Source organism: Bhargavaea beijingensis, from assembly GCF_900101985.1.
GTDB classification, from domain to species: domain Bacteria; phylum Bacillota; class Bacilli; order Bacillales_A; family Planococcaceae; genus Bhargavaea; species Bhargavaea beijingensis.
Genome location: NZ_FNAR01000020.1, coordinates 1 through 50,544, shown reverse-complemented (window position 1 = coordinate 50,544; position 50,544 = coordinate 1). Strand labels below are relative to the sequence as shown.

Here is a 50,544-nt window from a genome sequence, read left to right as displayed (position 1 = left end):
AGGTCCAGTGATGAAGGCGAAGAGGTCACACCCGTTCCCATCCCGAACACGGAAGTTAAGCTCTTCAGCGCCGATGGTAGTCGGGGGCTTCCCCCTGCAAGAGTAGGACGTCGCTGGGCACAAAGCCGTCTCCTGATGGAGGCGGTTTTTTTGTGCGGAAAAATGGAGCGCACCTAGAAACTTCAGAACGCATTCACCCGGTTCCCCATTCAATTCCGGCGAGTGTTAAGAAAAGTGCCCCTGAGTGTTAAGCAAACCCGCGCGAGTGTTAAGAAGCAACGCCCCAATAAAAAACACTCCATTAAATCCTGCCCCTGTGTGCCAGCCAACGGGCATCCGTCATCCGAGGTCCCGTGCATGGTATAATGAACCCATCAACCACGATTCTACATGTGAACAGGTAAAGGAGTTTTTGTATTGAGCAGTCAGTCGCGGCGGCCGGTCGTGCACGTGCTGGAGAAATTTGCAAAAAGCAATTCGCTGTCATTTCATGTGCCCGGCCATAAAAACGGAAATCTGACAGGATTGCCGGAAGCCGTCCGGGGAATGATGTCCTGGGATGTAACGGAACTGCCGGGGCTGGATGATCTCCATGCGCCGGAAGGCCCGATCCGGGAGGCGCAGGAACTTCTGGCTGCCGCTTACGGCGCGCAGCGGAGCTTTTTCCTCGTCAATGGCTCGACGGGCGGTAACCTGGCGATGATACTTGCCGCCTGCCGTCCCGGCGACCGGGTCATTGTGCAGCGCAATGCGCACAAGTCCGTTTTTAACGGTTTGGTGCTTGCGGGCGCACGTCCGGTTTATGTCGATCCGCTTTGGGATGCGGAAACCCGGTCTCCCGGCCATGCGGAAGCTGAACTGATCCGCGAGGCGATCAGGATGTATCCCGAGGCGAAAGCGGTGATCCTGACCAATCCGACCTATTACGGAAAGGTGTCCACACATCTTCGGAAAATTGCAGACCTCTGCCATGATGCGGGCATGCCGCTTCTTGTTGATGAGGCGCATGGGGCGCATTTCGTGATTGGCGGCCCGTTCCCCCAGCCATCGCTTGCCTTGGGGGCGGATGCAGTCGTCCAATCGGCACATAAGACGCTTCCTGCAATGACCATGGCCTCGTTTCTGCATGTGGCGCGCGGCTCGCTGCTGGATGCAGAACGTATCGGCTATTACTTGGGCATGCTGCAGTCCAGCAGCCCATCCTACCCGCTGATGGCATCGCTGGACGATGCGCGGCATTACATCGCTGCCTACACGGAAGAGGACTTGGAGTCACTTCTGGATTATAGAAAGACATTGGTCAGGGGATTGGACGAATTCAGGGGCCTATCCGTCATCCGGACGGATGATCCGCTCAAGTTGCTTCTCCGCGCTGATGGCCATTCGGGGAGTGCCCTTGCTGATGCGCTGTCCCGTGAAGGTGTCCACACCGAACTTTCGGATCCCTACCAGGTGTTGCTTGTGCTGCCTCTTCTGAAAAGCGAGCAGGATGAATGTCTGGAGGAAGTGCTTGCTGCAACCGCGAGAGCCGTAAAGTCACTCGGATCCGGAAATCAGGCGGAAGAACCCCAGGAACCGCTGACACAGCCGGCCATTACGGCGGCTGACGGGCCGCCTGACGTCCGATCCGGAAAATCATGCGAGTGGATGGATTACCGGGAATCGGAAGGGCGTCTTTCCGCGGCATCTATCATTCCCTATCCGCCGGGCATTCCGCTTCTTCTGCCTGGAGAACCCGTCACCAGGGAGAAAATTCGGATTCTGGATCGCCATGTGACGGCCGGCACGGCTTTTCAAGGAACGCACCGGCTGGACACACAACAAATTCTGGTCTCACGACAGTCACCGGAGGCATAATATATATGAAGACAACTGGTTTATTCATCACACTGGAAGGACCGGACGGAGCAGGAAAAACATCCGTCCTCGAGATTCTTGCCCGCCGATTCGAAGAGTCTGGCACTGATTTTCTGCGGACTCGCGAACCCGGCGGCATCCGTATTTCAGAGAAAATCCGGGAAATCATCCTGGATAATGACCACACCGAGATGGAAGCCCGTACCGAAGCGCTGCTTTATGCGGCGGCGCGGCGCCAGCATCTGGTTGAAAAGATCATCCCTGCGCTTGAGGCGGGAAAGGTCGTTCTCTGCGACCGGTTCATCGACAGTTCAATCGCCTATCAGGGGGCGGCAAGGGGGATCGGTACAGAGGAGGTTCGCTCGATCAACCGGTTTGCAATCGGCAACACGATGCCTGACCTTACGATCCTTCTTGACGTGCCGGCTGAAGTCGGCATCCTGCGGATCAGCGAGGGAAGGGGCCATGAAGTGAACCGCCTCGATGCGGAAGGGCTCGATTTCCACAAGAAAGTTCGTGACGAGTACCTGAAAATCGCGGAAAGTGAGCCGGAGCGTGTCATCCTGATCGATGCAACCGGAAGTCTCACGGATATCGCCGAAGTTGCCTGGGACTCAATAAAAAGTCGCATGAAGTAAAGACCGTTTGTGCTATACTTATATAAAAGCTGGCGAGGAGTTGATCCATATGAAATTGGTTGTAGCGGTCGTGCAAGACCAGGACAGCAACCGTTTATCCGCCGCTCTGACAAAAAATGACTTCCGTGCCACGAAGCTGGCCAGTACCGGCGGTTTCCTGCGCTCGGGCAACACGACTTTCCTGATCGGTACAGATGACCCGCTGGTGCCGAAATTGCTTGGCATCATCCGGGAAAACTGCCGCTCCCGTGACCAGATGGTCGCGCCCGTATCTCCGATGGGCGGGAATGCAGATTCTTACATCCCATACCCCGTTGAAGTCGAAGTCGGCGGCGCAACAGTTTTCGTACTGCCGATCGAGCAGTTCCATCATTTCTGATTCAAGACGACCACCCGTGCCCGTGAGATTTCGGACACGGGATTTTTCTAACAGGAGGGACGGACGCCGGTGGACACCGATAACAGCATCATGAAGCGGCAGCCGAAAGCGGCCTCGCTGCTGGGGGGATCCGCGGCTTCCGGACGTGTGGCCCACGCTTACCTGTTTGATGGCGTGAAGGGTGCCGGGAAAGAGCTGCTCGCCCGCTTTTTCACCCAGCTGCTCCTCTGCCGCGTACCCGCGGACGGCATGCCGTGCGGCGAATGCCGAAACTGCAGAAGAATCCGGGACGGCAATCATCCGAACGTTACACAGATCCATCCGGATGGACAAGACATCAAAAAAGGACAGATTTCCGACCTGATCTACAAGCTGAACAAGACCGGACTTGAAGAAGGCCGTAAAATCTATATACTGCATCAGGCGGACCGCATGAATCATTCCGCCGCCAACACACTCCTGAAGTTCCTCGAAGAGCCGGAAGGGGAAGTGACCGCGATCCTGCTGACAGACCGTGCGTCGGCCATCCTGCCGACGATCCGGTCCCGCTGCCAGGAAATCCACCTCCAGCCGCCGCCGAGAGAGGCGGTAATGGAGCAGTTGGTCACGGAAGGGGACGTTACCCGCTCGATGGCATCGACCGTCACGATGGTCACGGCCGACCCGGAAGAAGCACTGGCGCTTTCGGCGGATGAGCAGTTTGGACAGGCCCGTAAGACAGTGATAAAATTGGTGGAGGCATCAGACAAAAGTATCCACGAAGCCCTGCTGTTCATCCAGACGGACTGGAGTCCGCTCTTCAAGGAGAAGGACGAGACCGAACTGGGGCTGGATCTGCTCCTGTTCGCCTACCGCGACATTTCCGCGGTGAAGGCGGGACTCTCCACGCCGCTAGCCTATCCCGACAATCGGGCCGGATGGGAAGAGATGGCACTCCGGCTGACGTTCGGCCGGCTCGCTTCAATTCTCGAAGCCATCCTGAAGGCGAAGCGCAACCTCCAAAGCAATATGAACCGCACGCTTCTTATGGAACAACTGGTGCTCAACATGCAGGAGGGTCAACATGCTCTATAATGTAGTAGGCGTCCGTTTTAAAAAAGCGGGTAAAATATATTATTTCGATCCGGGCGAATACAGCCTGGAAAAAGGCGAGTACGTCATTGTCGAAACGGCGCGGGGCGTCGAGTACGGCAAGGTCGTCATTCCGCCGCGGCAGATGAGCGGAGATGACATCATCCTGCCGCTCAAGATGATTGTCCGTCCCGCGACAGAAGAGGACCGCGCTTCGGTCCGCGAGAACGAGGAAGAAGCAAAGCGGACATTCGACATCGCGGCCAAGAAGATCGAAGATCACGGACTGGAGATGAAACTGGTCGACGTCGAATACACATTCGACCGCAACAAGATCATTTTCTACTTTACGGCGGATGGCCGGGTGGATTTCCGGAATCTCGTCAAAGATCTCGCATCGGTATTCCGGACAAGGATCGAACTGCGCCAGATCGGTGTGCGGGATGAAGCAAAGATGCTCGGCGGCATCGGTCCTTGCGGGCGTATGCTTTGCTGTTCGACGTTCCTCGGCGATTTCGAACCGGTCTCGATCAAGATGGCCAAAGATCAGAACCTGTCGCTGAACCCGTCCAAAATCTCAGGGCTCTGCGGCCGGCTGATGTGCTGCCTGAAATACGAAAACGACGAATACGAGGAAGCAAAACGCCTCATGCCGGACGTCGGCACCCGCATCACTACGCCGGACGGTGCCGGAAGAGTCGTCGGGCTCAACCTGCTCGAACGCATGCTGCAGGTAGAGCTGTCCGGTGAGAAAAAAGTGATCGATTATTCGATGGACGAAATCTTGCAATCGGTTTGACGCAATCAATATGGGGTGTGAGCATTGATGGACCGGAACTTCTTGGACAAGGTCATGGAATTCGGGCAACACCTTGATTCGGCCAATCGCCAGTATGCAGAGCTGAAGGAATCGGTCGCACAGATGATGGAGGAGAACCACGCTCTCCAGATTGAAAACCATCATCTGCGCAATCGCCTGGAAGAGATAGAAAAGCAGCTGGAGGACAGGGGCCGGAAGCCCGGGAAAAAACATCAGCCGAAATCGGCGGAGATCGGGGAAGGACATGATAACCTCGCCCGCCTTTATAATGAAGGGTTCCACGTCTGCAACGTCCACTTTGGAAGTTCGCGGAAGGGCGAGGACTGCCTGTTCTGCCTCTCATTCTTGAACAAGCAGAATGGATAATGACCGGTTCCGCAACAGGCGGAATACGGTCTTTTCTTTTGGCTGCGGAGGCGGCATGGCCCAGAAACTGTTTCACGGAGGACAAAAGGCATGAATATAGAACTGAACGAAGATGAGCGGCTGGATGACCTGCTCGCGGAAGGACTGAAAATCATCCAGAGTCCGCAAGTATTTTCATTTTCCCTGGATGCGGTACTGCTGGCGAAATTCGCTTACGTGCCAATCCGCAAGTCCGGGAGCATCGTCGACCTGTGCACGGGCAACGGGGCTATTCCGCTGTTCCTGAGCGGGCGTTCGAAAGCGCAGATTACCGGGGTCGAACTCCAGCCCCGGCTGTCTGACATGGCAAACCGCAGTGTCACGCTGAACGGCCTGGAAGACCGGATCCGCATCGTAACGGGGGACGTCAAGGGGATTGCGGAAATCCTCGGGCATGAAAAGCATGACACGGTGACATGCAATCCGCCATACTTTCCGGCACATGAACTGAGTGACCGCAACATGCTGGAAGAAGTTGCCGTCGCCCGGCATGAATTATACCTGACACTGGACCAGGCCATCGAAAACGCAAGTGCACTTCTGAAGCAGGGCGGCAAGGCGGCCTTTGTCCACCGGCCGGGCCGTCTGCTCGATATCGTCACCTCGATGAGACAGCATCGCCTGGAGCCGAAGCGGATCCGGTTCGTTTACCCGAAAAGGGGCAGGGAGGCGAATACCCTGCTGATCGAGGGAACAAAGGATGGCAGACCTGACCTGAAGATCCTTCCGCCGCTTTATGTGTATGAGGATGACGGAACCTATACACCGGAAGTCCGGGAGATGCTGTATGGACCGCATGCATAAGGGGGAGCATGTGCTCTATGTGCTCGAGTGCTCGGACGGGACGTACTATGCGGGATACACGAACAACCTGGAGCGACGGGTAAAGGCGCACAATGAGGGAAAAGGCGCGAAGTATACAAAGCCCCGGCGGCCGGTCCGTTGTGTCTTCCGGGAACCGTTTGAAACCAAACAGGAAGCGATGCGGGCCGAGTATGCGTTCAAGCAGCTCAGACGGGCGGAAAAAATCGACTACATGAAACGGAATGGAGGCGGGTGTCCATGAAATCCCAGAAGAGCGTACAGGACCCTGGCGGCAAACTTTATCTTGTCGGGACACCGATCGGCAACCTGGAGGACATCACATTCCGGGCGATCAGGATCCTGAAGGAAGCAGCGGTGATTGCGGCAGAAGACACGCGCAATACAAAAAAACTGCTGAACCATTTTGATATCCGGACATCGCTTCTGAGCTATCACGAACATAATCTGAAAGAAGGCGGGGACCGGATTTTATCCGTATTGGCAGGAGGGAATGACGTGGCACTCGTGAGTGACGCGGGTATGCCGTGCATTTCGGATCCGGGAGCGGACATTGCAGCCCGGGCAATCGCAGAAGGCTATGCGGTTGTCCCGGTGCCCGGTGCCAACGCGGCGCTGTCTGCCCTGGTCGCTTCAGGCCTTCCGGCACAGCCGTTTCTGTTTCACGGTTTTCCCCCAAGGAAGAAAAACGACAGGCGGGACCTGTTCGGGAAAATGGCCGTACGCGGGGAGACAGTGATTTTCTACGAATCGCCACACCGGCTAAAAGAATCACTCCGCGATCTGGAGGCGGCTTTCGGATCGCAGCGGCGGGTCTCGCTTGTCCGGGAACTGACAAAGAAGTTCGAAGAGATCTTGCGCGGCACCGCCGGGGAGGCGGTTGCTTATGCGGAGTCAACAGACCTCAAGGGAGAATTCTGCATCGTCGTCGAAGGCGCCGACGAGGAAGCCGTCCGGCATGCCGAAGAACAGTCGGAGTGGTGGGCCGGCCTGACGCAAAGGGCTCATGTAGAGGCCGTGATGGAGCGGGAAGGTGTTCCGTCGAAGGAAGCCATCAAAATCGCGGCAAAAGAACGCGGAGAACCAAAGCGCGATATTTATCAGGCGTATCATTTAAAATAATGCACGGGTACGGACTCAAACGAAACCATCAGGCCGAATGATATAGAAGGCCTGATGGTTTTTATGCTGTTTTTGTGGGTCACAAGTGTGATTTGTGAAAAAAATGGCGCCTGCAACACTATATTTAATAGGAAGATACTCTTTCGGAAAGAGCGGATTTTTCCGGGATCACAAAAAACCGCCCGGATGGTTCCGGACGGTCAGGGATGTCATCTTCTTATACGCTTATACGTGCTGCTTCTGGCCAAGGCGTGCTGAAATTTCGTCAACGAGTTTCTTTGCGCCTTCTTCGCTGAGAATCAGCTTCCCGTCAATCAGGCGGAGATTGTCATCGGACACGTCGCCTGTGATGGCACAAGTCATGTTTGGCATGTATTTTTTCAGGATGATTCTATCGTCATCCACATAAATCTCCAGTGCGTCTTTTTCCTTGATGCCGAGTGTACGGCGAAGTTCGATCGGAATGACTACCCGTCCAAGTTCATCGACTTTACGTACGATACCCGTCGATTTCATTCAGTATTGCCCCTTTCGAGTGCTATCTTATTTTCGTCAAGATTCGACATGCTTATTGACTAAACCCATCATACCAACTAATGCCAATACCGTCAATTTGTTAAGCCAAAAAGTTTTATAAAAACAATGTTTTTTTCGGCCTAAGTCAAATTTATATCATTTGGGGCAAGAAATAAAGTGTTTTGTTAGAACGCACTCAAAAATGTGCAAACAGGTGAATAATAATAACTGGAAATTATCCTGGCAGCTTGCCTGCATTGAAGTGGAAGGAGTCATCCGGTAAAATGGAGGGAAATGCGTATTCATGGAGGCCTGGGCATGAGTGAACAGAAAACTTTTTACCTGACGACGCCGATCTATTACCCGAGCGGCAAGTTCCACATTGGTACCGCGTACACGACAGTGGCATCCGATACGATGTCACGCTACAAGCGGCTCCGCGGATATGATGTCCGCTTCCTTACAGGGATGGACGAGCACGGACAAAAAATCCAGCAAAAAGCCGAAGAGGCCGGCATGGACCCGCAAGCATATGTCGACGGCATTGCCGAAGTCGCGAAGAAGCTGTGGGAGATGATGGACATCTCCTATGATGACTTTATCCGGACGACCGAAGAACGCCACAAAGAGGGCGTCGAAAAGATCATCAAGAAATTCCTTGATAACGGGGATATTTATAAAGGCGAATACGAAGGCTGGTACTGCACGCCTTGTGAATCCTACTTCACCGAGGCACAGCTGGAAGACGGCAACTGCCCGGACTGCAACCGGCCCGTCCATAAGGTGAAGGAAGAGTCCTATTTCTTCAACATGAAGAAATATGCGGACCGCCTGCTGAAGTATTATGAAGAAAATCCGGAGTTCATCCAGCCGGAGTCCCGCAAAAATGAAATGATCAACAACTTCATCAAGCCGGGGCTCGAAGACCTTTCCATCTCCCGTACGTCGTTTGACTGGGGAATCCATGTGCCGGGGGATCCGAAACACGTCATCTACGTCTGGGTCGATGCGCTGTCGAACTACATCACATCGCTCGGTTACGGAACGGACGACGAGTCGCAGTTCCGCAAATACTGGCCGGCAGATGTTCATGTCGTCGGGAAGGACATCGTCCGCTTCCACACGATTTATTGGCCGATCTTCCTCATGGCGCTGGATCTGCCGTTGCCGAAAAAAGTGTTCGCGCACGGGTTCATCATGATGAAAGACGGGAAGATGTCGAAGTCGAAGGGCAATGTCGTTTATCCGGAAATGCTCATCGAGCGTTATGGCCTGGATGCGACGCGCTATTTCCTTCTGCGTGAGCTGCCATTCGGATCCGATGGCGTGTTCTCCCCGGAAGCATTCGTTGAGCGCATGAACTACGACCTGGCAAATGATCTCGGCAACCTTCTTAACAGAACGGTATCAATGGTCAACAAGTACTGCGGCGGAATCGTTCCGTCACGCCCGGAAAGCTCGACTGAATTCGACGAGCCCCTCCGTAAAGTGATGGAGGAGACCGTGCGGAAATATGAGCAGGGCATGGAGAACATGCAATTTAGTGTCGTCTTGTCCGATATCTGGGCGCTTGTTTCCCGTACGAACAAATACATCGACGAGACCCAGCCTTGGGCACTCGCGAAAGACGAGTCGAAAAAGGGCGAGCTGGACGCTGTCATGCATCATCTTGTGGCAAGCCTCCACGAAATCGCAGTTCTTCTTCAGCCGTTTATGACGAAATCGCCGAAGCAGATTGTCAGCCAGCTAGGCCTTGGCGAAGAAGCGCTTGCCTGGGAGACACTCGAAGACAGTACAATCAAGGAAGGCACGAAAGTCGCGGAAAAAGGGACACCGGTGTTCCCGCGCCTCGATCCGGAAGTGGAAATTGCCTACATTAGGGGCGAGATGCAGAAATCCGTCCAGCCGCAGGCGGAAGAAGCGGCTGCCGAAGAAGACAGCGCTCCGCAACAACCTGAAAAGCCGGACGTACCGGAAATCACAATCGATGATTTCGCAAAAGTCGATCTCCGGGTGGCAACGGTGACGGCCTGCGAGAAAGTGCCCAAAGCGGACAAACTGCTGAAGCTTCAGCTTGATCTCGGTTATGAAACCCGGCAGGTCGTCTCGGGCATCGCAAAGTTCTATGAGCCGGAATCGCTCGTCGGCGAGAAAGTGATTGTGGTCGCGAACCTGAAGCCGGTGAAACTCCGCGGTGAACTGTCGCAGGGCATGATTCTTGCGGGTGAACAGGACGGGGTTCTCAAACTTGCTTCGGTTGATCCCGCGTTGCCGAATGGCTCTCAAATCCGGTAATTCCCGGATGGGCTGTAACAGATATATTCACGTAAAATGATTAAAACCGGAGGACTTTAGTCCTCCGGTTTTCCTGTTTTAGGGGAATGGAATTCGGTTCCTTTGACTTTTTACATGACTTCCCGTACAACTTTATAAGTCTTGAGATAGAGTCTTGTCATTTAACTAAATCTAATTTGTAATCTAAATGTAATAGAACTGTGAAATTTGAAAAAGGATTTATGTATAGACTTGAACAATACATTGGGAGAGTGAGCCGCATGTTGATTGACACACATGTCCATTTGAATGCAGACCAGTACGAGGAGGATGTCGATGAGGTGATTCGCCGTGCGCTCGATGCGGGTGTCGGAAAAATGGTCGTTGTCGGATTTGACCGGCCGACCATCCGGCGCGCACTTGAGCTCGCAGAAACGTACCCGTTCATCTACCTGGTGATCGGATGGCATCCGGTCGACGCGGTCGACTGCACAGAGGAAGATCTCCAATGGATTGAGGAAATTGCCGCCGATCATCCGAAAGTGGTCGGCATCGGTGAGACCGGTCTCGACTATCATTGGGACAAATCGCCGAAGGATGTTCAGCAAGAGCTGTTCCGCAGGCAGATCGCGCTCGCGAAGAAGCTCAAGCTTCCGGTCATCATCCATAACCGCGATGCGACAGGCGATGTGGTCCGCATCCTCAAGGAAGAACATGCGGCAGAGACGGGCGGCATCATGCACTGCTTCAGCGGCAGCCCGGAAACGGCAAAAGAATGCGTAGAAATGAATTTCATGATCTCCCTCGGCGGGCCGGTGACGTTCAAAAATGCCAGGCAGCCGAAAGAAGTCGCAAAGGAAATTCCGCTTGAGCATCTGCTCGTCGAGACCGACGCCCCGTATCTTGCGCCACATCCTTACAGGGGCAAGCGCAATGAGCCGTCCTATGTCCGGCTCGTCGCCGAACAGATCGCACAACTCAAGGAAATTCCATTTGAGGAAGTAGCCCGAAAGACTACCGAAAACGCATTGAAAATTTTTGAGATTCGTGAATAAAGAGGCCAAAACCGGCCTACACTTCACCCGTGCCGCGGTGCAGGAAAAAACCGGTTGGGTTGACAAGCCGGAAAACCGGCCGCTATAATCACTCGGGTGATAAGGAGGAGTTTTTTAGTGTCTACCAATTCCAGGGAACACAAGCATTCAAGATTCACGGCAGGCAAGAAAATCATCATGTCCATTTTGACGATCGCACTGTTCGCGGGCGTCATCACATATGCAGTTTACGAGGGGACAAAGAAAAACGTCACTCTTTCCGAAGACGGCGAGCAGACGGAATTCCGCACTCACGCGGATACGGTCGGCGAACTTCTGGATGAGCAGGACATTGCAGTCGGGGAACATGACGACCTCTCCCCGGCCAAGGATGAGCAACTCGGGGACGGCGCGTCCATCGAGTGGAAAAAAGCCAGACAGTTTACGATCAGCGTAGACGGTGAAGAAAGCAAAGTCTGGTCGACGAAAGAGAATGTTGATGCGCTTCTGGCCGACGCGGGCATCGAACTCAGTGAGCATGATGCCATCACGCCGGCACGCGGAAGCGAGATCGGCGACACGGATACCGTCAAAATTGAAAAAGCATATGAAGTTGCCATGATCGACGGGGGCCGGGAAAGCAAAATCTGGACCACTTCGACTACGGTCGCTGACTTTTTAAGCAAGCAGGGCATCAAGATCGGCAAGAACGACCGCGTGGAACAGGGCATGGATGAAATCGTCAAGCCGGGCTCCAGCGTCAAGGTCGTCCGGGTAGAAAAGGTCACCGATGTAGTGGAAGAGTCGACGGACTTCACTGTACAAACGAAAAAAGACAACAGCCTGCTGACAGGCAAAGAGAAAGTCGTCCGCAACGGTGAGCAAGGTAAAGTGAAACGGACGTATGAAATCATCAAAGAAGACGGCAAAGAAGTCACACGCAAGCTTCAGGATGAGAAAGTGGTCAAGAAGCCGGTCAATAAAGTCGTCGCAATCGGCACAAAAGCCCCAGTCCCAGCGTCTGCACCTGCAAAGGCAGTCGCTTCAAACACCGCCAAAAAGGCAGTCGCTCCGAATGCATCCAAACAACAGGCTGCTCCCAAGGTTGTCCAGGCATCGGCCCCGCGCAGCGAGGAACCGGCCGGCGGCAAGGAATTCTATGTAACGGCGACCGCCTACACGGCATCCTGCAACGGTTGCTCGGGCATCACGGCAACAGGCATCAATCTGAAAGCCAACCCGGGCGCGAAAGTGATCGCAGTGGATCCGAGCGTCATCCCGCTCGGCTCCAAGGTCTGGGTTGAAGGATATGGTACGGCCATCGCTGGCGACACCGGCGGCGCGATCAAAGGCAACAAGATCGACATCTTCGTTCCGACAAAAGATCAGGCCTACAGTTTCGGCCGCAAAAAAGTGAAAATCAAGATCCTTAACTGAGGATGAACGGATCCGCGGCCCGGTGCTGCGGGTCTTTCTTTTTGAACTTGTTGGCCCGAAAAGGGTGGTTAAAGGCTTAATCAAGGTGATATAAGGCTGAGACAAGCGTGACAGAGCGGTGACTGACGTTCATTTAGGGTGAGCCGGGTTTTCTGTGAGGACAGGCGCCAGGAACTTGGGTGATCACCTCCCGGCCGGTGAGCCATGGACTGATGCGTTAACCTGCCGTTACGGAATAAAATGCTTCTCACTTTGTCAGAGCTAATGTTAGCGGTGATCTGTGATTCTTTGTAACATTCATCGGCACCGGCTTTCTGTACAATCCGTCCGCATGCCGTTAAAATTGGAGGAAATGAACGAAAGAATGGGATCATCAGTGACTATCGAAGAAATCATCGTCGTGGAGGGAAAGTCGGATACGGTCGCCGTCCGCCGCGCCACCGGGGCGGATACGATTGAGACGAACGGCTCGGCCGTCTCCAAGGAAACGCTTATGAAGATCCGGCACGCCCAGGAAAAACGGGGCGTCATCGTGTTCACGGACCCTGACTATCCGGGCCGGCGCATCCGGGCGATCATCGAGGAGCATGTGCCTGGCGTCAAGCATGCTTTCCTGCCGAAGGCGCAGTCTATATCAGAAAACGGCCGGAAAGTCGGCATCGAGCATGCTGCGGATGACGATATCCGGGCAGCGCTTGCCGCCGTCCGCACACCGGTCCACCAAAGCGGCGGAGAGCAGCCTGTCAGCGATGCCGAACTGGTCAGCCTGAGGCTTGTCGGCCACCCGGACGCCAGGCGAAGGCGCGAGCGCATCGGCCTCCTGCTGCAGATCGGGCAGACCAACGGCAAGCAGCTTGCCAAGCGTCTCGCCATGTTCCGGATCAGCCGCAAGGAATTCCTCGAGGCGGTCCAAGCCATTGACGAAGAAGGAGACATCCATGCATAGAGATATCGCCACACCCGGACGGACTAAGGAGATCCTCGACAAGTACGGGTTTTCATTTAAAAAAAGCCTCGGCCAGAACTTCCTGATCGATCCGAATATCCTTCACAAGATCGTGTCGTTTGCCGGCCTGACCGAGAAATCGGGCGCAATCGAGATCGGTCCCGGAATCGGCGCGCTCACCGAGCACCTTGCCAGAAGTTCGGGGAAGGTCGTTGCATTTGAGATTGACCAGCGCCTGCTGCCGGTGCTGGAAGACACGCTTTCGCCGTATGACAACGTGAAGGTCATCCACCGGGATATCCTCGAGGCGGACGTCGCGGCCGTGATCGGAGAGGAACTCGGCGGCTTTTCTCATATCGCCGTCGTCGCGAACCTCCCGTATTACGTTACGACTCCGATTCTCATGAAACTGCTCGAGGACCGGCTGCCGATCGATTCGTTCACCGTCATGATGCAGAAGGAAGTGGCGGACCGGATCAGCGCGAAACCGGGCACGAAGGAGTACGGCTCCCTGTCGATCGCAATCGAGTACTATACCGAAGCACAGACCGTCATGACGGTCCCCAAGACCGTCTTTATGCCGCAGCCGAATGTTGCATCGGCCGTCGTCCATCTGAAGCGCAGGAGCACGCCTCCCGTCGCGGTAAAGGACGAGGGCTTCCTGTTCAGGGTGACAAGGGGATCATTTGTCCAGCGCCGGAAAACGATCCTGAACAACCTGCAGACATCCCTGCCGGACGGCAAGGCGCGGAAGGCGGAAATTGTGGACGCACTCGGAGAAGCGGGCATCGATCCGGGGCGCCGCGGGGAAACATTGACCCTCGGGGAATTCGGCCGGCTTGCTGATGCGCTTTATCCGAAATTCGGTGAGTAAATGTTACAAAAAATTCGCAAACCCATTAAAAGTGGAAAATGCGCAAGAAAAAACATTGACATCCGGAGAATGCATTGATAAAATTTTAAATTTAATTGACAGAAACTTTGAAATGTGTTATCGTTATACACAGTGAGGTGTAAGCGATAATGCCAAAAACATTAGCTGATATCAAGAAGGCGCTCGATTCTCATTTAGGTCAGCGTTTGCAACTTAAGGCGAATGGCGGCCGGAAAAAGACGATTGAGCGTGCCGGTGTCCTTCGGGAAACGTATCATGCCGTCTTTGTCATTGAGCTCGACCAGGAGGAGCATTCGTTCGAGCGGGTGTCCTACAGTTATACCGATCTTTTGACGGAAGCCGTGGAACTGACATTCATCAACGGTTCAGAGAAAATGGATTTCGTCGTGAAGTAATGCAATTATTTATCCCATTTTTGCCCGGTCAAAACCTTTCTGGAAGGTTTTGACCGGGTTCTTTTATCATTTCGGGCCATACTACATGTGTCAGCCGAACGAGGAGGAAAAACCGATGGCTAGAAACGGCGGAGTAATGTCCCAGCGTCTGAAGGAAGAGATTGCGAAGGAACTTGGATTTTACGATGTTGTGCAGCAGGAAGGTTGGGGAGGCATCAAGGCACGCGACGCCGGCAACATGGTGAAGCGTGCGATTGAGATGGCGGAACGTGGCATCGGCGAAGGCCGAAAGTAACGCTTCTGTAACCCGAAATCCAAAAACGGTTGACACCGGCAGGCGGAATTTTTCCGTCTGCTTTTTTCATTCTCCCTGCCTATGGTAAAATAGGGGCATTGAATTTTGGGGAGGTGCCTTCATGATCCATGAAAAAGCACCGGCGAAGATTAACCTGACACTCGACGTCCTCGGCAAGCGCCCGGACGGTTACCACGAGGTCGAAATGATTATGACGACGGTCGACCTGTATGACAGGCTGGCCATTGAAGGCGCCAGGGACGGAAAGATTGTCATCAAGTCCTCCGACCGCTATGTGCCGGATGACCGGCGCAACCTGGTCTATCAGGCAGCGGAAATCCTACGCAAGCGTACGGGCATCCGTGATGGCGTGACGTTTACGCTGGACAAGCGCATTCCGGTTGCTGCAGGGCTTGCCGGCGGAAGCAGTGACGCCGCTGCGGCGCTCCGCGGGCTCAACCGGTTCTGGAAACTCGGCATGTCGCTGGATGAACTGGCGGAGATCGGAGCGGAAATCGGCTCCGATGTACCATTCTGTGTGTACGGCGGGACTGCGTTTGCGACAGGGCGCGGTGAAAAAATCCGCCATTTGCCGGCACCGCCGAATTGCTGGGTGATTTTGGCGAAGCCGGATATCGGCGTGTCGACGGCGGACATCTACGGGAAGTTCGACCTGTCCCGTGCCCGCCATCCGGATATCACGGCGATGGAGACGGCGCTCCGGCAAGGGGATTACGAAGGGGTCTGCCGCAACCTCGGCAATGTTCTCGAACCGGTGACGATGGAGATGCACCGGGAAGTCGCCATGCTCAAGGACGGGATGGAACGGTTTGGCGCTGACGCCGTACTGATGAGCGGCAGCGGGCCGACCGTCTTCGGTCTCGTTTCGCAGGAGGCGCGCGTCGCCCGCATCGTCAATGGTCTGAATGGCTTTTGTCCGGAAGTCCATGCGGTCCGTATGCTGGGCGGACGGCACAGTGCCCGGCTTGATTAAATCCGGATGTTTATGTTAATGTGAAGGTAAATTATTCGGATTTTGTAAAAAGCCGGCGAGTTACGGCTCAGACATAAGCTTAGAGGTGGACATTTTGAAGTGGAAGCGCAGTGAACGGCTTGTCGACATGACCCAATATTTGCTCAGCCATCCGCATACGCTCATCCCGCTCACGCACTTTTCCTCGGCGTACGATGCGGCGAAATCGTCGATTAGCGAGGATCTTGCCATCGTCAAAGGGACGTTCGAGGAGCGGGGGACCGGCCGGCTCATCACGGTGCCGGGCGCGGCAGGCGGCGTAAAGTACATACCGGACGCAAGCAGGGAAGAGGCTCAGGAGATCATCCATGACTTCATGGATGCGCTCAGTGATCCCGGCCGGCTGCTTCCGGGGGGATACTTGTTCATGACGGATCTGCTCGGCAATCCGGGGCTCATGGACCGGATCGGCCGGCTGTTCGCTGCCCGCTACAAAGATACGGAAATTGATGCGATCATGACCGTCGCAACCAAAGGCATCCCAATCGCCCATGCAATCGCACGCCATCTGAACATTCCTGTCGTCGTCGTCCGGCGTGACAGCAAAGTGACAGAAGGATCCACGGTCAGCATCAATTACGTTTCCGGCTCGAGCCGTCGCATCCAGACGATGGTCCTTTCAAAACGCAGCATGCAGGGCGGCCAGCGCGTGCTCCTTACCGACGACTTCATGAAAGTCGGCGGAACGATGAACGGCATGAAAAATCTCCTCGCCGAGTTTGATTGCGAGCCGGCCGGTGTTGCCGTCCTGGTCGAATCAGAAGATATGCAGGAAGAACGGCTCGTGGAAGACTATGTGTCTCTAGTAAGGCTCCGCGAGGTCAATGAAAAAGAACGCACAATCGAACTCGTGGAAGGCAACTATTTCAGGGAAGGTGGAAACTGACATGAACTTGATCCAGACAGACAAGGCGTCCGCAGCAATCGGCCCCTACTCGCAGGGAATTGTAACCGGCGGCATCGTTTACACATCCGGCCAGATCCCGCTCACGCCGGAAGGCAGCCTCGTGGAAGGCGGCGTTGAGGAACAGACACACCAGGTGTTCAAAAACCTTTCCGCTGTTCTGGAAGCCGGCGGGTCTTCACTTGGCCGGGTGATCAAGGCCACCGTTTTCATCAAGGATATGAATGATTTTGGCACGATCAATGAAATCTATGCTTCTTACTTCGGCGATCACAAGCCGGCACGCTCATGCGTGGAAGTTGCCCGCCTTCCGAAAGACGTTCTTGTCGAAATCGAAGCGGTCGCCCTCGCAAAGTGAAACTTTCATAGATACGGCAGCTCTCTATGCAGAGCTGCCGTTTTATTATGCGCTCATCTCTCATTTTCTTTATTGAGCATTGCATGAACATCCCTAACTTTGAATAGTTCAAAAATTTTGTATTGTAAGAAGGGAATTTTCCATCTATATTGAATATAAACAACCAAGAAGGTGCTGAAGGTGGTGAGAAAGTGGAAGTAACTGATGTGAGACTTCGTAGGGTAGAGACTGATGGCCGGATGCGGGCCATTGCTTCCATCACGATTGATGAGGCGTTCGTGGTCCATGATATCCGGGTCATCGACGGCAATGACGGACTGTTTGTCGCCATGCCAAGCAAGCGGACGCCCGACGGCGAGTTCCGGGATGTGGCACATCCGATCAATTCGGACACACGCCGGATGATCCAGGACGCTGTGCTGGGTGCCTATCACCTGACAAAAGAAGAACCGCAGCTCGAAGGCGCCGGCGCATAACCGGACCTGACCGACCGTCCCGTAACCGGTGACGGTTTTTTCAATTCACCGAGGCTATCGCCCTTTTCAATTTATTGTTAATATGGAAAGACGCGAGGGAGGGTCAACATGAAAAAAATTGCGTTCGTCACCATCATTCTCTTGCTGGTCTTCCTGTCAGGATGCCGGGACAAGCCGACACCCGAAGACCGGCTGGCCGAGTATATCAGCTATTGGAACAAAGGGGACTTTGCCGCCATGTATGACGGCTACCTGACCGGGAAGACGAAAAACGCTTTTCCCGAGGAAGAGTTTGTTGCCCGACAGGAGAAACTGGTGGAGGACCTTGGAATCAGCAACCTGGAAGTCTCTTATGGCAAGCCCGGCAAAGACGCCGAATGGGACAAAAAGCAGCCGGCCGAATTCGATATCCGGGTGAAGATGGAAACGCTTGCCGGTCCGGTCGAGTTCGACAAGCCGATCAGACTCCGCCATGAGGAACAGGAAAAAGAAAAGACCTGGTTTGTCGAGTGGGACCCTTCCTACATCTTCCCTGATCTCGAAAAGGGCGATGACGTCGACTTATCACGCACCGCAGCAAAGCGGGGAGAGATTGTCGACAGGGCGGGGATCCCAATTGCGAAAAATGGGACCGGCTATCAGGTGGGCATCGTTCCCGAAAAGCTGGATGAAGCCAGAAAGGCGGATATCGCCGAACTGCTCGGAACTACGGCTGAAGCGATTGACAAGAGCCTGAATGCGGCATGGGTCAAGCCGGATCTGTTCGTTCCGATCGGAAAGACGGCGAAAAACGACACCGCCCGTTTGGAGCAGTTGCTGAAGATTCCGGGTGTCGCCGCGCAGGAAACCGCGATGCGTGAATATCCGTACGGTGAGGCACTGGCCCATCTGACCGGCTATATCGGTGCGATTTCCGCCGAACAGCTGGAAAAGCTGAAGGACAAGGGCTACTCGGAAAACGACCAGATCGGGCGGCGCGGCCTGGAAAGCCTGCTGGAGGACCGGCTCCGCGGCCGGGACGGCATGAAGATCACCCTCAAGAAAGCGCAAGAAGGAAAGGAACCGGTAACCGTTGCTGAACGCGCACCTGAGGACGGGGAGACCATCAAACTGACCATCGATGCCGAACTGCAGAAAGTGGCATACGATGCGATGAAGGGAGAGCCGGGCACAGCCGCTTCCGTCGCCCCGGAAACCGGAGAAGTGCTTACGCTCGTCAGCTCCCCGGCCTATGATCCGAACGAATTCATCACCGGCATGGGCGGTGACCGGTATCGCGAGCTCGAGGAAGACGAAAAGACGCCTCTGTTTAACCGCTTTGCCCAAAGTTATGCACCGGGCTCGACACTCAAGCCGGTCACTGCGGCGATCGGCATGAAAGCCGGCACACTCGATCCGGCAAAAGGGCTCACGATTACGGGCAAGACCTGGCAGAAAGATGCTTCCTGGGGGGCGTACCGGGTGTCCCGCCTGCATCCGGAGGCACCGAACCCGATCGACCTGAATCGTGCGATGGTTTATTCGGACAATATTTACTTTGCGCAGCAGGCGCTCGCGATGGGGAAAGACACTTTCACCGAAGGGCTGGAACAGTTCGGCTTTGGCGGGCCGATCCCGCTTGAGGCGATGGAGCTGAAGGCTTCCCAGATCTCCAACGAAGGAACAATCGGCTCGGAAGGCCAACTGGCAGATACGTCATTTGGCCAGGGACAGATGCTGACGAATATCCTGCATCTCGCATCGATGTACGAGCCGTTTCTGACGGGCGGCACGATGTACAAGCCGACCTTGCTGTTCGATGAAAAAGACGGGCAAGTTTGGAAAGAGGGACTTCTCGACCCGGCACAGGCGGAAACGATCCGTTCAACGCTGCGCAGCGTCGTTTCGGACGGATTCGCCCAATCTGCGAATATCGGGGATGTCCCGATCGCCGGCAAGACCGGCACTGCCGAGCTGAAGGGATCCGGAGAGGAGCGGGGCAAGGAAAATGGCTACTTCGTTTCCTATCATGCCGAAAACCCTTCGTTCATCCTGGCGATGATGGTGGAGAATGTCGAGGACAACGGCGGCAGCGACTATGTCGCCGCCATGTCCGCCAAAGTCCACCGATATGCGTCCGAAAGGTGAACCGAATCAAGCAGCTGCTCCCGGCCGGGAAGCGGCTGCTTTTTCGGGAAGCGCCGCTTCTGCCCCCGTGGGTCTGAAACAGGGTACTATCTTGCGATTCAGGAACGCCCCTTATCCGGAATGTCAAGCCTGCGGCCTGTAAATTGTTGAAAAATGGGTCGTTTTCGTCTATCGTAAGAGGGAAATCCAAGAAAAAAGTTAGGGGAACTGCCTGATGACGAATACATATGCCGTAATCCTGGCAGCCGGCCAGGGAACACGCATGAAATCCAAGCTCTATAAAGTGCTCCACCCGGTATGCGGTAAGCCGATGGTCAGCCATGTTGTCGACAATGTCCGGGGAGTCGGCGCGGACCGCGTCGTCACAATCGTCGGATTCGGTGCGGAAAAGGTCGAGGAAGAAGTCGGCGGACGCTGCGAGTTTGTCCTGCAGGAAAAGCAGCTGGGAACCGGCCATGCCGTTCTTCAGGCGGAGCAGAACCTGGGCGGCCTGGACGGCACGACGATCGTCGTGTGCGGGGACACGCCGCTGATCACGCCGGAAACGATGAAGGCGCTGATCGACCATCACAACCAAACAAAAGCAAAAGCCACGATCCTCACCGCGTTTGCGGATGACCCGACAGGATACGGCCGGGTCATCCGCGACGAAAATGGAAACTTCCTCCGCAGCGTCGAGCAGAAAGACGCCAGCCCGGAAGAACAGCAGGTGAGGGAGATCAACACCGGCACCTATTGCTTCGACAATAAAACCCTTTTCGAAACGCTCCGGAAAGTCGGCAACGACAACGCGCAGGGCGAATACTATCTGCCGGACGTCTTCGGAATCCTCCAGTCGGAAGGCGAAACGATCGCCGCCTACGCGACGGATGATTTTGAGGAAACGCTCGGCGTCAACGACCGTGTCGTGCTCGCGGAAGCGGAGCGCGTCATGCGCCGCCGGATTGCCGAGAAGCACATGCGGGGCGGTGTCACGATTCAGGATCCGGCCAACACCTACATCAGCGCGGATGCCGAAATCGGCCGGGACACTGTCCTGATGCCAGGTACGGTCATTGAAGGACGCACGGTCATCGGAGAAGACTGCCTGATCGGTCCGGGCAGCCAGATCCGTGATAGCGTGATCGGCGACCGGACGGCAATCCGCCAGTCTGTCGTCATGTCGAGCAAGATCGGAGAGGATACGGCGGTCGGGCCATTTGCCCATATCCGTCCGGAAACCGACCTCGGCAACAGCGTGAAGATCGGCAACTTTGTCGAGGTGAAAAAGTCGAATCTCGGGGAAGGCAGCAAAGTCTCCCACCTCAGCTACATCGGGGATTCGGATATCGGCGAGCGCGTCAACATAGGCTGCGGCACAATCACCGTGAATTACGACGGGGTCAATAAGTTCCGCACGACGGTCGAAGATGATGCATTTGTCGGCTGCAACTCCAATCTGGTCGCCCCTGTGACAGTCGGAAAAGGCGCTTTTGTCGCCGCCGGTTCCACAGTGACAAAAAATGTTCCTGAAAATGCCCTTGCAATCGCGCGCTCCAGGCAGGAGAATAAGGAAGGTTATGTTGAAAAAATGAACAAAAAGCGATCGGAGGAGCAATCCAAAAAATGACGAACCATTATCCGGACCATAAACTGAAGATTTTCTCCCTGAACTCAAACGAGCCCCTGGCCAAGGAAGTCGCAGAGGAAATCGGCGTTCCGCTCGGCGCATGCTCGGTCAACCGCTTCAGCGACGGCGAGGTACAGATCAACATTGAAGAGAGCATCCGCGGCTGCGACGTCTTTGTCATCCAGTCAACGTCGGCGCCGGTCAACGAGAATCTCATGGAGCTGCTTATCATGGTCGATGCGCTCAAGCGCGCATCCGCCCGCACCATCAATGTCGTCATGCCGTATTACGGCTATGCCCGGCAGGACCGCAAAGCCCGCGCGCGTGAGCCGATCACCGCGAAGCTTGTGGCGAACCTTCTGGAGACGGCCGGCGCGCACCGTGTCATCGCACTTGACCTGCATGCGCCACAGATCCAGGGCTTCTTCGACATTCCGATCGACCACCTGGTTGCAGTCCCGATCCTTTCCGATTATTTCAAGGAAAAGAACATCCCCGGCGAAGAGCTCGTCATCGTATCGCCCGACCACGGCGGCGTAACACGGGCCCGCAAGATGGCGGACCGCCTCAAGGCGCCGATCGCGATCATCGACAAGCGCCGCCCGCGCCCGAACGTAGCAGAAGTGATGAACATCGTCGGGAACGTCGAAGGCAAGAAGGCGATCCTGATCGACGACATCATCGACACCGCAGGCACGATCACAATTGCGGCAAATGCCCTCGTGGAAAACGGCGCGACCGAAGTGTATGCATGCTGCACGCACCCGGTTCTGTCCGGCCCTGCCATCGAGCGCATCGACAACTCGAAGATCAAGGAACTGGTCATCACGAACTCCATCAATCTTCCGGAAGAAAAGCAATCCGAAAAGATCAAGGAACTGTCTGTCGCGCCGCTCCTCGCCGACGCCATCGTCCGGGTCTTCGAAAACAAATCCGTCAGCACCCTGTTTAACTGATAAACAACGAAAAGGCCGTCATTTCGAGGCTTCAGACTGTAGACAAAGTGAGTGTATTGCTCCTTTGTCTGCAGTTTTTTCTTTTTCATCAAATCCTCCCGATTTCCGCTGCGGGCCTTGCTTACCAAAACTGCATGTTGGTCGCAGGAAAAGCTACGGCATTATTTGATTCGGAGCAATATCGGACGGCCCCGTATGCTCTTGGCCGAATACCAACCTTAAAAATAGAAATCTGCCCATTCTGACACCACGGATGTTTGAAAATTTCTAAACTGGGTAAACACTACTTATGACGAAATAATAATATGGATGGTGACTGCAGATGGCGACAATCAAGGCAGAAAAACGTGAGAAATCCGGACGTTCCAAGCTGACGGAACTCCGGAAAAGCGGATATGTGCCGGCGGTGGTATACGGATATAAACTGGAAAGTGTACCGGTTGCGGTCCGCGAGAACGATCTGTTCATGACGCTCCGCGACGAAGGCCGAAACGCCGTGTTCCAGCTGGAGGTTGAAGGCAAAAAAGTCAATGCGGTGCTCCACGATTACCAGATGGACGTGATGAAAGGCGAGTTTAGGCATGCGGACTTCCTCGCCATCGATATGAATACCGAGATGGAAGCGGAAGTGAACATCGTCCTCACAGGGGACGACGTGGCGCCGGGCGTCAAAGAAGGCGGCGTCCTCAGCCAGCCGTTCTGGACGGTCAACATTTCGGCCAAGCCTTCCGACATGCCGGAGTCCCTTGAAGTGGACGTTTCCGGGCTCGCGGTCGGAGACACCCTGACAGTCGGAGATGTAAAGTCGGAGTGGGGCGTGAATGTCGTCGATGAGGATGAAAAAGTGCTCGTCACAATTACTGCGCCTCGCACAGAACAGGCAGATGCCGATGCGGACGAAACGGAAGCCGCACCGGATGCAGAAGCCGGCGGCGGCTCTGGTGAAGCCCCTCAGGAAACCGAATAATCGCTTTAAAAGGATTGCCTGTCCGAGGGCAATCCTTTTTGCCTGCCTGCCATACGGAATCATGGTAAAATGGAAAGCATCATTGCCAAGAGGAAGATGTCCATGAAACTTATCGTCGGGCTCGGCAATCCGGGCAGGCAGTATGAACAGACCCGCCATAATATCGGTTTCCACGCCATCGATGTGCTGGCTGACCGATGGAACGCCCCGCTCAACCAGACCAAATTCAACGGCATGTATGCAACGGTGCACCGCCCGGATGGCAAGGCGCTGCTCGTCAAGCCGCTTACGTACATGAACCTTTCGGGGGAATGTATCCGCCCGATGATGGACTACTTCGATGTTCCGGAAGAGGACCTGATCGTCATCTATGATGACCTTGACCTTGCGCCGGGCAGGCTCCGGCTCCGCCAGAAGGGCAGCCCCGGCGGCCACAACGGAATGAAGTCGATCATCCAGCACATCGGAACGCGCGACTTCGACCGCATCCGGATCGGCATCGGCCGGCCGGATGTCCCGATGGCCGTGACGGACTGGGTGCTCGGAAGGTTTACTGATGAAGAAGCGCCGGTCATGAGGGAAGCTGCGGAACGCGCAGCGGATGCCTGCGAGGCGGCCCTCGGGCGTCCGTTCATCGATGTCATGAATGAATTCAACGCCAAGTGAGGCATAGCCCCCGCCGCCCCTGTCTATACTGATGGGAAAGGAAGGGGGCGCATGCATGGCGATCCGTTACCGTTGCCGCCACTGTGAAACGGAGATCGGCCGGCTTCCGTTCGGTTCAGCCGACGAAGCGAGGACGCTGCTCCGGCTCGGTGAAGAGGAAGCGGAAGAATTCATCCTGGAAGGGGAAGACGGGGACGCGACCGTCCAGTGCATCTGCAAAGATTGCGAACAGTCGCTCGACCGGTTCCCCGACTATTATTCCCTGCAGAAATGGCTGCAATGATGCCGTTGCTTTGGCACCCGCTGATGGTGTCCAAGGCTTTTTCTGCTTTGGGGACCAGGCGCCTGGCCCCGGAATCGGACGATGCTTCCCTGTAAAGGGAATTTGATAGATACAGAATGTTTCTTTTTGAAAGGATGGAATCCATGGAAGAGCTACTGGATGTACTGGCCGGGGGAGGGGAAATTGCGGACCTCCTCGGTGATCTGAAGGAAGGCCGTGACCGTCAGTTGGTCACAGGCCTTGCGGGCGGCGTGCGTGCCGCCCTATTTGCGCTGGCTGCCAAGGAGACGGGGCGGCCCATTCTCGTTGTTGAACCGAATATGCTGCAGGCACAGCGTACATACGAGGACCTCACAAGGCTCTCGGGAGAAGAATCGGTCCGCCTGTATCCGGCGGATGAACTGACCGCGGCCGAGTTGTCCGTCGCGAGCCCGGAACTCCGGGCGCAACGCATCGAGGCGCTGGATCATCTCATGCGGGACGGTTCAGGCATCTTCGTCACGCCGATTGCCGGTCTCCGCAAACTGCTCCCCGCACCTCCCGATTGGAAAAAAGCCGCGCTGACCGCCCAGCTGGGCGATGAAATCGATCCCGCGGACTGGGCGGCAAGCCTTGTCGCCATGGGCTTCTCGCGCCAGCCGATGGTCACTTCCCCGGGTGAGTTCGCGCTCCGGGGCGGCATCCTGGATATTTATCCGCTCGACCGTGAGGAACCTGTCCGGATCGAGCTGTTTGATACGGAAATTGATTCGATCCGCACTTTCTCGGCGGACGACCAGCGCTCCACAGGACGGTTGGAAACAGTCCGGATTCTTCCGGCCCATGAGTTCACCTGGTCCGCGGAGCGGCTTGCCGTCACGGCCCAACGTCTTGAAGAATCACTTGCCGAAAGCCTTAAAAAGGTGAGCGATGAGGCGGCACGCGAGGCGCTGCTCGAGAACATCGGCGCGGATATTTCTCTCATGAAGGACGGAGAGATCCCGGAAAGCGTCGTGAAGTATGCATCGCTGGCAGGGGAAACGGCTTTTCTAGGCGATTATTTCCCGGAAGAGGGCATCCTGTTTTATAACGAGGCTGGCCGGATCATCGAAGTGGCCGAATCTCTGGAGCGGCAGGAGGGCGAATGGCATACCGAAATGATCGCTTCGGGGAAGCTGGTCCATGATGCGCGGCTCAGCCACACCTTTAAGGAGATCGACGCGATGGCCGGACAAAAGAAAGTGTATTTGTCTTTGTTCTCGCGCTCACTGCCGGGCCTTGTCCTTAAAGACACCATTCAGATTTCGTGCAAGCCGATGCAACAGTTCCACGGCCAGATGAATCTCCTGAAGTCGGAAGCAGAACGATGGCAGGCTGGCGGTTTTACGGTGTTGCTCCTTGCGGGAGACCGGGAGCGCATGGAGAAAGTCCGCTCCATCCTAGAGGACTACGGCATGGAAGCGGGCATCCCGAAGGAGGGCACGGTACCGGGACCCGGCATTCATGTGATCGAAGGGGACCTGTCGGACGGATTTGAGCTGCCGCTTCGGCAGATTGCCGTCGTGACGGACAGCGAACTGTTCAAACAGCGTTCCCGCAGAAAAGCGCGTGCCCAGAAGCTGTCGAACGCCGAGCGGATCAAAAGCTATTCGGAAATCAAGCCTGGCGATTATGTCGTCCATATCCAGCACGGCATAGGGAAGTACATCGGCATCGAAACGCTTGCTGTCGGAGGTACGCACAAAGATTACCTTCACATCAGCTATCGCGGCGACGACAAGCTGTATGTGCCGATCGACCAAATCGACCAGATCCAGAAATACGTCGGGTCAGAGGATAGAGAACCGAAAATCCACAAGCTCGGCGGCACCGAATGGAAAAAGACGAAAAGCAAAGTGTCGAAGGCAGTCAAGGACATCGCCGATGACCTCATCAAGCTGTATGCCAAGCGGGAAGCGGAAAAAGGGTTCGCTTTCTCTCCTGACGATGACCTGATGCATGCCTTCGAAGCGTCATTCCCGTACGACGAAACAGACGACCAGCTCCGCTCGATTGAAGAGATCAAGCGCGACATGGAGCGCGAGCGTCCGATGGACCGGCTGTTGTGCGGCGACGTCGGCTACGGCAAGACCGAAGTCGCGATCCGCGCCGCATTCAAGGCGGTCGGCGATGGCAAGCAGGTGGCCTTCCTGGTTCCGACAACGATCCTTGCCCAGCAGCACTTCGAGACGATGAAGGAGCGCTTTGCCGGTTTTCCGGTTGAGGTCCGCATGCTGAGCCGGTTCGGCACGAGGAAAGAGCATCAGGAAACGGTCAAGGGCCTGAAGGACGGCACGGTCGACGTCGTTGTCGGCACGCACCGTCTCCTTTCGAAGGACGTGGAATACCGTGACCTCGGCCTGCTCATCGTTGACGAGGAGCAGCGCTTCGGCGTCACGCATAAGGAGCGCATCAAGCAGATGAAGGCGAACGTCGACGTCCTGACACTGACGGCGACCCCGATACCGCGCACGCTCCACATGTCGATGATCGGGGTGCGCGACCTGTCCGTTCTTGAGACGCCTCCCGCAAACCGGTTCCCGGTACAGACATATGTCATGGAATACAGCGGCCCGCTTGTCCGGGAAGCAATCGAGCGCGAGATGGCGCGCGGCGGCCAGGTGTTTTACCTGTACAACAGAGTCGAGGACATGGCGCGCAAGGCCGAGGAGATCCAGATGCTCGTTCCGGATGCCCGGATCGCGACCGCGCACGGCCGTATGTCCGAGACAGAGCTCGAAGCAGTCATCCTCGCTTTCCTGGAAGGCGAATATGATGTCCTCGTGACGACGACGATCATCGAAACAGGCGTCGACATCCCGAACGTCAATACGCTCATCGTTCACGACGCTGACCGGATGGGACTCGCCCAGCTGTATCAGCTGAGGGGACGGGTCGGCCGGTCGAACCGCGTCGCGTATGCGTATTTCCTCTATCAGCGGAACAAAGTCCTTTCAGATGTCGCGGAAAACCGCCTTCAGGCAATCAAAGAATTCACCGAACTCGGATCCGGCTTCAAGATCGCGATGCGCGACCTGTCGATCCGCGGGGCGGGGAATCTGCTCGGCGCCCAGCAGCACGGATTCATCGATTCGGTCGGATTCGACATGTATTCAAAGATGCTCGAAGAGGCCATCGAAGAAAAGCGCGGCAACGGCAAGGAAGAGGAAATGCCGGATGTCGAGGTGACGCTCCACCTCGACGCATACTTCCCGGACAGCTTTATCCCTGATGGATTCCAGAAAATCCAGATGTACAAGCGCGTCAAGGCGGTCGAGACTGAAGAGGATTATTCGGAACTCGTCGACGAGATGGCCGACCGCTTCGGCGACTTGCCCCTAGAAGCCGAGCAGCTTCTGAAAATCGCCCTGATGAAGGTATGGGCGCGGGGGGCGGGCGTCGAGTCAATCAAGCAGCAAGGTGACCGGGTGATCATCTCGTTCACGGAAGCAGGTACCCAACGGGCGGACGGCGCGAAAATCATGGAGGGCACGCTGCAGTACGGACGTGCGGTCGGCTTCCATATGGAAGGCGGTCGGCTTCTTTTGACGGTCGACGGGTCGAAAACCGGCAAAAATACGCTGTTTGACGTGCTTGAAGGCGTCATGAAAATATTGCCGGATGCGAAAAAACAGGAAGCCTGACCTGACAAGAGGGCCAGATTGCATAAATTGGCTAATCGTGATGCATACTAAGCGCGCGCAGAACTATCCGAACGTCGAAAGCGAGGCATCATGAATGAGAGCAACTGGTATCGTCAGACGGATCGACGACCTTGGCCGTATTGTCATCCCGAAAGAAATCCGGCGCACGATGCGCATACGGGAAGGCGACCCGCTTGAAATCTTCACTGACCGGGACGGGGAAGTCATCCTGAAAAAGTATTCTCCGATCAGCGAGCTGGGCAGTTTTGCCCAGGAATATGCAGAGACGCTGTACGAAACATTGGGAACACCGGCACTCATCAGCGACCGTGACGAAATGATCGCGGCAGCCGGCCTCCCGAAAAAGGATTACCTGGGCAAACGGATCTCCGGTGAACTGGAAGAAATTATGCTCGGACGCTCAATCGTCACGGAGAAAAATGAAAAGTCACTGGAATGGGTGCCCGGCGTCACCGAGCAGATCAAGTCATCATGCATCTGTCCGATCGTCTCGGGCGGGGACCCGATCGGCGCAGTCTACCTGTTGTCGAAGGTCCATTTTATCGGCGATCCGGAAGTGAAGGCGGCGGAAACCGCTGCCCATTTCCTTGCAAAACAGATGGAGCCGTAATCGCCAACGAATGCCAGAACCGGGGGATGCCCCGAATAGAGTGGCCAAAGGGCCGCCGCACTTACCGGAAACAACCGGTGGAGCGGCGGCCCTTTTTCGGGTGCTTACAGGAACGGTCAGGAATAACCTCTGCATGTTCCGGGGGCAATCAAGCACTCACTCCCTACCGTGCTATAATGGGGATATTCTTGCAAAGAAGGAAGCCTGAAGCATGCAGCAGCAGTGGAACATGAAGACCTTCATGAAAGGCGCGGCACTCCTGGCCGCGGCCGGCATCATCGTCAAGCTCCTGAGCGCCGTTTACCGGATTCCGTTTCAGAACCTGGTCGGCGACAAAGGATTTTATATTTACCAGCAGGTGTACCCGTTTATCGGCATCATCACAGTGTGGACGTCAGGGGGATTCGCGGTCGCCGTCTCCAAAGTGATGGCAGACCGGGACCGCGGAGAAAGCGGCGCCGTCATGAGAATCGCGCTGGCTTGTCTTGCAGCAGTGTCCGGCGCAAGCTTTATCGCGCTGTTTTTTGGCGCTGACATCATTACCGGGTGGATGGGCGACCGGCAGCTGGCCCCGCTTTTGCGTGTCGGTTCGCTCGTCATTTTGTTCATGCCGCTGCTCGCCCTCCTGAAGGGTGTCTACCAGTCGGAAGGCCGCATGGCGCCGGTCGCCGGCGCCCAGGTGGCCGAGCAGGCGGTCCGGGTAACGATCATCCTGGCGGGAACTCTGATCGTCGTGTCGGCCGGCGCCTCGCTGTATATGGCGGGGCAGATGGCGATGTGGGGGGCAGTCGCAGGCGAGGCGGCGGGCGTGCTTCTCTTGTTTGCCCTGTTCAGGAAGTGGACAGGCCGCCCGGGCTTCCGGGACCGATCCGCATCGGTCAGAGCCTGGCCCATCGTTAAGGAACTGATGGCGATCAGCATGGCCGCAAGCCTGAGCTCGCTGATTTTGCTTTTTTTCCAAATGGTCGATTCGTTCACGGTGTTCAGCCTGATGGCGGAAACGATGGAGCGGGAGAGGGCGATGGAATGGAAAGGCGTCTATGACCGCGGCCAGCCGCTGGTCCAGATGGGCATTTTGCTCGCTTCGACACTGTCGCTTTCGATTGTCCCGCTGGTCGCGGCCCAAACGGCCAAAAAAAGCGGCCGGACGGCGGAACCGTTTATCCGTCTCGCCTGGAGGCTTGCGTTCCTGTTCGGCTGGGCGGCGGCGCTCGGACTGGTCCTCGTCCTTCCGTATGTCAATGAAATGCTCTTCGAGACACGGAGCGGGTCTGCAACCATCATGGTGTTCTGCATCCAGATATTTGAGCTGTCGCTGATCCTTCCGCTCATGGCGGTGCTGCAGGGGCTGGGCCGGGTGAAGGTGCCCGCGCTCCTGCTTTTGGCGGGCCTCATCGTCAAGACGGCGGCCAACTGGTTACTCGTGCCGCAGTGGGGCATTCTCGGCGCATCCGTGGCGGGGGTTGCCGGGTTTGCCGCAGCCGCGGCGGGAATTCTGTTTTACTTCAAGAAAGTTTGGCCGGTGCGTCTGGCGGACGGGCGGTTTTACCGGATGATTGCGGCGGCGTCCCTCATGATGGCGGCCGCAATTGTCCCGTGGTTGCTCCTGGCCGATATCTGGCTGTTTGACGCGTTCCCTGCAAGGATCGGCGCGACACTCACCGCACTTACAGGCGTTGCGATCGGTGCGGCAGTGTTTCTCACAGTTATCGCAAGGGCGCGTGTGCTGTCCGAGCGGGAATGGTACCTGATCCCGTTTGGGCGCAGGCTTGCCGCCCTGCAGCTGATATTGAACAAATCCGAGAGGAAGTGATCCCATGAATGAAATTACCGTGATCGGCCTCGGGGCGTCCGGCCTCGACGGGCTGCCGCTCGGCGTCTACCGGAAACTGAAAAACGCGGGGCTTGTCCATGTCCGGACCGCTGACCATCCCGTTATTGCAGAGCTGGAGACGGAAGGCATCCAATTCCGCACATTTGATGACGTCTACCGGAAGCATGACACCTTCCCGCCTGTGTACCGCGAAATTGCGGATACGCTCCTGGAGATGGCCGAAAAAGCACCGGTCCTGTACGCCGTGCCCGGCCATCCGCTTGTTGCTGAACAGACCGTCCAGCATCTGGTCCGGGCGGAGCGGGAAGGGAAGGCCCATCTCCATATCGAAGGCGGCCAGAGCTTCCTTGACCCGGTGTTCAGCGCGCTCCGGATCGACCCGATCGACGGTTTCCAGCTGCTCGACGGCACGGAGATGCACCGTGATGATGTAAAGATGAACCAGCACGTCCTGATCGCGCAGGTGTATGACTCGTTCAGCGCATCGGAAGTGAAACTTACGCTAATGGAAAAGTATCCGGACGACCATCCGGTGACCATCGTCACGTCCGCCGGTTCGTCCGATGAAAAGCTCGTCACCGTCCCGCTTTACGAGCTGGATCGGACGGCGGAGACAAGCAATCTCATGACGGTCTACGTTCCGCCTGCCATCCTGCTGGAAGGACGGCTGAAGGAATGGGACACCTTCCGTGATATCATCCGCATCCTGAGAAGCCCGGACGGCTGCCCGTGGGACCGCGAACAGACGCATGAATCGCTGAGGAAATACATGATCGAGGAAGCGCATGAACTCATCCGGGCGATTGATGATGAAGACGATGACGCCATCATCAATGAGCTGGGTGATGTTCTTCTCCAAGTGTTCCTCCATGCTCAGATCGGTGAGGACGATGGCTATTTCCAAATGGAGGATGTGCTGGAGACGGTCGCGGAAAAAATGATCCGCCGCCATCCGCATGTGTTCGGCGACGCCGATGCCGCGGATTCCGATGCCGTCATGACCAACTGGCAGGCGATCAAGGAACAGGAAAAGGGCGAAACGGCCGGCTCGGTTCTGGACGGACAGGAACGCTACACTTCCTCACTCCTCACGTCGTACAACTACCAGAAGGAAGCCGCCAGACATGGATTCAGCTGGCCGGACTCGGAAGGCGCCTGGGAGAAGTTCGAAGAGGAATGGCAGGAATTCCGCCATGCAGCGGAGAATGGGGGAGAAGGCGAACGGACCGACGAGTTTGGCGACGTGCTCTTTACGCTCGTCAACCTCGCTCGTTATTATAAGGTCTCACCGGAAGAAGCGATGGCCGGCGCCAACCGCAAGTTCAGAAGACGCTTTTCCCACATCGAGGAACGGGTCCGGGAAGGCCGGGGCCGTTTTGAAGACTATTCGCTCGATGAACTCGACACGTTCTGGGATGAAGCGAAACGATTGGAGAGGATGTAAGTGAGACTCGATAAATTTCTGAAGGTGTCCCGCCTCATCAAGCGGCGCACGCTTGCAAAAGAAGTGGCGGACCAGGGCCGGATCACGATAAACGGCAAAAAGGCCAAGGCATCAAGTGTGGTCAAAGAGGGCGACGAGCTCGCCATCCGATTTGGCCAGAAACTGGTCACCGCCCGCGTGGACATGCTGAAGGACTCCGTCAAAAAAGATGAAGCCGGCAACATGTTCACGATCCTGAAAGAAGAAAAACTCGACAAAGTCGAACCCGAATTCATCGACGACGAAGACTGACAGAAAGCGGCCCGGAGCGCATCAAGCGTACCGGGCCGCTTTTCTCTTGCCGTTCTCCCGGGTCATGTTTCCGCGCTTGCGCTCATACAATGCGTTGAACGGACAAGGACAAGCGAAAAGGGGGAACGAACAGATGCAGATCGAACAGACGGACAATCCGGGCACCGCCTACCAGATTCCTTCGGGTGACCACCACGTGTCGCTGCGCAACCGCAAGAGGATGGACCTGACATCGGTAAAGGCGATCGACCGATTTGACCAGGAAGAGTTTATCGTGCGCACCTCGCAGGGGCAGCTGCAGATCCGGGGAGACGGGCTCCGCATTGTCCACCTGGATGTGGACAAGGGACTCCTCACTCTCGAGGGCACCGTCAAAGTGCTCCAATACGAAGATGAAGACGGCCATTCGCGGAACATCCTCACCAAGTTATTCGGATGATCGTTTCCCATCAGCTGCTCAGCCTGCTGGCCATGGTCGGGACAGGCATCCTCACCGCAGCCGCCATCGACATCATCCGGACGGCGGGCGGCGGCACCCGGGCCGGCACCGCCATCGAGCTGATGGCGTGGCCGCTTTTGGGGTTGTTCGCGTTTTCTGTCCTGTTCGCCGTGCGCTCCGGCGAATGGAGGCTTTATGACCTGCTTGCCCAGCTGGTCGGCGTGCTGCTCTACGAATCGGCCCTTCACCGGCCGTTCCGGTTTGCCGGGAGGCTCATCGCCGCGCTGGTCATCCGGCCGATCCTGTTCCTTCTCGGCCTTCTCTGTAAAATCGCCGCCTTCATCGTCGGCATTCCGGTCCGCCTGATTCTGTTCCTTGCCCGGCTGCTGCTGATCCCGTTCCGCAAGCCGATGCGGGCGATTCGCAGAAAAGCGGGGAATCTGTCAAGAAAAGTTCGCCGCAAGTTACCCGCCAGCCCCTTAAAAAAGCGGTCCGCATGAGGTATAATGGGTAAATCATGCGCTCCGACGCAGGCAGGGGGACTGAGGATGGAACAGAAAAACAGGCAGGCAAACAGTCGCGGGCCCGTCACACCGATCCAGACCGAGTATGTCCGGGCCCGGGAACGCAAGGAACAAATCAAGAAAGCGCGGAAAATCCGGCTCTACCGGAGACTCGCCGTCTTTGCCGTCATCGCGGCGCTGGTGTTCGGATGGATGACCTGGTCGCTCATCGAGAAAAACCAGGCCATTGCCGCCAAGCAGGAAGAGAAAAAAGCTGCCCTCGCAGAACTGGAGAAACTCCAGGAAGAAGGCGCGGCCCTGGAACTCGAACTTGAAAAACTCGACGATCCGGAATACATCGCCAAACTCGCCAGGAAGGAATACCTTCTGTCGGAGGAAGGCGAAATCATCTTTACCCTCCCGGATGAGGAGGAAGAAGAAAAAGACAAAAAGAAAAAAGATGGAGACTCAGAGGAGTAAACCATCATTTTGAACAATAGCTCCGTTGTAGGCAGGTGCTCATCAGCAGCCGGTTCTGCAACAGAAGGATATTAGGGAGCAGCAGCGGCCCGGGATGACCGGAGCAGCCGCTGCTGTTTTTGATTGGGAGCAGATGGGCGGGAACCTCTGAAACTCCGCGCGGCACAAGAAATGCTGCCGATACATTGACACTCTTTGATTGTTGGTTATAATTAGGTCAAGGGACTTGGTCTGTCAAGACCCGGAATATGTATGCATGGCTGTACGAACAGCCCGCTTAATCTTTAAGGAGGAGCATTTTTTTTATGTCAATTGAAGTCGGCAGCAAGGTACAGGGAAAAGTAACAGGAATCACCAACTTCGGGGCATTCGTTGAGCTGCCTAACGGGAAGACGGGCCTGGTCCACATCAGTGAGGTTGCAGACCACTACGTCAAGGACATCAATGATTTGCTCAAGGTCGGCGATACCGTAGAAGTTAAAGTGATGAATGTCGGCAATGACGGCAAAATCGGCCTGTCGATCCGGAAAGCGAAGCCGGAATCCGAACGTCCTCAACGCCCGGAGCGTCCATACCGTCCGCGTGGCGGCAACCGGGGCGGCGACAACCGCGGAGGCAAAGAAAACTTCGAGCAGAAGATGGCACGGTTCCTGAAGGACAGTGAAGACCGTCTGTCCACCCTCAAGCGCGCGACGGAATCCAAGCGTGGCGGCCGGGGTGCGAGAAGAGGCTGACTTGCTGACTGCTTCGATCGAAAAAAATCTCTGATATAGATGCCCGGGAACAGCCCGGGAACGCTTCGGCGGTCTGACGGAATCCATCCGGCAGGCCGCTTTTTGCTTTCATGATGCGGCTTGTTCCAAGTGATGCCGGCATGCCGGGTCGTGGCAATGACAAAATCGGATTCCGCCACTATCCGTCAATGTTCTGTATGGATCAGGAGGATCGGAACACAAAAAAACCGGCCCTTCCCGATCGGGAAGGGCCGGTTTCCATATAGCGGCGGAGGGGATCGAACCCCCGACCTTACGGGTATGAACCGTACGCTCTAGCCAGCTGAGCTACACCGCCGTGTTTGCGACACTACCATATCATACAGAGCGGAGAAGCCGGTGTCAATCCTTTTTTGTGCATAGGCATCAAATCATCCCGCCGCGCGATTCGCCGTTTTCCCGCCGTTATCCGTAAATCAGCAAGATTCAGAAAATCAGGCCGATTCCGTCGAAAGATTCTCCGGCCCGGTTGCCAGGAACAGACAAACTTCCATGAATCACCCCGGTATACTCAGGACACTTGATTCAAAGATGAGGGGGAATCGAATCATGAGACTATTGGGGAATGAGGCATGGCAAAATGCAGGCATGCCGTTTAGGAGATGGGCGGAAGCTATGGCCAGGCGAAAGGTGAAGATCGGGTTCTCGCTGTTTTTCCTCGCAGCTTCTTTCTTTCTTTCCAGAGCGGTGCTGTTCGAGGCGGCGGTGCCGTTCCTGCTGCCGGTTTGGGCGCTGGCGGCGATCCGATACCGGAACTACTTGCCGCTCGTCATCATCGGCGGGGGGCTCGGCAGTCTGATGCTCGGCCCGGGGCAAGCGGCGATCCATATCCTGCAGATCCTGCTCTTCCATTCGATCATCCGTTTCCGGGTTTTCAGGAAGTCGGTGCCGGTAACGCTCGGGCTGGTTGTATTGGCCGTCCAGTCCGTCTGGCAGATGGCATCGTATGGCGGCCATGTCGCAGGCGATGTATGGTTCCTCGTCACCTGCGAAGCATTGCTGACGGCATTTATGGCGGTGTTCCTGTTTGCGGTGTTCACGCCGGCCCACCGTTTCCTTCATGAACGCTGGACGGCGGAGCGGACGGGGGCAGCGTTTCTCGTCGGTGCGCTCATGATCACGGGAATGGGCGGGATGATTTACGGACAATTCTCGCTTCCGGCCGTTCTCATCCATCTTGCTGTGCTGTTTTCGGTGTCGGTCGGGGGGCTGGCAGCAGGAACGGCCGCGGCGACTGTGATCGGGACAATTGTCAGCGTCTCCGATCTCGAGTTCAGCGGTATGATTGCGCTGTACGCGCTGACCGGCTTTTGTGCGGGAATTGCGGCAAAGGCCGGCAAGCTCGGCATTGCGGCCGCCGCTCCGCTCGCATCGGTGTTTTTCTATATGTATGACGAAACCTTGCCGCTTGATGACGTCCACTTTATGTCGATGGCGCTCGCTACGCTCCTGTTTCTCTGCATTCCGTCCCGCACCCTTGCATTTTTGCGAAGCCGTGTGAATCCTGACCGCACCGTGCAGTCGGAGCGCCGGAGAGTCTGGCTTGAGGAGAAGATGGACAGCCAGCTGCATGACTTCCATCAGTTCGCGCACTTCATGTCGCAGCTCGTCAGCGACCACAACGGCAGCCGGGAAGACGAAGGGCAGCGCCGCCCGCCGTCGATCTGCCAGTCTTGCTTCCGTTACGAGAAGTGCTGGACGGATCCCGAGGATGGCATCGCGCCGCTGCTTGATGATTGGATGAAAGCCCAGGCCTCGCCAAAACGCGGCCCGAGAATCCGGGTGGAGGAGCGAATCGGGTACAAGTGTGTAAGGTCCACAGGCCTCATGCAGGAGCTCGAGGAGGATTACTCACAGGCCGTCCTGAACAATCAGCTTCACCACGGCCGGAAGATGCTTGCTCTGCAGCTGCGCGACATGAGCCGTCACCTGAACGACATGATGATGAATATGAAGGAAGAGATCAAGACGTTCCGCCCCGAAGAAGAAGAATTGTCCGCCCGCCTGCACCGGATGGAAATCCCGCATTTTCAGGTGGATATTTTGTCCGAGGAGCGCGGAGCCCGCAAAATTGTCTGCTCGCTTCCTGATCGCAAAAGCGAGTGGGAAACCGAGCGCATGGTTGCGGAGCGGCTCATCATGCCGGTGCTGAACGAGATGTACGGTGAGCCGTTCGAGGTGGAGAAGTCGGTGTTCCTGGAAGATCCGTTCCCGCATCTGCAGGTGACGTTCGTCTCTGCCGTCCGCTTCACGATGGACTATTCAGTCGTGTCTTCTTCAAAAGATGGCACATTCCATGCCGGCGACTCCCACGAAGTGTTCCATCTGCATGACGGCCTTGCGGCTGTGATCCTGTCGGACGGCATGGGCTCCGATGCGCAGGCCTACCGGGAAAGCCGGAAAGTGATCCGGCTCATGAGGGAATGCCTGAACCGCCGCATGGACCCGGAAACCGCCATGCATACCCTTCATTACGTCATGTCGCTAAAAGGCGGGGATGACATGTACGCGACGGTCGATCTGGCGCTGATCGATCTGCAGGACGGGCGGCTTTGGTCCTATAAGGCCGGATCGATGTCGACCTATATCAGCCGGGGCGGGAAACTGTTCAAGCTGGAGAGCGCCGCGGTGCCGTTCGGCTTCCTGCCGTCCTTCTCGGTGGATGCGAAGCGCCATGGCCTGAAGGCGGGTGACGTCATCGTCATGATGACGGACGGCATGTTCTCGCCGTCCGTCGCCCCGGAACAGCAGGAGACCATGCTGGGAGCGGTGCTGTCGCGCTGTGAAAACCTCGGGACAGATGGAATGGCGGACTATATCATGCAGGAAATGGGCCGTAAATTCCGCCTGCCGTCGGACGACAGGACGGTGATTGTCATCAAGATCGAGCATACGGTCCAGAAATGGTCAATATTCACGCCGTATTCGACGGTTACCGGAAAGGAAACGGTGGTAAGATGAAAGGAAACGGGAGGAGGGATGCAGATGACGGAAAAACTGGAAAGGCAAGCTGCGGAACTGATCCGGGAAAATGGATGGATCCCGGAAAACTCCCGCGTGCTTGTCGCCTGCTCCGGCGGCCCTGATTCCGTCGCTCTCCTCCATGTGATGAAACGGATCGGGGAAACCACCGGCTTCACCGTCGGAGCCGCCCACGTTGATCATATGCTCCGCGGAGAAGAATCGGCGGAAGATGCACGCTTTGTCCGCGCCATGTGCGCCGGGCTTGGCGTGCCTTTCCATGGGACGGCGATACCGGTCGGTGACATTGTCCGGCGTGAAGGGGGCAATGTCCAGGATGTTTGCCGTGTGGAGCGGTATCGTTACTTCGGTGAGATCATGATACGGGAGGGGTACCATGTGCTCGCGACGGCCCATCATGCCGACGATGTGATGGAGACTGTGCTGATGCGGCTCTCCCGCGGCACTGCTGACGCCGCGCCCGGCATTCCGGCGTCCCGGAAATTCGGAAAAGGACTGCTCGTCCGGCCGTTTCTTTTAAGTGAAAGAAGGGAAGTCATGGAGTACCTGGAGGCACATGGCCTCCCGTCCAGGCTGGATCCGAGCAATCTGAAGCCGGATTACACACGGAACCGGTTCCGTCACCGCATCGTTCCGCTGATCCGGGAGGAAAACCCCGGAGCAGCACGCCGTATCGCCGAATGGGACCTGGCCAGGAGGGAGGACGAGGCCTACCTCGCCGGGAGGGCGCTGGAAATTTGGGAGAAGATTTCCGAGCCTCTCCCGGATGGCGGATTGGCCGTGGAGACGGAGGCCTTTTCCCGCGTGCCCTCCGCTTTACAAAGGCGCCTGATTCCCATACTATTAGACTATCTATACCTTTCGGATCGGCATCCTTCCGGCGCCCGGCTGGAATCCCTGATTCTCAGTCAACTGACGCGAACGGAAGGGAGCGGTTCGGTCGATCTCCCGGACGGTTGCCGGCTGGAGCGGGAATACGGCAGGGCCATATTCCGTAAAACCGGACCGGATGAGTCCGGGAGTGCCGGGGAAACCCGGCTGCCGGCCGGCCGCTGGGTGACGGCGGGAGAAGGCGTCCGGCTGTTCTGGTCCGACCGGAAAATGGTCCCGGAGCCGGAATCCGCACCCGGCCGGGAGGTGCTGTATTTCGGAGAGGAGGCGGCCATGCCGCCGCTCTCCGTGCGCACGCCGCAAGCGGGTGACCGGATCCTTCTTCCGAACATGGCCGAACCAAAGAAAGTGTCACGGATTTTCATCGACGGCAAAATCCCGCGAAGCCGGAGGGCATCGTGGCCGGTCGTCACCGCGGCGGACGGGCGCATTGTCGCGGTCCCGGGCGTCCGGTACGGCAGAGGATTCACACGGGACGGCCGCGCAGGCGGCCCGTACATATTCATCGTGGAGCAAGCGCCGGAAGCAAAGCGCGGGGGCCACGCACAGGAGGAAACCACATGATTGGAAACGATATTGAACAAGTTCTCATCTCGGAGGAGGAGCTCCAGGAAAAGATTTCAGAGCTGGGATCGGCGCTCACAAAAGAGTACGAAGGAAAGTTCCCGCTCGCGATCGGTGTGCTGAAGGGCGCTCTCCCGTTCATGAGCGACCTGATCAAGCGCTTTGACGGCTATATCGAAATCGACTTCATGGATGTGTCAAGCTACGGCAATGCGACCGTATCCTCCGGTGAAGTAAAAATCGTCAAGGACCTGAACACGAGCGTCGAGGGTCGGGACGTCCTGATCATCGAAGACATCATCGACAGCGGGAAGACACTCAGTTACCTGGTTGACCTCCTCAAATACCGGAAGGCGAACTCCATCAAGATCGTCACACTGCTTGACAAGCCGACCGGCCGCAAGGTGGACCTGAAGGCGGATGTGGTCGGATTTGAAGTTCCTGATGCATTCGTCGTCGGCTACGGCCTGGACTATGCGGAGAAATACCGCAACCTTCCGTATATCGGGGTCCTGAAAAAAGAAATTTACTCGTTCTGATGCAATTGGCCGCTAAGTAAAAGGGAAATCGACAAAAAGGGTTTTGGATCTGTTTCGGGCCATTTCCAGCCAAAGCCTTTTGTTTTGGCGGCGGCCAGGTCCTATGATAAGATTTACTATAGTTTTCTTTTATTGGTGAGGAGGCTCGGGATGAACCGAATATTAAGGTATACCATCTTGTACGGCCTGATTTTCCTCGTAATCATGGGGATCTTTGGTTCGTTCAATAACCCGAATACACAAACGAAAAACCTGACGTATAACGAGTTCCTGACGGCTCTGTCCGATGGGGACATCAAAGAGGCCACCATCCAGCCGAACCAGCTGGTGTATGAGGTCCGGGGGACGATGAATGATGCCAAGGAAGGCGAAACCTTCATCGTCAACATTCCGCCGGACAACGAGCAGCTCATGAATGAGATCGACCGCGTGGCGGACCAGCAGCCCGGCACCGAGATCACCTTCCTGGCTGCGCCTCAATCAAGCGGATGGGTCCAGTTCCTGACAGGGCTCATTCCGTTTATCATCATCATCATCCTTTTCTTCTTCCTCCTGAATCAGGCACAGGGCGGCGGCAACCGGGTCATGAACTTCGGCAAAAGCAAAGCCAAACTGTATAGCGAAGAAAAGAAAAAAGTCACGTTCAATGACGTGGCCGGCGCCGATGAGGAAAAAGCCGAACTGATCGAGGTCGTCGACTTCCTGAAAGACCCTTCCAAGTTCGACAACATCGGCGCGCGCATTCCTAAAGGGATTCTTCTTGTCGGGCCTCCGGGTACCGGTAAGACACTCCTTGCCCGTGCGGTTGCCGGGGAAGCCGGCGTGCCGTTCTTCTCGATTTCCGGTTCGGACTTCGTTGAAATGTTCGTCGGTGTCGGGGCATCCCGTGTGCGTGACCTGTTCGAAAACGCGAAGAAAAATGCGCCGTGCATCATCTTCATTGATGAGATTGATGCGGTCGGACGCCAGCGCGGAGCCGGTCTCGGCGGCGGACATGATGAGCGCGAGCAGACGCTGAACCAGCTTCTCGTCGAAATGGACGGCTTCGGTGAAAATGAGGGCATCATCATCATCGCTGCGACGAACCGTCCGGACATTCTCGACCCTGCACTTCTCCGCCCGGGACGTTTCGACCGCCAGATCACGGTCGGCCGCCCGGATGTGAAGGGACGCGAAGCGGTCCTGAAAGTCCATGCGCGCAACAAGCCGCTTGCGGACTCCGTCGACCTGAAGGCGATTGCGGCCCGTACTCCGGGCTTCTCCGGGGCGGATCTGGAAAACCTCCTTAACGAGGCGGCCCTGGTCGCGGCTCGCCGCAACAAGAAAAAGATCGATATGACCGACATCGACGAGGCGACGGACCGCGTCATCGCGGGACCGGCCAAAAAGAGCCGTGTCATCTCCGAAAAGGAACGCCGCATCGTGGCGTTCCACGAAGCCGGCCACGTGGTGATCGGCCTGACGCTCGACGAAGCGGAAATGGTCCACAAAGTCACCATCGTTCCTCGCGGCCAGGCAGGCGGATATGCGGTCATGCTTCCTAAGGAAGACCGCTACTTCATGACCAAGCCGGAACTCCTCGACAAGGTTTCCGGTCTTCTCGGTGGGCGTGCTGCGGAAGACATCGTCTTCGGCGAAGTTTCGACCGGCGCGCACAATGACTTCCAGCGCGCAACAGGCATTGTCCGCCAGATGGTCACCGAGTATGGCATGAGCGACAAGCTGGGCCCGATGCAGTACGGCCAGAGCCAGGGCGGCAACGTCTTCCTCGGCCGCGACATCGGTTCGGAGCAGAACTACTCCGATAAAATCGCCTACGAGATTGACCAGGAAATGATGGATATGATCAAAGAGCAATACGAACGTACGAAAAAGATCCTGACCGAGCGCCGCGGGCTGCTTGACCTCATTGCGAACACGCTTCTCCAGAAAGAAACGCTCGACGCGAGGGACATCAAGCACCTCGAAGACCACGGCAGACTCCCGGAGCCTCTTGAAGACGAACAGGAGCCGGAAGCCGAAGCTACGCCGGACTCGACCGGCGCACCTTACGATCCTTCTTCGGCTGACCTGCCGCAGGAAGACGGCTCAAACACCGAAGCACCTCAGAGCCCGATTCGCGAAGACCGGAAGGGACCTGGAATCGAATAATCCAATCAGACCGGCGTCCCCTTTCAGGGGCGCCGGCTTTTTTTGCCGGCTGGGGTTGTGATATGATGTTACGGACACTCGAATGGATAAGTGAGGAATGGCCATGATTCTGGTAATGGATACCGGGAATACTAATATTGTCCTTGGTGTATACAAAGGGGACGAACTTAAATATCAGTGGCGGATGGGCACCGACCGCCGAAAGACGGAAGACGAGTTCGGCATGCAGGTCAAGTCACTGTTCAACCATGCCGGCCTCGACATGAAGGCGATCGAAGGCATCATCATCTCGTCCGTCGTGCCGCCGATCATGTTCGCGCTTGAGCATATGTGCGAAAAGTACTTTGGGCTGACACCGCTCGTCGTCGGACCTGGAGTCAAGACCGGCCTGAACATCAAATACGAAAATCCGCGTGAAGTCGGCGCGGACCGAATCGTCAATGCGGTTGCCGGCATCCATGAGTACGGCAGCCCGCTCATCATCGTCGATTTCGGGACAGCGACAACCCTCTGCTACATCAATGAAAAAAAAGAATACATGGGCGGCGTCATCGCGCCGGGGATCGGCATCTCGACCGAAGCGCTTTTTGAACGCGCATCCAAGCTGCCGCGGGTGGAACTCGTCCGTCCGGAAAATGTCCTTGGGAAAAACACGGTCGCAGCCATGCAGGCCGGGATTGTCTATGGTTATGTCGGCCAGGTGGAGGGCCTGATCGCACGCATCAAGGAAATGGCGGGCACAGATCCGAAAGTCATCGCGACAGGCGGACTTGCACCGCTGATCGCCAGCGAGACGGACGCCATCGACATCGTCGACGGGCATCTGACACTCAAGGGCCTGAAACTGATCTATGACCGCAATCAATGAAAAAGGAGACGGATCATTATGTCTGATTACATCGTGAAAGGCCTTGCTTTTGATGGAACGATCCGCGTCTTGGGCGCGCGGACAACAGAAACCGTAGGGGAAGCACAGCGTCGCCACCAGGCCTGGCCGACTGCGAGCGCCGCGCTCGGCCGGACATTGACAGGCACTGTCATGCTCGGTTCGATGCTGAAGGGCGACGGAAAGCTGACCGTCAAGATTGAAGGGGGAGGCCCTGCGGGAGCCATCCTTGCCGATGCCGACGCGAACGGCCATGTCCGGGGATATATTTCGGATCCGTACGTCCACTTTGATCTGAACAGCCAGGGCAAACTCGATGTCCGGCGTGCTGTCGGGACGAACGGAATGTTCTCCGTCGTGAAGGATCTTGGTCTTCGCGACCACTTTACAGGGCAAGTGCCGATTGTCTCAGGGGAAATTGCCGAAGACTTCACGCAGTACCTGACCGTCTCCGAACAGGTGCCGTCCGCAGTGGCGCTTGGCGTTCTTGTCAATCCCGATAATACCGTCAAGGCAGCCGGGGGCTTCATCATCCAGGTGATGCCGGGTGCGTCCGACGAAACCATCACCCTTCTCGAAGAGAGGATCACAAAAGCGCGTCCGGTATCCCGGCAGATCGAAGACGGGCTGAATCCTGAAGAGGTTCTCCAGGAAGTCCTCGGCACAGACAATGTCCGGTTTATCGACAATATGCCGGTGTCCTTCAACTGCGACTGCTCAAAAGAGCGGTTCGGCAATGCCATTCAAGGACTCGGAGACCAGGAGATCCGCGAGATGATCGAAGAAGACCACGGAGCCGAGGCACAGTGCCACTTCTGCCTCGAAAAGTACCAGTTTTCCGAAGACGAGCTGAGAGGATTTCTGAGTGATGAGAAGGACAGGAACTGAAACCGAACAGCCCATCCGCAAACGCCGCCTGAAGACAAAACCGGTGTTGGTTGTTCTCGGAATCCTGCTCGCGGGCAATCTGCTCTGGTTCACGCTCTGGATCACGAAGGATGGCGGCAGTGTAAAGTCGGCCGGCACCGGTGAGCAGGTGGCGTCCGTCGGGAAGGAAACGATTACAAACAAAGAGTGGGTGGCGGCCATGGAAGAGCGGGTCGGCCGGGAGGCACTCCGTGAGCTCGTCAACCAGAAAGTGATGGAGGCAGCCGCGAAACAATACGACATCAAGGTTTCCGATAGTGAAATTGATCTGGAAATCGCCATGCTTCGAGCGGGCGGCGAAGGTACCGGTGAACTGACGGGTGAGCCGCTCCGCAATCAGGTGAAGTCGCAGCTGATTTTTGAGAAGGTGCTGACGAAAGATATCATCATCAAGGACAAGGCGGTCAAGGATTACTATGAGAAAAACGAATCGCTGTATGATGTGAAGCCGTCTTACAGGACGGCAGCAATCATTCTGAAGGACCAGTCGGAGGCCGAAAAGGCGCTTGGCGAACTGGATAACGGGTCGTCGTTTGAAGCGCTGGCACGCGAGCGTTCGATCGACCGTGTATCGGGCAGTCTCGGCGGGGAACTCGGCTACATCAGCGAGTCTTCGGAAAACGTCGATCCGGCCATCATCAAGGCCGTCAGCGGCATGAAGGCCGGTGAAACCGCCGGCCCGATTGCACTGGCTGACGGGGCGGTCGCGCTTGTGAAAGTGACGGATACCGCTGAAGGCCGCCTGTTCAAGTTCAAGGAGGTCAAAGACCAGATCCGCCGGGAACTCGCCATCGAGCAGCTTCCGCAATCCGTCACCCCGGAAGCATTCTGGGAGGAATTCGGCGCGGAATGGATTTATGGAAAAGAATGAGAAATGACCAAAAGCATGCCTGCGGGCGTGCTTTTTTGTTCATGCTGACGCTCCGTCCCAAGCACCGGCCCAATGGAGAAGGTTTGGGGACGAATGAAGAAGCCGCGGCACCCGGAAATCCAAGAGACTTCCATCAAAAGAATAACCGGTATGCAGGAGCTGAGGAGCAGAACGTGGAAGTGTACTGATTGACACCTCCGCGCATACATTGGTATCATGTAGGGAATAAAGCCTATTGGAATGATAGGGATTGGAGTGATCGGGATGAAAACACGTGTAGGGAATTCGATTACAGATCTCATCCACCAGACGCCGCTCGTCAAGGTGAATCGCTTGACGGGGGGAAACGATGCGGACATCTACTTGAAACTGGAGTACTTCAACCCGGGCAGCAGCGTCAAGGACCGCATTGCATTGGCGATGGTCGAGCGGGCGGAAAAAGATGGCAAGCTGCAGGAAGGCGGCACGATCATCGAGCCGACAAGCGGCAATACGGGAATCGGCCTTGCGATGGTCGCGGCGGCAAAAGGTTACAAGACTGTCATCGTCATGCCGGACACGATGAGCATGGAGCGGCGGAACCTGCTCCGCGCGTACGGTGCGGAACTCGTACTCACGCCCGGCGCAGACGGCATGAAAGGCGCTATCGCAAAAGCCGATGAACTGGCGGAACAAAATGGCTGGTTCCTCCCTCAGCAGTTCGAAAACTTCTCGAACCCTGAAATCCACCGCCTGACAACAGGACCGGAAATCGCAGACTCCCTCGACCGGGTCGACGCATTCATTTCCGGCATCGGCACCGGTGGCACGATCACCGGTGCAGGCAGCATCCTGAAAGAACGCTTCCCGGAAGTAAAGATCATTGCGGTCGAACCGGAGAAATCCCCGGTTTTGTCCGGCGGCCAATCCGGACCTCACAAAATCCAGGGAATCGGCGCCGGTTTCGTGCCGGAGGTGCTGGATACGGATATTTACGATGAAATCATCCAGGTTTCCGATGAGGACGCATACGACACCGCGCGAAAGGCCGCGCGCCAGGAAGGCATCCTCGGCGGCGTCTCGTCCGGCGCAGCCATCTTTGCGGCGCTTGAAACGGCGAAAAAGCTCGGCAAGGGCAAAACAGTCGTCGCCATCCTTCCGTCAAACGGAGAGCGTTACCTGAGCACACCGCTTTATCAGTTCGACTGATTGCCATATTGAAAACCAGTGAAGGGGGCTCCGGCCCTCTTTTTATTTTTTGCATTTTCGGGCTGTTCCCGGCCTTCCTGTGGAAAAACAGCACCGGTCCGCTGTAAGATGAAGAGAAGCGCGGCATGGGGCCGCAACGAACTGGAGGTTAGGCAGCATGGCATTCAACGGCAGCGACGGCCGCTACCAGATCGGCGGCACGTCTATCGATTTCAATAAAGAAACAGTCATTATGGGCATTCTGAACGTGACACCTGACTCCTTTTCCGACGGAGGGAGACACAACGGAGCGGATGACGCAGTCCGCCGCGCGCTCCAGATGAGGAAAGAGGGGGCGAAAATCATCGATGTCGGCGGCGAGTCGACAAGGCCCGGGCACACGGTCATCTCGGTGGACGAGGAACTGTCCCGGATCGTCCCGGTGATCGAACGGCTGAAGGATGAGGAAGGCATGTGCCTGTCGGTCGACACGTACAAGGCGGAAGTGGCCAGGGGTGCGCTTGATGCAGGCGCGCATATTGTCAATGACATCTGGGGAGCGAGACGGGAGCCGGATATCGCCAAACTTGCCGCGGAGCGGGATGTGCCGATCATTCTCATGCATAACCGGGAAGAAGCGGATTACCGTGAGTTTTGGCCGGATGCCAAAGCGGACCTCGAAGAAAGCATCAAAATCGCAAAAGACGCCGGCGTCAGCGAACGTAACATCTGGCTGGACCCGGGAATCGGCTTCGCCAAGTCGACTAAGGAAAACATCCTTATGATGCAGCATCTGGCCGACCTTGCCGCAATGGGTTATCCGGTGCTGCTCGCCACTTCGCGCAAGCGCATGATCGGCAACATCCTGGACCTTCCGGTGGATGAGCGCATGGAAGGCACGGGCGCGACGGTCTGCTACGGAATCGGCAAGGGGTGCCATATGGTCCGTGTCCATGACGTGAAAGAAATCGCCCGCATGACACGGATGATGGATGTGCTGACGGGCAAGTCGGAATATAAAGGAGCACTGTGATCATGGACTATATACACTTGCATGAGATGCAATTCTACGGCTATCACGGCGCACTGCCTGAAGAAACGATAATCGGCCAGCGCTTTACGGTTTCCCTTTCCCTTGCCGTCAGGCTGGAGCAAGCCGGGCTCACCGACGACCTGGACAAAACCGTAAACTATGCGGAAGCGTACGAAGTCGTGAAAGAGATTGTGGAAGGGGAGCCGGTAAAGCTGATCGAGGCGGTCGCGGAGCGGATTGCATCGGCCATCCTGACAGGCTTCGGCGATAAGGTCGAAGGGTGCCGTGTGCGTGTCATCAAGCCCGACCCTCCGATCCCCGGTCATTACCGGGCGGTTGAAGTGGACATCACGAGAGGACAGTTTTCATGAATATCGCTTATCTGTCCGCCGGTTCCAACATGGGGAACCGTGAGGCTTACCTGCGCGAAGCGGCCATCCGGCTAAACAGCCTGCCCGGAACGGAACTGGACCGCCTTTCTTCCATCTATGAAACCGATCCGGTCGGCTACGAGGACCAGGCTGCGTTCCTCAATATGGTGTTCCGGCTCAGGACCACGCTGGGGGCGGAGGCGCTTCTGGATGTATGCCTCGGGATCGAGGCGGAGATCGGCCGTGTGAGGACGGTGCGCTGGGGGCCGCGGGTGTGCGACCTTGATATCCTGCTGTTCAATGATGACACAGTGAAAACGGAGAAATTGACCGTCCCGCATCCGCGCATGCACGAGCGGGCATTTGTTCTCGTGCCGCTCCTCGAAGTGGACCCGGGTCTTTCGGAGTCGCTTAAAAAACGCTTCCCGGGCTTTCCCGGGGTCGACCTCAAGGACGGGATCCGGGTTTATAAATCGGTTAAAGGACCGGCCGCTTTCCTGGAAGGCAAGTGATGGGTCTTCCTATACAGTAGTTTGCCCTGAATAGGGGCTAGGCAGGAGGAAAAGAAATGAACAAAACAAGCAAGCCGTTCCGGATCGGGGACATCGGGATGGACAACCGCGTCGTCCTCGCTCCGATGGCGGGCGTCTGCAACTCCGCGTTCCGGTTAACCGTCAAAGAGTTCGGGGCGGGCCTTGTCTATGCCGAGATGATCAGCGACAAGGGCATCAACCAGCGGAACGATAAGACGTTGGAGATGCTGTACATCGATGAACGCGAATATCCGCTTTCGCTGCAGATTTTCGGAGGCGATAAGGAAAATCTCGTCGAGGCGGCCAAGTATGTCGACAAGTATTCGAATGCGGACATCATCGATATCAATATGGGATGCCCGGTCAATAAGATCATCCGGTGCGAGGCGGGGGCCAAGTGGCTCCTCGATCCGGATAAGATCCACGAAATGGTCTCTGCCGTCGTGGGGGCCGTTGATAAGCCCGTCAGCGTCAAGATGCGGATCGGCTGGGATGAGGACCATCTATACGGTGTCGAAAATGCCAAGGCAGTCGAAGCGGCCGGTGGAGCGGCGATAGCCGTCCACGGTCGCACGCGCGTGCAGATGTACGAAGGCAGGGCGAATTGGGACTGGATCCGCAAAATGAAGGAAGCTGTGAACATTCCGGTGATCGGAAACGGGGACGTCGAGACGCCGCAGGATGCCGGGCGCATGCTGGATGAGACCGGCGCGGATGGTGTCATGATCGGCCGCGCCGCCCTCGGGGATCCGTGGATGATCTACCGCACGGTCAAGTACCTCGAAACCGGAGAGCGGGTCGGAATGCCTTCCGTGAAGGAAAAGGTCGACGTCTGCCTGCTGCATTTCGACCGTCTCGTGAAGCTGAAGGGCGAATACGTCGCTGTACGCGAGATGCGCAAACACGCGGCATGGTACCTGAAGGGAATCCGGATCGGCCCGGGAATCCGCAAGGGGATCAACCAGGCGGAAACCGGGGATGAACTCAAGACCCTTCTTCTCGGTTTCGCGAAACAAATGGAGAACGAACCGGCTGCCGCAAGCGCCGTCTGATAAAATGGGGCTGCCACTTTTGTGGCGGCTTTTCTATTGAGGAAATGCAGGGAGACTCCATTCGGATTAAATATATGTGAAGAAACCGCATGGATTGTGTACAATGAACGCATGACTGTAAACCTGTGTACGGATTGACAAAGGAGAGGAAAGACATGTCGCACCTGGACGAATTAAATGATCAGCTTGTGGTCAGACGCGAGAAAATGACGGAGATAAGGGAAAAGGGGCTGGATCCATTCGGTTCCCGTTTTGAACGGACACACCTGACTTCCGGCATCAAAGAAGAATTCGGTGAAAAGACGAAGGAAGACCTCGAGGCGGACTCGCATGAAGTGACGATCGCCGGCCGGATCATGACGAAACGCGGCAAGGGCAAGGCCGGTTTCGCACATGTCCAGGACGTGGATGGACAGATCCAGATTTATGTCCGGAAAGACGACATCGGTGAAGAGGCCTATGAACTGTTCACCGGAGCAGACCTCGGCGATATTGTCGGCGTGACCGGGACGGTGTTCCGCACGAAGGTCGGCGAACTGTCGGTGCGCGCAAATCGTTTCACCTTCCTGACTAAATCGCTCCGGCCGCTGCCGGACAAGTTTCACGGACTGAAGGATGTGGAACAGCGTTACCGCCAGCGCTATCTGGACCTGATCACTTCGGAGGAAAGCAAGGAAACCTTCATTACGCGGAGCAAGATCATCCGCTCCATCCGCCACTACCTGGACGGCCAGGGCTATCTGGAAGTCGAAACCCCGATGCTGCACAGCATCGCGGGCGGCGCGGCGGCACGCCCGTTCATCACGCATCACAATGCGCTCGACATGGAACTCTATATGAGAATCGCAATTGAGCTGCACCTGAAGCGTCTGATTGTCGGCGGCTTGGAGAAAGTGTATGAAATCGGGCGAGTCTTCCGTAACGAAGGCGTCTCTACCCGCCACAATCCGGAATTCACGATGCTTGAGCTGTATGAGGCGTATGCCGACTACCGGGACATCATGGAACTGACAGAGAACATTATCTCCAATGCGGCGCAGGAAGTGCTCGGCACGACGAAAGTCACTTACGCCGGCGAAGAGATCGACCTGTCACCGGGCTGGAAGCGGGTCCACATGGCGGACATCGTCAAGGAATACACGGGTGTCGACTTCTGGAAACAGATGACGCAGGAAGAGGCCCAGGCGCTTGCGAAAGAGCATGGCGTCGAAGTCAAGCCGACGATGGAAGTCGGCCACATCCTGAATGAGTTCTTCGAGCAGAAGGTGGAAGAGGAGCTTGTCCAGCCGACATTTGTCTATGGGCACCCGGTCGAGATTTCCCCGCTTGCGAAAAAGAATGCGGACGACGAACGGTTCACAGACCGTTTCGAGCTGTTTATCGTGCGCCGGGAGCACGCGAATGCATTCACCGAACTAAACGACCCGATCGATCAGCGCGAACGCTTCGAGGCACAACTGGTCGAGAAGGAACAGGGCAACGACGAGGCGCATGAGATGGATGACGACTTTATTGAAGCGCTCGAGTACGGCATGCCGCCGACAGGCGGACTCGGCATCGGCATCGACAGGCTCATCATGCTGCTGACCGACTCTCCGTCAATCCGGGACGTGCTGCTGTTTCCGCAGATGCGCAACAGAGACTGAATCAAGATCGCCTGCCTTCCCTTATGGGGAGGCAGGCGTTTTTCTGTTCTCTGAAACCATTTTGATGGACTGAATTGCCCGGTGAAATGAAACATTCCGACTATGGTTTTTGGGCTTGCGCAGTTCATTTTGCGGTGGTATAGTTATCAACGTTGCGCTTCCGATTCGGACAACGCAGCGGACGGAAAGAAAAAAGTTATAAAAAGTTGTTGACTGAAGCTTCACAGCATGTTATATTAGAAAGGTCGCTGTCGAACAACAGCCACAACACAATGAACCTTGAAAACTGAACAGCAAAACGCTGATGAAATGAGTTCCCGATCCCCGACCCCGTCGGGCGAGAACGGAACAAATGATATCGGACATATCACTTGATATGCCAGCTTTAAAGTATGAGCTTACTCATACTCTCTTATGGAGAGTTTGATCCTGGCTCAGGACGAACGCTGGCGGCGTGCCTAATACATGCAAGTCGAGCGGATGACGGGGAGCTTGCTCCCCTGATTCAGCGGCGGACGGGTGAGTAACACGTGGGCAACCTGCCTGTAAGATCGGGATAACTCCGGGAAACCGGGGCTAATACCGGATG

49 protein-coding genes, 1 tRNA gene and 2 rRNA genes are annotated in these 50,544 nt (G+C 56.3%); 50 read left to right on the top strand and 2 right to left on the bottom strand.

Features of this window, described 5'->3' with window-relative positions; genetic code table 11:
* Positions 1–3 precede the first annotated feature (3 nt).
* The 10 genes from rrf to rsmI all read left to right on the top strand — a co-directional run bounded on the left by rrf (position 4) and on the right by rsmI (position 7,114).
* A 5S ribosomal RNA gene (gene rrf / locus BLT01_RS12485) occupies positions 4–119 on the top strand.
* A gap of 298 nt (positions 120–417) precedes the next feature.
* Positions 418–1,857: an aminotransferase class I/II-fold pyridoxal phosphate-dependent enzyme gene (locus BLT01_RS12480; RefSeq protein ID WP_092098256.1), complete on the top strand. Its 1,440-nt coding sequence runs from the start codon at positions 418–420 to the stop codon at positions 1,855–1,857.
* 5 nt (positions 1,858–1,862) lie between these two features.
* Complete coding sequence (gene tmk / locus BLT01_RS12475) at positions 1,863–2,495, top strand: dTMP kinase (RefSeq protein WP_092098254.1); 633 nt, start codon at positions 1,863–1,865, stop codon at positions 2,493–2,495.
* A gap of 49 nt (positions 2,496–2,544) precedes the next feature.
* Positions 2,545–2,874 (top strand): cyclic-di-AMP receptor, encoded by a 330-nt coding sequence (locus tag BLT01_RS12470; protein ID WP_008301272.1) that lies wholly within the window; start codon positions 2,545–2,547, stop codon positions 2,872–2,874.
* Positions 2,875–2,943: 69 nt separating this feature from the next.
* Entirely contained in the window at positions 2,944–3,948 is a 1,005-nt protein-coding gene (gene holB / locus BLT01_RS12465; protein WP_176765145.1) for a DNA polymerase III subunit delta', read from the top strand.
* Positions 3,938–4,744: a PSP1 domain-containing protein gene (locus BLT01_RS12460; RefSeq protein ID WP_092098252.1), complete on the top strand. Its 807-nt coding sequence runs from the start codon at positions 3,938–3,940 to the stop codon at positions 4,742–4,744. Before holB ends, BLT01_RS12460 begins: the two co-directional genes overlap by 11 nt.
* A 24-nt stretch (positions 4,745–4,768) precedes the next feature.
* Positions 4,769–5,131, top strand: coding sequence for a DNA replication initiation control protein YabA (gene yabA / locus BLT01_RS12455; RefSeq protein WP_092098250.1), 363 nt, complete (start codon positions 4,769–4,771; stop codon positions 5,129–5,131).
* A 90-nt stretch (positions 5,132–5,221) separates the two neighbouring features.
* Positions 5,222–5,974, top strand: a complete 753-nt coding sequence (locus BLT01_RS12450) for a tRNA1(Val) (adenine(37)-N6)-methyltransferase (protein WP_092098248.1) — start codon at positions 5,222–5,224, stop codon at positions 5,972–5,974.
* Positions 5,958–6,236 (top strand): GIY-YIG nuclease family protein, encoded by a 279-nt coding sequence (locus BLT01_RS12445; RefSeq protein ID WP_092098246.1) that lies wholly within the window; start codon positions 5,958–5,960, stop codon positions 6,234–6,236. The genes BLT01_RS12450 and BLT01_RS12445 overlap by 17 nt, the downstream gene beginning before the upstream one ends.
* Complete coding sequence (gene rsmI / locus BLT01_RS12440) at positions 6,233–7,114, top strand: 16S rRNA (cytidine(1402)-2'-O)-methyltransferase (protein WP_092098244.1); 882 nt, start codon at positions 6,233–6,235, stop codon at positions 7,112–7,114. Before BLT01_RS12445 ends, rsmI begins: the two co-directional genes overlap by 4 nt.
* 225 nt (positions 7,115–7,339) lie before the next feature.
* Here the strand turns inward: rsmI and BLT01_RS12435 are convergent, their stop codons facing one another.
* Positions 7,340–7,630, bottom strand: a complete 291-nt coding sequence (locus BLT01_RS12435; RefSeq protein WP_092098242.1) for an AbrB/MazE/SpoVT family DNA-binding domain-containing protein — start codon at positions 7,628–7,630, stop codon at positions 7,340–7,342.
* A 318-nt stretch (positions 7,631–7,948) separates the two neighbouring features.
* Here BLT01_RS12435 and metG point away from each other — a divergent pair, with 318 nt between their 5' ends.
* The 26 genes from metG to BLT01_RS12305 all read left to right on the top strand — a co-directional run bounded on the left by metG (position 7,949) and on the right by BLT01_RS12305 (position 34,303).
* Positions 7,949–9,925: a methionine--tRNA ligase gene (gene metG / locus BLT01_RS12430; protein ID WP_092098240.1), complete on the top strand. Its 1,977-nt coding sequence runs from the start codon at positions 7,949–7,951 to the stop codon at positions 9,923–9,925.
* 260 nt (positions 9,926–10,185) lie between these two features.
* On the top strand, positions 10,186–10,959 hold the full coding sequence (locus BLT01_RS12425) for a TatD family hydrolase (RefSeq protein ID WP_092098238.1): 774 nt from the start codon (positions 10,186–10,188) through the stop codon (positions 10,957–10,959).
* Positions 10,960–11,076: 117 nt separating this feature from the next.
* Complete coding sequence (locus BLT01_RS12420; RefSeq protein ID WP_245696930.1) at positions 11,077–12,375, top strand: G5 and 3D domain-containing protein; 1,299 nt, start codon at positions 11,077–11,079, stop codon at positions 12,373–12,375.
* A 364-nt stretch (positions 12,376–12,739) separates the two neighbouring features.
* Positions 12,740–13,321, top strand: coding sequence for a ribonuclease M5 (rnmV, locus tag BLT01_RS12415; protein WP_407639309.1), 582 nt, complete (start codon positions 12,740–12,742; stop codon positions 13,319–13,321).
* Positions 13,314–14,195: a 16S rRNA (adenine(1518)-N(6)/adenine(1519)-N(6))-dimethyltransferase RsmA gene (rsmA, locus tag BLT01_RS12410; protein WP_092098236.1), complete on the top strand. Its 882-nt coding sequence runs from the start codon at positions 13,314–13,316 to the stop codon at positions 14,193–14,195. Before rnmV ends, rsmA begins: the two co-directional genes overlap by 8 nt.
* Positions 14,196–14,344: 149 nt before the next feature.
* Positions 14,345–14,611, top strand: coding sequence for a biofilm formation stimulator Veg (gene veg, locus BLT01_RS12405; protein ID WP_008301256.1), 267 nt, complete (start codon positions 14,345–14,347; stop codon positions 14,609–14,611).
* A gap of 115 nt (positions 14,612–14,726) precedes the next feature.
* On the top strand, positions 14,727–14,906 hold the full coding sequence (locus tag BLT01_RS12400; RefSeq protein ID WP_092098234.1) for a small, acid-soluble spore protein, alpha/beta type: 180 nt from the start codon (positions 14,727–14,729) through the stop codon (positions 14,904–14,906).
* A gap of 121 nt (positions 14,907–15,027) precedes the next feature.
* Positions 15,028–15,900 (top strand): 4-(cytidine 5'-diphospho)-2-C-methyl-D-erythritol kinase, encoded by an 873-nt coding sequence (gene ispE / locus BLT01_RS12395; RefSeq protein WP_092098232.1) that lies wholly within the window; start codon positions 15,028–15,030, stop codon positions 15,898–15,900.
* A 94-nt stretch (positions 15,901–15,994) separates the two neighbouring features.
* Complete coding sequence (gene purR / locus BLT01_RS12390; RefSeq protein WP_092098230.1) at positions 15,995–16,825, top strand: pur operon repressor; 831 nt, start codon at positions 15,995–15,997, stop codon at positions 16,823–16,825.
* 1 nt (position 16,826) lies between these two features.
* Positions 16,827–17,201 carry a RidA family protein gene (locus BLT01_RS12385; RefSeq protein WP_092098228.1) on the top strand — a complete coding sequence of 125 codons (375 nt, stop codon included), beginning with the start codon at positions 16,827–16,829 and terminating at the stop codon, positions 17,199–17,201.
* A 191-nt stretch (positions 17,202–17,392) separates the two neighbouring features.
* A complete protein-coding gene (gene spoVG, locus BLT01_RS12380; protein WP_092098260.1) occupies positions 17,393–17,677 on the top strand; it encodes a septation regulator SpoVG in 285 nt (94 codons plus the stop codon).
* Between the two features lie 108 nt (positions 17,678–17,785).
* The gene (locus BLT01_RS12375; protein WP_092098226.1) at positions 17,786–19,804 is read left to right on the top strand and encodes a penicillin-binding transpeptidase domain-containing protein; all 2,019 of its coding nucleotides are present in this window, start codon (positions 17,786–17,788) and stop codon (positions 19,802–19,804) included.
* A gap of 214 nt (positions 19,805–20,018) precedes the next feature.
* Positions 20,019–21,413, top strand: coding sequence for a bifunctional UDP-N-acetylglucosamine diphosphorylase/glucosamine-1-phosphate N-acetyltransferase GlmU (glmU, locus tag BLT01_RS12370; RefSeq protein WP_092098224.1), 1,395 nt, complete (start codon positions 20,019–20,021; stop codon positions 21,411–21,413).
* Positions 21,410–22,369: a ribose-phosphate diphosphokinase gene (locus BLT01_RS12365; RefSeq protein WP_092098222.1), complete on the top strand. Its 960-nt coding sequence runs from the start codon at positions 21,410–21,412 to the stop codon at positions 22,367–22,369. The genes glmU and BLT01_RS12365 overlap by 4 nt, the downstream gene beginning before the upstream one ends.
* Before the next feature lie 322 nt (positions 22,370–22,691).
* Entirely contained in the window at positions 22,692–23,336 is a 645-nt protein-coding gene (locus tag BLT01_RS12360) for a 50S ribosomal protein L25/general stress protein Ctc (protein ID WP_092098220.1), read from the top strand.
* 102 nt (positions 23,337–23,438) lie between these two features.
* Positions 23,439–24,002 carry an aminoacyl-tRNA hydrolase gene (gene pth, locus BLT01_RS12355; protein WP_092098218.1) on the top strand — a complete coding sequence of 188 codons (564 nt, stop codon included), beginning with the start codon at positions 23,439–23,441 and terminating at the stop codon, positions 24,000–24,002.
* A 55-nt stretch (positions 24,003–24,057) separates the two neighbouring features.
* On the top strand, positions 24,058–24,285 hold the full coding sequence (locus BLT01_RS12350) for an anti-sigma-F factor Fin (RefSeq protein ID WP_008301240.1): 228 nt from the start codon (positions 24,058–24,060) through the stop codon (positions 24,283–24,285).
* Between the two features lie 143 nt (positions 24,286–24,428).
* Positions 24,429–27,947: a transcription-repair coupling factor gene (mfd, locus tag BLT01_RS12345; protein WP_092098258.1), complete on the top strand. Its 3,519-nt coding sequence runs from the start codon at positions 24,429–24,431 to the stop codon at positions 27,945–27,947.
* A 94-nt stretch (positions 27,948–28,041) separates the two neighbouring features.
* Positions 28,042–28,578 (top strand): stage V sporulation protein T, encoded by a 537-nt coding sequence (gene spoVT, locus BLT01_RS12340; protein WP_008301238.1) that lies wholly within the window; start codon positions 28,042–28,044, stop codon positions 28,576–28,578.
* A 211-nt stretch (positions 28,579–28,789) separates the two neighbouring features.
* Complete coding sequence (locus BLT01_RS12335; RefSeq protein WP_092098216.1) at positions 28,790–30,391, top strand: putative polysaccharide biosynthesis protein; 1,602 nt, start codon at positions 28,790–28,792, stop codon at positions 30,389–30,391.
* Between the two features lie 4 nt (positions 30,392–30,395).
* Positions 30,396–31,856, top strand: a complete 1,461-nt coding sequence (gene yabN / locus BLT01_RS12330; protein WP_092098214.1) for a bifunctional methyltransferase/pyrophosphohydrolase YabN — start codon at positions 30,396–30,398, stop codon at positions 31,854–31,856.
* The gene (locus BLT01_RS12325) at positions 31,857–32,147 is read left to right on the top strand and encodes an RNA-binding S4 domain-containing protein (protein ID WP_092098212.1); all 291 of its coding nucleotides are present in this window, start codon (positions 31,857–31,859) and stop codon (positions 32,145–32,147) included.
* Between the two features lie 133 nt (positions 32,148–32,280).
* Positions 32,281–32,586: a sporulation protein YabP gene (gene yabP, locus BLT01_RS12320; protein WP_008301233.1), complete on the top strand. Its 306-nt coding sequence runs from the start codon at positions 32,281–32,283 to the stop codon at positions 32,584–32,586.
* A complete protein-coding gene (yabQ, locus tag BLT01_RS12315) occupies positions 32,583–33,086 on the top strand; it encodes a spore cortex biosynthesis protein YabQ (RefSeq protein ID WP_092098210.1) in 504 nt (167 codons plus the stop codon). Before yabP ends, yabQ begins: the two co-directional genes overlap by 4 nt.
* 48 nt (positions 33,087–33,134) lie before the next feature.
* Positions 33,135–33,569 (top strand): FtsB family cell division protein, encoded by a 435-nt coding sequence (locus BLT01_RS12310; protein ID WP_092098208.1) that lies wholly within the window; start codon positions 33,135–33,137, stop codon positions 33,567–33,569.
* Positions 33,570–33,874: 305 nt separating this feature from the next.
* Positions 33,875–34,303, top strand: a complete 429-nt coding sequence (locus BLT01_RS12305; RefSeq protein ID WP_092098206.1) for a S1 domain-containing RNA-binding protein — start codon at positions 33,875–33,877, stop codon at positions 34,301–34,303.
* Between the two features lie 263 nt (positions 34,304–34,566).
* On the opposite strand, the gene BLT01_RS12300 is transcribed toward BLT01_RS12305, so the two are convergent.
* Positions 34,567–34,640, bottom strand: a tRNA-Met gene (locus tag BLT01_RS12300).
* Positions 34,641–34,891: 251 nt separating this feature from the next.
* Here BLT01_RS12300 and BLT01_RS12295 point away from each other — a divergent pair.
* The 14 genes from BLT01_RS12295 to BLT01_RS12225 form a co-directional block, all read left to right on the top strand.
* A complete protein-coding gene (locus BLT01_RS12295) occupies positions 34,892–37,303 on the top strand; it encodes a SpoIIE family protein phosphatase (RefSeq protein ID WP_092098204.1) in 2,412 nt (803 codons plus the stop codon).
* Between the two features lie 24 nt (positions 37,304–37,327).
* Positions 37,328–38,779 carry a tRNA lysidine(34) synthetase TilS gene (gene tilS, locus BLT01_RS12290; protein WP_176765144.1) on the top strand — a complete coding sequence of 484 codons (1,452 nt, stop codon included), beginning with the start codon at positions 37,328–37,330 and terminating at the stop codon, positions 38,777–38,779.
* Positions 38,776–39,318, top strand: coding sequence for a hypoxanthine phosphoribosyltransferase (hpt, locus tag BLT01_RS12285; protein WP_092098200.1), 543 nt, complete (start codon positions 38,776–38,778; stop codon positions 39,316–39,318). The genes tilS and hpt overlap by 4 nt, the downstream gene beginning before the upstream one ends.
* 150 nt (positions 39,319–39,468) lie before the next feature.
* Positions 39,469–41,469: an ATP-dependent zinc metalloprotease FtsH gene (gene ftsH / locus BLT01_RS12280; RefSeq protein ID WP_092098198.1), complete on the top strand. Its 2,001-nt coding sequence runs from the start codon at positions 39,469–39,471 to the stop codon at positions 41,467–41,469.
* Between the two features lie 103 nt (positions 41,470–41,572).
* Entirely contained in the window at positions 41,573–42,337 is a 765-nt protein-coding gene (locus BLT01_RS12275) for a type III pantothenate kinase (RefSeq protein WP_092098257.1), read from the top strand.
* 18 nt (positions 42,338–42,355) lie between these two features.
* Positions 42,356–43,243 (top strand): Hsp33 family molecular chaperone HslO, encoded by an 888-nt coding sequence (gene hslO / locus BLT01_RS12270; RefSeq protein WP_092098196.1) that lies wholly within the window; start codon positions 42,356–42,358, stop codon positions 43,241–43,243.
* A complete protein-coding gene (locus BLT01_RS12265) occupies positions 43,224–44,153 on the top strand; it encodes a peptidyl-prolyl cis-trans isomerase (protein ID WP_092098194.1) in 930 nt (309 codons plus the stop codon). Before hslO ends, BLT01_RS12265 begins: the two co-directional genes overlap by 20 nt.
* 264 nt (positions 44,154–44,417) lie before the next feature.
* Positions 44,418–45,341 carry a cysteine synthase A gene (gene cysK, locus BLT01_RS12255; protein WP_092098190.1) on the top strand — a complete coding sequence of 308 codons (924 nt, stop codon included), beginning with the start codon at positions 44,418–44,420 and terminating at the stop codon, positions 45,339–45,341.
* Positions 45,342–45,498: 157 nt separating this feature from the next.
* Positions 45,499–46,353: a dihydropteroate synthase gene (gene folP, locus BLT01_RS12250; RefSeq protein WP_092098188.1), complete on the top strand. Its 855-nt coding sequence runs from the start codon at positions 45,499–45,501 to the stop codon at positions 46,351–46,353.
* A gap of 2 nt (positions 46,354–46,355) precedes the next feature.
* Complete coding sequence (gene folB, locus BLT01_RS12245) at positions 46,356–46,724, top strand: dihydroneopterin aldolase (RefSeq protein ID WP_092098186.1); 369 nt, start codon at positions 46,356–46,358, stop codon at positions 46,722–46,724.
* A complete protein-coding gene (gene folK, locus BLT01_RS12240; protein WP_092098185.1) occupies positions 46,721–47,236 on the top strand; it encodes a 2-amino-4-hydroxy-6-hydroxymethyldihydropteridine diphosphokinase in 516 nt (171 codons plus the stop codon). The genes folB and folK overlap by 4 nt, the downstream gene beginning before the upstream one ends.
* 56 nt (positions 47,237–47,292) lie before the next feature.
* A complete protein-coding gene (dusB, locus tag BLT01_RS12235) occupies positions 47,293–48,309 on the top strand; it encodes a tRNA dihydrouridine synthase DusB (protein ID WP_092098183.1) in 1,017 nt (338 codons plus the stop codon).
* A 155-nt stretch (positions 48,310–48,464) separates the two neighbouring features.
* Positions 48,465–49,955, top strand: a complete 1,491-nt coding sequence (lysS, locus tag BLT01_RS12230) for a lysine--tRNA ligase (RefSeq protein ID WP_092098181.1) — start codon at positions 48,465–48,467, stop codon at positions 49,953–49,955.
* 411 nt (positions 49,956–50,366) lie between these two features.
* A 16S ribosomal RNA gene (locus BLT01_RS12225) occupies positions 50,367–50,544 on the top strand; the annotation flags it as partial.

Bases quoted from the DNA above. Each gene is read 5' to 3' on its own strand.
- tmk (WP_092098254.1), top strand. From the start codon at position 1,863: ATGAAGACAACTGGTTTATTCATCACACTGGAAGGACCGGACGGAGCA.
- BLT01_RS12470 (WP_008301272.1), top strand. From the start codon at position 2,545: ATGAAATTGGTTGTAGCGGTCGTGCAAGACCAGGACAGCAACCGTTTA.
- BLT01_RS12460 (WP_092098252.1), top strand. From the start codon at position 3,938: ATGCTCTATAATGTAGTAGGCGTCCGTTTTAAAAAAGCGGGTAAAATA.
- BLT01_RS12450 (WP_092098248.1), top strand. From the start codon at position 5,222: ATGAATATAGAACTGAACGAAGATGAGCGGCTGGATGACCTGCTCGCG.
- BLT01_RS12445 (WP_092098246.1), top strand. From the start codon at position 5,958: ATGGACCGCATGCATAAGGGGGAGCATGTGCTCTATGTGCTCGAGTGC.
- rsmI (WP_092098244.1), top strand. From the start codon at position 6,233: ATGAAATCCCAGAAGAGCGTACAGGACCCTGGCGGCAAACTTTATCTT.
- BLT01_RS12435 (WP_092098242.1), bottom strand. From the start codon at position 7,630: ATGAAATCGACGGGTATCGTACGTAAAGTCGATGAACTTGGACGGGTA.
- metG (WP_092098240.1), top strand. From the start codon at position 7,949: ATGAGTGAACAGAAAACTTTTTACCTGACGACGCCGATCTATTACCCG.
- BLT01_RS12425 (WP_092098238.1), top strand. From the start codon at position 10,186: ATGTTGATTGACACACATGTCCATTTGAATGCAGACCAGTACGAGGAG.
- rnmV (WP_407639309.1), top strand. From the start codon at position 12,740: ATGGGATCATCAGTGACTATCGAAGAAATCATCGTCGTGGAGGGAAAG.
- rsmA (WP_092098236.1), top strand. From the start codon at position 13,314: ATGCATAGAGATATCGCCACACCCGGACGGACTAAGGAGATCCTCGAC.
- veg (WP_008301256.1), top strand. From the start codon at position 14,345: ATGCCAAAAACATTAGCTGATATCAAGAAGGCGCTCGATTCTCATTTA.
- BLT01_RS12400 (WP_092098234.1), top strand. From the start codon at position 14,727: ATGGCTAGAAACGGCGGAGTAATGTCCCAGCGTCTGAAGGAAGAGATT.
- ispE (WP_092098232.1), top strand. From the start codon at position 15,028: ATGATCCATGAAAAAGCACCGGCGAAGATTAACCTGACACTCGACGTC.
- BLT01_RS12385 (WP_092098228.1), top strand. From the start codon at position 16,827: ATGAACTTGATCCAGACAGACAAGGCGTCCGCAGCAATCGGCCCCTAC.
- BLT01_RS12375 (WP_092098226.1), top strand. From the start codon at position 17,786: ATGAAAAAAATTGCGTTCGTCACCATCATTCTCTTGCTGGTCTTCCTG.
- glmU (WP_092098224.1), top strand. From the start codon at position 20,019: ATGACGAATACATATGCCGTAATCCTGGCAGCCGGCCAGGGAACACGC.
- BLT01_RS12365 (WP_092098222.1), top strand. From the start codon at position 21,410: ATGACGAACCATTATCCGGACCATAAACTGAAGATTTTCTCCCTGAAC.
- BLT01_RS12360 (WP_092098220.1), top strand. From the start codon at position 22,692: ATGGCGACAATCAAGGCAGAAAAACGTGAGAAATCCGGACGTTCCAAG.
- pth (WP_092098218.1), top strand. From the start codon at position 23,439: ATGAAACTTATCGTCGGGCTCGGCAATCCGGGCAGGCAGTATGAACAG.
- BLT01_RS12350 (WP_008301240.1), top strand. From the start codon at position 24,058: ATGGCGATCCGTTACCGTTGCCGCCACTGTGAAACGGAGATCGGCCGG.
- mfd (WP_092098258.1), top strand. From the start codon at position 24,429: ATGGAAGAGCTACTGGATGTACTGGCCGGGGGAGGGGAAATTGCGGAC.
- spoVT (WP_008301238.1), top strand. From the start codon at position 28,042: ATGAGAGCAACTGGTATCGTCAGACGGATCGACGACCTTGGCCGTATT.
- BLT01_RS12335 (WP_092098216.1), top strand. From the start codon at position 28,790: ATGCAGCAGCAGTGGAACATGAAGACCTTCATGAAAGGCGCGGCACTC.
- yabN (WP_092098214.1), top strand. From the start codon at position 30,396: ATGAATGAAATTACCGTGATCGGCCTCGGGGCGTCCGGCCTCGACGGG.
- yabP (WP_008301233.1), top strand. From the start codon at position 32,281: ATGCAGATCGAACAGACGGACAATCCGGGCACCGCCTACCAGATTCCT.
- yabQ (WP_092098210.1), top strand. From the start codon at position 32,583: ATGATCGTTTCCCATCAGCTGCTCAGCCTGCTGGCCATGGTCGGGACA.
- BLT01_RS12310 (WP_092098208.1), top strand. From the start codon at position 33,135: ATGGAACAGAAAAACAGGCAGGCAAACAGTCGCGGGCCCGTCACACCG.
- BLT01_RS12305 (WP_092098206.1), top strand. From the start codon at position 33,875: ATGTCAATTGAAGTCGGCAGCAAGGTACAGGGAAAAGTAACAGGAATC.
- BLT01_RS12295 (WP_092098204.1), top strand. From the start codon at position 34,892: ATGAGACTATTGGGGAATGAGGCATGGCAAAATGCAGGCATGCCGTTT.
- tilS (WP_176765144.1), top strand. From the start codon at position 37,328: ATGACGGAAAAACTGGAAAGGCAAGCTGCGGAACTGATCCGGGAAAAT.
- hpt (WP_092098200.1), top strand. From the start codon at position 38,776: ATGATTGGAAACGATATTGAACAAGTTCTCATCTCGGAGGAGGAGCTC.
- ftsH (WP_092098198.1), top strand. From the start codon at position 39,469: ATGAACCGAATATTAAGGTATACCATCTTGTACGGCCTGATTTTCCTC.
- BLT01_RS12275 (WP_092098257.1), top strand. From the start codon at position 41,573: ATGATTCTGGTAATGGATACCGGGAATACTAATATTGTCCTTGGTGTA.
- hslO (WP_092098196.1), top strand. From the start codon at position 42,356: ATGTCTGATTACATCGTGAAAGGCCTTGCTTTTGATGGAACGATCCGC.
- BLT01_RS12265 (WP_092098194.1), top strand. From the start codon at position 43,224: ATGAGAAGGACAGGAACTGAAACCGAACAGCCCATCCGCAAACGCCGC.
- cysK (WP_092098190.1), top strand. From the start codon at position 44,418: ATGAAAACACGTGTAGGGAATTCGATTACAGATCTCATCCACCAGACG.
- folP (WP_092098188.1), top strand. From the start codon at position 45,499: ATGGCATTCAACGGCAGCGACGGCCGCTACCAGATCGGCGGCACGTCT.
- folB (WP_092098186.1), top strand. From the start codon at position 46,356: ATGGACTATATACACTTGCATGAGATGCAATTCTACGGCTATCACGGC.
- folK (WP_092098185.1), top strand. From the start codon at position 46,721: ATGAATATCGCTTATCTGTCCGCCGGTTCCAACATGGGGAACCGTGAG.
- dusB (WP_092098183.1), top strand. From the start codon at position 47,293: ATGAACAAAACAAGCAAGCCGTTCCGGATCGGGGACATCGGGATGGAC.
- lysS (WP_092098181.1), top strand. From the start codon at position 48,465: ATGTCGCACCTGGACGAATTAAATGATCAGCTTGTGGTCAGACGCGAG.